This is a genomic window from Candidatus Thiodiazotropha sp. AKAK2, from assembly GCF_058244685.1.
Window position 1 is genome coordinate 115,343 of record NZ_JBSYOP010000033.1, and the last position, 57,671, is coordinate 173,013.

The following is a 57,671-nucleotide window of genomic DNA, read 5'->3' on the forward strand; positions in this document are numbered from 1 at the left end:
CCGATACCAGGGCGAGTTTGTCGCGAATCAGCCTTTGACACTGAGTACCTCAAATGGCAGTGAACAGACTCTGAATACCGATCAACACGGCCGGGTCACTTTTCTTATTCCAGATGATTTCCCTGGCTTGATCGAAGGCGAGAGAAACAAACAGTCAGCACAATTCACCATCAGCGGTGAATACCAGGAAGGTGATACCACCTACTCCACCCAACTCGTTGCCGATTACCGGGTTAACCCCAGCCACTGGCAATCCACAGAGTGGGGAGTGCTGGTACTGGGTATCGGCTTCCTCGCTGGAGGCTATCTGGGAAAAAACCTGAAGAAGCGGGATAAAAAAGCATGAGCATCTTGAATCTCTCGGTGATACGCAAACTGGTGCAGATCAGTGCCTTTGTCTTTTTTGTTTATGGTGGTTTGATTACCGGTTACTACCTGGAAGAAAAGATCAGTGGCGCCCTTCCTGCCCTCAGTTGTGCCTACGATTTCCAGGGTTCGGATCTCTGCACCCTGATTCCCATCCAACACCAAATGGATCACCGGCTTGGTGAGACCATTGCCAAAGGGGGAAATCTGTTGATGGGTGTGATGCCCACATTGATTACCCTGGGCACCTTTCTTGTACTGTTTGTGTTACTCAACAAGGCTTTCTGCGGTTGGCTCTGCCCTCTGGGCACATTCCAGGAGCTACTGCAGATGATCGGTCAGAAAATCGGCTTGCAGCGTCAGGACTCACTCTCCAAATCCCTGGTTGGTAAGATCCGCCCTGTAAAGTGGTTCATTCTGGTGGTGCTGGTCTTCGGCTTCCCTTTGCTGACCGGTATGGGGATGCTGAACCATGACCTGGGAGACCCATTCTGTAAAATATGCCCCAGCCGAATCCTCACAACTCTGGCTACCGGCAGTACCGAGCAGCTGCATGTCGATACGGCAAATGCCACCACCATCACCCTGACCTTATTCGCTGACTTTCTGTTCGGACTTATGATCGCGTTGGGATTGACACTCCGCCAACCCTTCTGCCGGATCTGTCCGATGCTGGCGCTACACGCCGTGTTTCGTAAAATGGGCTTGTTACGGTTGATCAAAAATGCATCCCCACGATGTGATCGCTGCGGACTTTGCGCCAAGGCGTGTCCAATGGATATTCATGAAATCCATACTGACATGACCAGTCGGAATGTCACTTTTGAAGACTGCACACTTTGCGGACGTTGCGTTGAGTTCTGTCCTGATAAGGATGTTCTGCAACTAAAATATGCATTCATACCGGTCTTCAGAGCTGACCCCCAGTATTTCAAAAAGCGAAAAAAGGCGCAGACCAATTGGGAAAAACAGAATCTGATCACCTGGTTTGGCAACAAAGGAAACAAAAGCCGGGCTGAATCCTCATGATCCCAATCGAACCTGTCAGCCTGAGCTTTGGCTCTGCTCTGTTGCTGGGCCTCAGTTTCGGATCGGGCCCCTGCACCATTGCCTGTCTTCCCTATCTGGGACCGGTATTTACCGGTAGTGACCAACGTGACTGGGGCGCATGGCGTACCTTGTTGCCCTTCTCTCTCGGGCGTATTTCCGGATACACCCTACTGGCAGCCGCCGCTGGATGGGCTGGACTCTGGGTGGAAGACATGATCGCGGAACCCTGGGTACGCTGGTTCCTCGGTGGTGCGACCATATTGGTCGCGCTTTCGATCATTTTTCGTCGCCAGCCTAATGCCTGCAAATCTTCCTGCCAATCCGTCCATTCGATAAAGCCTGATGCGTTGACCGCAAGTCTGAAGTCCACGCCTCTGGCACAAAAGAGTCTGCCTGGCGGTCTCTATATGATGGGCTTCGGCATGGCTCTCAATCCCTGCGCTCCCCTGACTACCCTGATACTCGCCGCGGCTACCAGCGCCAGCTTGCTCAACGGTGCAGTTTTAGGCGCCGGGTTTGCAATGGGTGCCGTATTTCTGCCAACCCTGATATTTGCAACGGGTCTTGCCCATTTCAGCCAGCAAATCAGGCTCCATTTGAATCGTCACCGACTGGCCCTCGAAAACACCAGCGTCGGGCTGCTCATCCTGATCGGATGTGCCACAGCCCTGGGATGGATTACACCATGAACATTGAAGAACTGATCGCAAAAGGAGGCCCTGTAATATGGATACTCCTCGCTTACTCCTCGATAGGCCTGGCCATTGTACTTGAGCGTTACTTCCTTTTTATGCGCCTTCATCGCCTACCCAAAATATGGCTGTCGAATCTCGGTCAACTGCTTGTGCGAAAGGATCGTCAAACACTAATCGCAGAGCTGAAGGGACCGGAAGCCCGTATCATTCAAGCCATGGTGCAGGCCGATAGCGAAGGCGTCAAAGATCTGCAAGGGGTTGGCAGTCGGGTGCGCGATGAAGAGGTACAACGGATGACATTTGGTCTGCGAACCCTCTCTATCCTTGGCAATACCGCCCCCCTACTCGGCCTGCTGGGTACAATCACCGGTATGATAAAAGCCTTTATGGTGATCGAGCAGGCTGGTGGCAAGGTGGATGCACAAGCCCTCGCCGGAGGCATCTGGGAAGCCATGATCACAACAGGTGTCGGTCTTGCCGTGGCAATACCACTGCTGTTATTGCTTCACTTTCTGGAGGGTAGTGTGGAGAGACGGGCACTATCGATGACTCGCTGTATCGCACTGCTATTGGAACGTCGCTCCTCAACTTTCAACCAACAGGAGGAGCCTCAAACGCCACATTGGGAGAATATTACCGATGGCGTATGAGTATCGCAGACACTCCAATCATGTGCTCAATCTGACGCCTCTGATCGACATCGTCTTTCTGCTACTGGTTTTTTTCATGCTGACGGCCCATTTTATCGAGGATGAGGCAATCGACATACAACTGCCCGAAGCATTCAGCAGTCAGTCAAGCCAGGAAGATCAGCCTTTAGTGATCAGTCTGCTACCCTCTGGAGAAATTTTACTGGATGGTGAGTCAATACCACTGGCGCAGCTTGAGAAGACCCTGAGTGCCATGGTTCATGCAAACAGCAAACGGGCGGTCCAACTCAAGGGGGATCGGACGGCCCAGTTTGGTCTGGCGATCAAGATCATCGATGCCGCCCGGAGCGCCGGTGCAGAATCGCTGGATATCCTGACCGACAAACCATGATTGACGGCAAGCTCTTAAGATACATAGCTGCCATTTGCCTTTCGCTCAGTCTACATATGGTGATTATGATCAACTGGTCTGATGAGCGGATTGACCATGCAAAGCTCGTCAAACCCAAAGCTGACCCTCTGTTGATTCAATTGAGCTTTACACAACCTACTCCGAAAACAGTTCAACACAAACCGGTTGAGAAGAAAGTTGTCAAGCAGATACCCAAACCTAAGACAAAACCCAAACCCAAAAAGAGTCCCAGGAAAAAAATTGTCAAGACCAAAAAACCACCGCAGAAGAAAAAGCCAGTAAAAGAAACTGAAACCACTCAAGCGGATACCGTGGAGAAAATCGCACAACCCACCTCACCGAAAACACAACCCATAGCAGAACTGTTGGAGATCTATCTTGCAGATATTCTTTCCAGCATCGAGCAGAAGAAGCGCTATCCAAGCCTCGCACGCCGTAAAAACATCGAGGGAAAGGTAAGCGTCAGATTCAAGTTATCATGTGATGGTGACATTACCGATCTGAAGATTCAGGGGGCACATGGCCTGTTACGCAAAGCCGCCAACAAAGCCATCAAGGCAGCTCAGCCTTTCCCTAAAATTCCACAAGCATTGAAATGTCCCCTACCGGTAACCTATGCCATGGCCTATTCCCTGAAACAGTAATCGATCGACCTGGCCATAACGATCCATAGACTCGATAAGGTCTCGGCTGATGAACTGTTCAGGGGTTGCTACAGAATCAACAGACAAAAAAAACCCGCGTGAGGGGAAACACGCGGGTAAGGGTAAACTACCTGATTCTCAATCGTGGTTTATTTCATTCTCATGGCATTCAACGCAGCCAACCATGTAGCCTTTCTCGAAAGTGGCGCTATTTCCGTCGGGGCAGAATGCAGTGCTGGAATCACACTCCAGATTGCGGGTAACTGCCATTCTTGAGAGTACGGTACCCAGTCCGTCCGGACCATGACATGCCTTACACTCGCCAGAGTTATTCTCTGCCATATCACCATGCCCACCATCAGCAAATCGGGTGTTGCCGACAGGGTGCATACCATGAGGACCACCGAGGGTATTACCTAAATCACCTTCATGACAAGTACTGCACTCGATTATGGTGCCTTTATGGCCCTGCAGTTGATTGGCGGCCACGTTATCATTGGCAGCATCATGCTTGTTCGGCCAAATACCGTGTGTTGCGCCATGACAGGCTTCACAGAAGATCCCTTCATGCCCCACGCTGACACGATAGAGCATGGGATTACCGATGCGTGGATCCTCGGGGCCGGTTACCGCCGGGTTATCCACCTCGATACTGTTTTCAGCAAAGCGCTTGTTACTCGGAACGATCGGAGTGGCTTTATCGTCATCTGAGCGATAGGCTTTGAAGAGCCGGATGTTGTCCGGATTGCTATCGGTATCGGCGGGGTTCACCACCGTACCAGGCATACCAGCCATATTATCCATCGCATCACCGGTATGGCAGGAACCACAGCCAGGCTCATTGGCCCAGGGCACCCGGGGTTGTTGCGGGACGGCGGTTATATCGTAGAAATCGCCACCCAGATCAAAGTCACCAGGATTATCCGGGGTAACATTATCGGTAAAATCACTACCGACCTGCATCATATCGCCATGACAGTCCTGACAGAGCATACCGCCATTGGACATGGCGCCACGCAGACAATCGGTACGTCGACCAGGGTGACACTGGTAGCAGGTCTCCTGCAGTATTTCGCGGCGCTCCTGATGATTTGAGACAACACCAAACTCATCCTTGATGGCATCCGGCATATCCGGAAAGATCGGCTCTCCACCCGCATCAGTGAGGCTGCCATGGTGGCTATGCATGACATTGGACATACTCTTCACGGAAATCTGATTCCGACCATTGGCAAAACCGCCATAGGGATCGAACTCCGGTCCCAACGGACCGAGTTGCGCCAGATCGAGTGCCGGTGTGTAGTGACACTGCTGACAGACCACCGGGGTTTGATTCTCCAGATCAGTGCCATGCTTCTGATCATGCAGACGGACCAGATTAAGATCCGTTGCATACTCCTTACTGACTTCGTCCGGCACCATTTCATACATTGGATCATCCAGGGATGATGCCACATTGGTTAAAGCTGCCGTTGCCAGGCCATTACCACCATCCACATCCGCCCCGTGACAGGCGCCGCAATTGGCTTCTCCGGAGATTGGCACGACCGTATCCACTGAGGCCAGAATGGTCTCACCCTGCTTGGCCTGGACGCGATAGAGAGGCCATGGATTTTCCAGGCCGAAATCATCAAATGCACTGATCGGTATACCAGGCGCTTCAAACCAGTTCACGTTCTCCACCACATAACCGAACTGGAAGTTCCTATCCAGTCCCAGGGCAGGAAACATATCGATAAAGAAGGGCTGATCCGTCACAAAAGCCTCGAACTTCTCAAGCGCATTTTCCACATAGGGACCATGACGACCAGGCATTGCCTGTTGCTCAGCTGAGAGAGCGAAATCCCCCAGATAGAGTTGCTCAACGTTAGGCATGGGCAGACCCAGATCGAGAATACCCTCTACCGGACCGGCCGGATAGAAAGCCGGAAGGATACCCGGTGGATAGAAAGGATCGTAGGCGTCCCGGGCCACATCCCAGAAGTTGGTCTTGAAGACCTCGCCGGTGTTTACATTTCTGCTCGAATAAACCGGACCGGATTGTGCTGAATTCTGACCAGTCGTAATGATCGGGTCCTGTGGGTTTGAAGCCGCTGAATAGTAAACATCCACATCATTTGGGCCCAGGATCTGCGGTTCGAGACCGCGCTTGATCACTGTCGCATGGAGCACATTGAATGGTGGCAGGATGCTTGAAATACGGGTATCGAAATCACCGCAGTGCATGCCCAGATCATTGACTGCAAATACACGATAACCGTCGGTATTGATTAGTGGCTGCTCTGGAACCGGGTCACCCGGTATGCCGTTCTGGCTGGTTGAATTGATCGATACGGCAGTTGGTTGACCACCCTCCAGAATCGATGCAACAGTCATTACTTCGGTAACGGCACCCTCGCTATCTTTCACAGTAAGCATCACCTGAAAGATACCTATTTCGCTAAAAACATGAGATGGGTTGGGTTCATTACTGGTATTGCCGTCACCAAAATCCCACAGATAAACCAAGTCACCCATTTCCGGATCACTGGAACCCTCACTTGAAAAGCCAACCGCCTCATTCGGGCTGCCTGCATAGGGCCCATTGGCATTGGCTATCGGTGGCATGTTGCCATCGCCACCTCCCATATCACCTTTACAATGATCCGGTGCATCCTTTACGCGCATCTCCTCCATGGCTCCATCAGCACTACGTTTTGCACTGACTTTACAGGGGACATCTGTGTCGTCTTCTATCTTGATCTTGAAGCGCCAGTCATCGTCTTTGGAAACGACACTCTCCAGAACATCCTCGGTTGCCGCATTCATGAGAACAACTTCGAGGTCTTCCCCACCCTTGCCTTTTACAATCAACCGGTTCTCTTCATACTTCCATATCGCTTTCTTTATGGTGAAATACTCATCCTCACTTTCACTTTTACTATCACTTGCAGAGAGATTATTGGAAGCTAGTGCCAGAAACCCTAAAGGCATTAAGGAATAGAAGATTGCTCTTGTCCATTTGTTTGCTCTGTTCATAGACTTGATAACCTTGATAGTCGTTTGTTTACTAAGGTTTTACGCCTATATGCAATACATCTATAAAGTGAGATGTAGGCTCCATGCACGACATGCGTGGCGAAACAACTAAAGCAAAAATTAGCAGTCTATACTTAAGATTGTCTTAAGTGCGGGAGGAACAGGTTCACAATTAATCCGTGTTCGTCTTTACGGTCCTGTAAGGTGATAATTCCCTGATGCAATTCGCAAATTTCCTTAACAATAGACAAGCCTAATCCACTCCCTGATTCTGTCTCTCCAGGGAGTCGGTTCAAGCGTTCGAATACCCATTTTTTCTTATCATCCGGAATACCCGGACCAGAGTCCTCTACAGCAAGCTCAACACCCTTATAGTGATTTTTTATGGAAACAGAAATCTTGTTACCACTGGGTGTAAACTTCAGGGCATTGGTCACCAGGTTACTTAGCATAATCGCAAGCATTTCCCGATTGCCATTCAGCTTAATCTGATCATTGGCTATCAGCTCCATTTCAACTTGTTTACTGAGAGCCATTGGTGATATATCGGACAGGACCTCTTCTGCTACAGAGATCAAATCGAATACTTCAAACTGCATTCTGATTTTTTCCGGTTCTATCGATGCAAGTATCAGTAGTTGTTTCACTACATGATTAAGATGGTTCAATCCTTTGTTTATTTGAGCCAATCCCTTTTCGCGCTCTTCATCGGTACGACCGGTAACGCTCGATTGCATCTGCACAAGCATACCGGCAATCGGGGTACGCAATTCATGCGCCACATCAGCGGTAAAACGATTATTCCGCTCAATCGAGACTTTAAGCCTTGCCAGCAGTGCATTCAATTCATCGACAAGATCTGCCACCTCTTCTGGAATATGCTCCGTTATTACCGGATTAAGATAGTCGTAATCCCGTTCACCAATCAGTCGCGATACTGAGCGTAATGGTCTGAATCCCTGCTGAATTATGAACCAGAGCATGCCTGAAAGAGGGAGTACGATCAGCAGCGGTTTCACCACATCCTGAACGAATGAACTGACCAGTGCTTCACTGGCAGCATGACCTCGGGCGACATGAACCCGATAGTTGTATTCTGTAATATTAAGGGTATAAACCCGCCAACCTTCGCCATCGAATTCACTATCTGAGTAGCCGTCATCAACCGATGAAGTAAGCACATAACCTGGTGTCCCGGGCCCCTGAATAACCAGTTTATTATCATCGGACCATACCTGAAGCAACAGTGGAAAGTCGTAACCCGACTCACTCAAATTGATCTGGTAATCCTCAAGATCCAGCTCTTCCAGCTCATGCTCCGTAGCAACAGCCAACAGCTCTGCCACCAGTTTCAATTCCGCATCGTAGACCAGATTGATATCTCGGCTGGTTCGCCACCAGGTAAAGCCAAAGGTAGTGCCCCATAACAGCAGAATGGAGAGGGAAATCATCACCAGCAATCGCAAGCGAATTGAGCGGATAATCATTTCACCTCCCCTGGTTGAACAGTTTTACCCGATACCTTAATCAGCCATCCGGAAGATGCCGAGCATACTTTGATTCAGGTATGATACATCCACAATTACTCCCTTGGCGAATTGCACATCGAAGTCATAAAAGCTAGCTCGCACTTCTGATTATAAGCTGGTATGAAACTGATGCTATATCCCGTTTCTGTATTGAGATCGGTGAAATACTCAGCCAATGTTGTCTCACGTACGTGTGCAAGGAGCAACATAATCGAGATCGTAGTGGTCTGCCCAAACCACTTCACTGATACTACAATCCCATTTGGAGTTTTTGTTATCAGTAACGAGTTCAATCAGCTTGCTGATAATTCTTAATAGATTGTTGATAGTTATTAATTGTTCTTTATCGCTTAGCGAGCAGGCCAGGTTTCTCAATCACATATCCGACTCCTCTCACGGTACGAATCGGATGGTCGCCGAGCTTTTTTCGTAAATGATGGATATGCACTTCTATGGCGTTGCTCTCCACATCATCTTCCAGACAATAGACTTTCTCACTCAGCTTGCGACGTGACATGACTCTGCCCATGTTCTCCATCAAGCTATGGAGGATATCGAACTCTTTTGCGGAAAGTGATATAGCGCTATTTTGAATGGTTACAGTATGCGCAGAAGGATCCAATACCAAATCACCATGCCGAAGCATTTCCGGTTCCTGACCACTATGACGCCGATGAAGTGCACGAATCCGGGCACATAGTTCATCGATATCGAAAGGCTTGACTACATAATCGTCAGCCCCCCCATCGAGCGCCTTTACCCGATCAACCACCTCAGATCGAGCGGTCAATACAAGCACCGGAATCAGATTACCTTCAGATCGCAGTCTGGCCAGTACTTCAAGTCCAGACAGCCAGGGAATGTTCAGATCGAGTAACAGAACGTCGTAATGGACACTTTTCACCGATTTCATCGCGGACAGCCCATCGCGTACCCAATCGATACTCATGCCCCGGCGCTCCATCACCGTTTTAATGCCATCCCCCAGCATCTCATCGTCTTCAACCAATAACAGGTTCATATCGACTGACATACGTCCCCCGCGCAACAATATGTCACGGACCAGGCGAGAGGCTCCTTCCAATACTCAATTCAAACAACATTTGAGTGCCCCACACCCGGTATTGAATTTATGCCGTCCATCCGATTACACGACAAATCTATGGCACCTATGGTGAAATGCCATGTAATAGCATAGCAAGCCAGCTGGACAGCAGGGTCATTATTGGGAATTATATACCAAAATTTTGTAAATTTATAATATTGGAAATGTGAAACAGGGCACGTTACGAACCCTATTCCTAACCCATCGCCACCAAAGCAATGCCCTGGCTAACAATAGACCATACCTATATTAAACAATATGAAGATTAGCAGGACCAATCAAACCAGCAGAAAGAAGGCCACCGCTGCCGCTGTAACCAGGCTGATTGTTGTGGGCAGGGTCACCAGCATGACACCACTACCCAGCATCAAATAGGCCGTCTCCACCACCAGAATTCCCATTGCGATCCCCAAGGCCCTCGGTGTCTGCATCCACTGCGTCACCCCAGCCAGGGAGATAAATGCCAATCCCAATAAGGCGGCCCCCATCATCCCAGCAAATGCCTGATTCACCGGCTCGTTGCTGAAAAAGCCGACAATCAGATACGGATCAACAATCAGAATCACTCCCCACAGAGTCAACATCACGATCGCGAGCACCAACGCCAGACGCTGCAAAACTCGGTTAGGCATAGTCCCTCCCAAATTATCTTTTAATTATCATGCAATTATAGAAAATTTCTCGACCGAATAACAGGGATAGTTAGCACCTGCTCTACCGCCCGACATTAATACGTGATATCAGAGGCTTGCACTGCCATCAGCCTCACACCATCATCCAGCTCGCCGGTCTTCTGAAACACCCGGCTGCCAACGGCCCGGCGTCACGCTGATCCACTCATTATTCAGCTATCGCCACGCCATTTCTTTTGTTCTCATAATGTTCTATACTTCAGGCACTGGAGATTAGAACTTTTAGAGAACAGTATATGCTCACAGCCACACAACATAAAACTCTGGCTTTTATCCGCCGCTACCTGAAACGGCGTGGATATGCCCCATCACTGATTGAAATCGCCGAGGGGATCGGCATTACCTCCAAAGGCACCGCTCACCGTCATGTACAGGCACTGGCCGAAGCCGGGCGCATCCGCCTGATTCCAGGCCGCAAACGGGGTATCGAACTGGTGGATGACGAAGAACAGTCCAAATACAGCCTGCCCCTGCTGGGCAGCATTGCCGCCGGTCAACCGATCGAAGCCATCGTTGGGCAGGAGCGCCTTGATCTGGCCGAATACCTGGCCGGTGCCAACCGCTACGCCCTCCAGGTCAAAGGCGACTCGATGATCGATATCGGCATCCTCGACGGTGACCTGGTGATTATCGAACGCCGTGACACCGCCGACGACAACGCCATTGTCGTGGCTTTGATCGACGACCAGGAGGCCACTTTGAAGCGACTCAGACGACTCAACAGCGGTCGTATCAAGCTGATTGCCGAGAATTCTGAGATCGCCCCCATGATCTACTCCGCAGACCGGGTAAGGATTCAAGGGGTACTGGTATGTCAACTCCGCCAGTATCACTAACCCTATCTTAGGGCCAGGGCCCGTTAACACGAATCCCATGCAACTTGACGACACACGCCCAGACGCCCACTGGTCCCGCGCTATCATCCTGGTGGACATGAATGCCTTCTTCTGTAGCGTGGAACAGATTGACCATCCCGAGCTGCAGGGTATTCCAATCGGCATCACCAATGGCGCCCAGGGAACCTGCATTATCACCAGTTCCTACGAGGCCAGAGCGTTTGGGGTACGTACCGGTATGCGTCTGAAAGAGGCGAAACGCCTCTGCCCCGGATTCAGGCAGGTTCCTGCCAATCCACAACGCTATGCACAGGTCTCATCCCGCATCATGACAGCGCTGGCAGAGATCACCCCCGATCTGGAGATCTTTTCCGTGGATGAGGCTTTTCTCGACGTCACCCACTGCCAACGCCTGCTCGGTACTCCCCGGCAAATCGCTCACCAGGTCAAACGGGCCGTATCCGAAGCATCCGGGGGCATGGTCTGCTCAGTCGGCGTGAGTGGTGATAGAACCACCGCCAAATACGCGGCAAAACGACAGAAACCCAACGGGCTGACCCTGATCCCCCCCAGCCTGGCCCGTGCCACACTGGCTGAACTTCCGGTCACCGAACTGTGCGGTATCGCCCGGGGAATCGGCCGCTATCTGGCTGAGCGGGGCGTCTATACCTGCGCTGACATGCAGCGCCTGCCGATCGGCGAAATCGGCCGCCGCTTCGGTAACCCGGGGCGACGCATCTGGCTGATGGCCCAGGGGCTCGACCCCGAACCGGTCCATACCGATATCGACGCACCCAAATCCATCGGCCACGGCAAAGTCATGCCCCCCGATACCAGAGACCGGAAGATTATCGACACCTTTCTGTTACACATGACTGAAAAGGTAGCAGCGCGGCTGCGACTGCATCAGTTTCGCGCCAGCCACTTCTACATCGGCCTGCGGCTTGAGGGCGGTGTCCTGAGCCGCAAATACCATTGCGACCCACCTACGGATCACGGCCCGGATATTCTCGCCATGTGTGAGGATTTACTGAACAACCACTGGGCAGGAGAAGGCTGCTTTCAGGTGCAGGTCACAGCCCTGGACCCCAAACCTACCGGCTACCAGAGGGACTTCCTGAATCCTGGACAGCAGCAGCGGGAGCGTCTCGACCAGGCGATAGATGAGGTCAACCAACGCTACGGGGAGTTTACGCTGGCCCCCACCCGCCTGCTCGGCCGCTCCAAAATGCCGAATGTGATCGCACCTGCCTGGAAGCCGTTTGGCCACAGAGAGACGATTCTGATGAATCACTCTGAATCCTGAACCAGGATCCTGATCTGACAAGATGTGTACCGCTGTCTACTACACTTTTAACCATCAAGAGTTTCGTACGGCATTTGCCGATTCCCGTGCTTGCCTGCCGGTTCGAAAAAAACAGGGTGATATAGCACTCCTGCCCTGGGGCAGAAGAAAACAACAAGCTGGCAAGCTGCCGCTGGGCGGATGGGCCAGGCTCGATGCCATCTATGGTGGACATTGGGATCGCTGGCGTCCACTACCGGTAAAACTCGATATCCGCCAGTTCATGGAAATCGATTTCGAAGGAGCGCGACGCTGGTTCGACGTCACCTCCGGTAAATGGATCCAAGGGCTGATCGCTCATTGGCAGCATGAACGACGCGTCTATGTCGTCACCATCACGCCGGAACTGGAAGACTCAGAGTATGAGCGCTGGCCGAGAATACTCAGTGCCGGCACCCGCTCGAAGTCGTTCATCACAGGCCATTTTAATCAATAATCCTTTTGAAATCAGAAAGCTGGCCCGGTGGATCAATCGATTGATTCTATGGGTAGGGTTCTGACAACAGCTGATGAACCTGAGTGATTGACTCTTCACTATCCCACACGACAGGACCAATCGCCTTAAATCTCAAAAAGCCTTGTTTGTCGATCAGAAAGCTGCTGGGATAAACCTTGATCCGCCAATCCTTAGCCACCGATTTAGTAGCATCAAGCAGCACTGGAAAGTTGAATCCCAACTTACTGGCAATACGTGCAACCCGGTTTCTATTCTCATTGACATTAACTGCAAACACCTGCAGATCATCCGTTTTCAACTGTTCTACAAGCCTGATCAATGAAGGCATCTCCTCGACACAGGGTGGACACCAGCTCGCCCAAAAATTAATCAGCACCACCTTCCCTTTCGCTTCAGATAGTTTGTGCGGCACCTCATTAAGGTCATTCAATTCAATTTTTGCTGGTAAAGTGGGTAGCTTAACCGCTTCCAACCATCCCGCATTTCCCATTTGACAGAACAGAAACAGTAAAAACCCAAATATCATCCCAGAACCCTGTCTGATGATTGTTATACAGGTAAAAACTCGGGTTCCGACCATCTCATACTCATTTAATTCATAATACCAAGGCGTTCTATATTAGACCGTTTATTTTGTGGCAGCTCAGCGTTTCCAATGAGTTAGTCTTTACAGTAGCAGGTTTTACTCGGTTCAGTAGCATGAGTGAATTCTGTGAAATGTACTTCTTAACTTCTCAGTCATAAAATTCTTAAAGTTTTTACAGTCAACGTCGACTATTGATTATGAAAATGGAATCAAATAAAGAAACAGGGAGTCTCTGATACATTCAAACCGGTGCGACCAAAAGCAGCTCTCGTGAAACACCTCTGTTGATGAACATATCAGCGGTTCTTCAAGGAAATCTTCTGGATTCCAGACAAGTTGTAGCAATTTAATCATGCCTACAGGCGGCTTGTAGGGACTCAACAATTTTACCTGGCTAAATAATAAATATAACAGGTAAAAAATTGTTTTATAGGGTAATTCCAGGAGAACGACATGCAAGTTGTCTCTATATTTTCATCAATCAAGACAAAACTATGGCTTGGTTTCGGGCTGGTTCTTGCGCTCTTTTCAATCAGTACAGCAGTAACTCTTATCAGCCTAAAAGGGGTTAATAGTGATGTTGAGAAGGTAGTCACAGACAGTCAGCCCACCCTTTTATTAGCAAAAGATCTCACCTTCCATATTGAACAGGCTACCGCGTCACTTGGTTTCTTTATGGTAACCAAAGAACAGTACCATCTGCAGAATTACACAATAGCGATCAAAAACTTTAAAGCAATATTGCAGGAACTCAGACAGGCAACTGTACGAAATCCTGAGATTGACTTCAATCAGCCTTTAAATTCCCTTAGAGATAATATTGGTGCATTTGAAGCAACGACCAAGCTATTGAAACAAAAAACTTCTTCGTTCGAAAAAAATTTCCCAGGGATCGACTATGCGAATCAGCACATAAACCCGATCAATCGCACGGTGATGCAATTAGCATCTCAAATGATCCTGACTGAAGTGGATGAATATGCATCTGAAGAACGTAAACAGTTACTCGTTGATCTGAGCGAATTAAGATATAGCTGGAGTCAGGTTATTAACGGAATTAGGGGTTATCTCGCTTTTAGAAGTGACAACAATATTAATAACATTGACCTCTATCTTACACAGGCTGAATCACTGTTACAAAAGCTGCTAAAGATGGATGACCTTTTGACGCTGGATCAGCTCGATTCAATTACAGGGATTACAGACAGTGTAGTCACTTTTAAAAACCACTATGCCAAACTGCTTGAGATCCATGGGGGAGACGAGTGGCGTAGTGATGCTGCACTGGTGCGTAACAACCTTAACGTCAACCTTCAGTCAATCCAAGGTAACCTGTCTAGCCTTGTCAGTCAGCTTCAATCTTCTATCAATCAAACAAGTTCCTCATTAAGAGAAAGTACACAATTTGTAATTGAACTAGTGATTGCTTTGTTCATCCTTGGATTAACCTTAGGTATTGCGATCAGTTGGTTTATTGCCAATTCCATATCCAAACCCATCATGAAAACGGCGAGTACCATGCAGAACATTGCAGATGGAGATGGTAATCTGATGATTACATTAGACCAGTCAGGTCGTGATGAGTTAGCCCAACTGGCTTCTTGTTTCAATGTTTTTGTCAGCAAAATTCGTGATTTAATCAAACAAACTGCTCACTCCACTGAATCTGTCATAGAGTCTGTAGCACAAACCTCCGACAATACCAATCAGATAATTAAAGGCATATTGAATCAAGAGGCACAAACTGAACAGGTTGCAACTGCAATGAGTCAAATGACTGCCTGTATCAGCGATGTAGCTAAAAATGCATCGATTGCAGAGCAATCCGCTTTGACTGCAAACAAGGAGGCGCACAGTGGGTGTACTATTGTTCGAAAAACATCTGTTGCTGTAAAGGAGCTTGCCGACGAGGTTAAACTGGCAGAAGACTCAATTCTTAATGTGGAACAGGAGAGTCTGCGAATCGGTGGCGTTCTTGATGTAATCAAAAGTATTGCTGAGCAGACCAATCTATTAGCACTGAATGCTGCAATCGAAGCTGCCCGTGCTGGCGAACAGGGCCGAGGATTCGCTGTGGTAGCCGATGAAGTAAGGAGCCTGGCTACCAGAACTCACGAGTCAACGGGCGAGATTGAGAATATGATTCAGTCGCTTCAGAACGGCACTCAGGAAGCGGTATCAGTCATGTCGGCTGGTCGGGAAAAAGTTAATATTAATGTTCAATTGACCGATGATGCACTGAAATCTCTGGCTACTATTAATCAGGCCGTTGAAACAATCAGTGAAATGAATACTCAAATTGCCACAGCTGCCGAGCAACAATGTACTGTAGCGGATGAGATCAACAAGAACATCTGTAGCATCAAGGACAGCAGTAAACTGAATGCTGATGAGGCCAATTCAACAGCCGCGACAGTCAATTCACTGGGCAATCTGGCCTCTACCTTACAGAGCGTAATACAACAATTTAAGTTTTCAGGAGATAGCGGGCTTGATTTTAGTGCGGCTAAATCGGCTCATCTGGCTTGGAAAGCAAGGCTTCGTTCTTTTTTAGATGGTCTGTCATCCCTCTCTCACGAAGAGGCGGTTTCACATCATGACTGTGTATTGGGTAAGTGGTATTACAGCGATGGATTGGACCAATATGGCGACATTCCTGAAATGCGTTCAATAGAAAAACCGCATCAAGAGTTGCATCAATTAATCAAGAAGATTATCGAAAAAAAGAAGAGTGGTCAGAGTAATGAGGCTGAAGCACTTTATACTAAAATAGCCCCACTATCCTCTACGATTATAAACCTTCTTGAGCAGGTTGAAAGATCGATTGATAGAGATGATAAAGCAGCATGAGCTGTCTATGAGGGTGCTGTTTTACAATCTGTGTGGTTTTGCAGCCTCTCCGCTCGCTACAAAATTTGAGCAATGTTTCAGGATTTAACCATGACTCAACGGGCTCACCAAAGGACAGCGTAGCAATTCAGATAATGCTCATGTTAAAAGATAATCGATACAACTTTTAAGTTAACTGAAAAAGAGACTCGATCTCATCACCAGGATACCCAGTATCTCACTGTTATACTGGGTATTTAACAATTCTGTTCTGGTTTAATCTTATTGTTAATATGTACAATATGTATCCCATTTCACATGTCAACATATTCTGAGTTTAATTCTTGTTATTAACGCTTTCTTGACTTTTCTGGTAGGTCTTTCAAAGGATTTGTTACAGAATTAAACTTGAGTTAGACTGTAAGACTTCAAGTTTATTGAATTCGTATCGCCTTGTCCCAGCGATACTGACTGGATTGGCCCTTTCCCCCGCCTCCTGACGTTAAAGTTCTTCAACTGATTGTTATCTTGTTTGGCCGTTCAACTCGCCTTACATAAAGTGAAAATTGTCATATTGGATATGTCGATGGAATGTAATCAATTGTTTCGGATCTATACACTGCAGAATTTTGTGATGCGTACATTCAAATACTCTACGCTTATCTAACATTTTTATTTACAGTCAGCTAGATAGATAACACACTTAAAAAGTACCAGGTTTTTTTAAATCTCCATGGATGATTTCACCACCAAACAGATCATTGGTGCCCTCAAGGAAGGTATTTTTATAACGGACTTGAGACTGCGTATTGTGGAAGTTAATGCTGTTTTTACTGAAGTTACGGGTTACCGTCTGGATCAAGTGATTGGAAAAACACCAAAACTTTTTTCATCTGGTCGCCATAGTGCTGATTTCTATCAACGTATGTGGAAAACCTTAAAGTCAACCGGAAAATGGCAAGGTACGATCTGGAATCGTAGAAAAAATGGTGAAATTTACCCTCAATGGCAATATATAACGACGCTTAATGATCCTGATGGTAATGCAACTCATTATATTTCTGTTTTTTCAGATATAAGCCAACAAGAGAGTATCGAGAATCAAATACATCTGCTTGCCTACTACGATAATTTAACCGGCCTACCTAATAGAACTCTATTCATAGATCGACTTAACCTCTCCTTGACTCAAGCTATAAGAGACAAAGGAAAAGTAGCTCTTTTCTATCTTGACCTGGATCGTTTTAAACAGATTAATGATGCTTTAGGTCACTTTACTGGCGACAAACTACTGAGCGCTATTGGATACAGACTACGAAACAGTCTAAGAGAGTCAGATACGGTTGCTCGATTGAGTGGTGATGAATTTGCAGTCATTGTCTCATGTATAACCAGCATTGATCATGCTGAGACAGTGGCGCAAAAGATCCAATCTTGTTTTAAGTCACCCTATACTATTGACCATAGAGAGTTACAGATCTCTGTCAGTATTGGTATTTGCCTGTTTCCTGATCACGCAAGGGATAGTGAAGCCATGGTAAGACTAGCAGACTGTGCCATGTACCGTGCCAAGGAGATTGGAAGAAACTGCTATTCTTTCTACTCGGATGAGATCGCCCAACAACTTCAACAAAGACTCCTCATTGAAAATAATCTTAGACATGACATTTCAAAAGGTAATTTGGAATTGATTTATCAGCCCCAGTTTTGTATGAGTTCTGGGAAAATTGTTACATTGGAAACAAAATTAAGGTGGAAACACCCGAAATACGGTGAGATTTCACCATCCGTTTTCTTACCAATTGCTGAGGAGACAGGCTTATTGATACAACTCAGTTATTGGGCAATTAAAGCTGCGTGTCATGAAATTTCTGATTGGCGGAAAACGTATGGCATCAATGTAAATATTGCAATTAACTTATTCAGCATACAGATAGAATCAGGAATACTAATTAAAACAATCGAAGAAATTATAAGCGAAACAGACTTATCTGCTAATTCAATAGAACTTGAAATTACAGAAAAGGCAATTATGGAAATGACCCAAAATGATATTGAGACATTTGATGAACTGAATAGGATTGGTGTTCGTATTGTGATCGACAATTTTGGAATAGGATATTCATCACTTAACAGCATCAAACGAATTGGTGTCAAAAAGCTCAAAATTGACAGCTCTTTTACGTCGAAAATTGAAACTGATAGTGGCAATAACCAGATGATTGAAACAATTATTAATATGGCCCATAACTTAACCATGTCAATAACAGCTGAAGGTGTTGAAAGCGAGTCTCAACTTAAGTATTTATCAAGCCTTAAATGTGATTATGCACAAGGCTACCTGACTGGCTCTCCTTGTAAAGTAGAGAATTTAATATCCATGTTTCCTGGTAACATCAACTATATTAGTGACAAATCAGATAATATCAGTCGCAGTAGCAACACTACCAATAGACAGAAACTTTAATTTCTGTATGACAGCCAGTTTAATACTTTACCAGGTAAGCTATTCTGATTTTTTATGTCGTACATATTGCTCAACAGAAAGCACCATTACTAATTCAATATGAATACAATAGCTAATTCATGAAAACACCTAGTTATGGATCATTCCGTACTTAGTGTATTTATGCTTTTACCAAATATATACGCTTGTGAATTTTTATACCTAAAGAACACTATGATGATTGAACCAACACAAACAAGATATAATAAAAAAGATAAGACCACCTTGCTTGATAATTATGGTTTAATTTTAGAGCATGCAAAATGATCCAGAAAAAACTTCTTTTAGTCTCAAGCAATGAAAATAATATAGACAGACTTTATAATATTCTGGTCAGTGCTAATTGTGATGTACAAACTGCAAATTCTAAAGAGAAAGCACTACTAGTTATCAACAGTTTTAATCCCGATTTAGTCATACTTGACAACACCTATTATAATCATGAAGGATCTGAATTGACGCGAAGCCTATTTGAATCAGGAGTGCTTTTTCTATTCATTTGTCAGCATGAAATAGAAAAGGTATCAGTAACTTCAAGTAATCCTGAAAAGATACTTAATCTTTTACCAGACATAGATATCGCTTTGAAATGGGTAAGCGATATAAGACGCATGAAGGAGACAGAAAAGAGATATAGCAAAGCAATTCAAACAGGGAGAGTGGTTGATGTCGTTATTGGTATTCTAATGGAACGCCATAATCTGCAACGAGAATCTGCTTTTGAATTGCTACGCCAAAAAGCCAGGTCTGAAAGGATTCAATTGCGTGTTCTTGCACAGGAAATTCTGGATGCTGAGGAAAAAATCAATACGATATCATCAAAATAGGCTTTTGATTTTGAGAAACGATCTATTTTTTTTTCCACAGAGACAAGCCAAGTGTAACCAACCCTAGCGCGATTCCTGTTGAAAGAACCATTCTTGCAAGCCATTCTGGCCAGGCAGGATCTGGAGCAATTAAGGCAAAAATACCAATCACAGTAAGCCAAAATGCGATTTTTGTTAATAGAGCTGTTTTTAACACACCTACACCGGGTCCGATAGTTCGTATACTCATCGTTAAACTCACGATTACTCTATCATATTTTTTAATTTACTGTTCGATTTCATCTCTAATTTCTATTATTTTCATTATGTTAAATGCTTGGTCTAATATCTCACTGTAGTTTTGCATCAATAAATTCAGACTATCGTTTAACTCTGTTCTTACGTACCAAAACTGGTGTCTACTTTCTATGAAAAATGCCTGGTAGTGTACGAGAATCGATTTCCCAATTTGATTCGTAGATCGCCTCATTGTTGTTATTACCGACAATCCTTGTATCGCTGTCAGTTGTACATGGTATTGATCTTCGATACTGAATAGTCTTTTCTTGTCTTTATCCGTGAAAGCATAAAACAGCTTTACTGCATCTTTCTCATCGTTTACAGCGGTTAAAAATAGATTGACAGTGATAAATTCGCCTTTTGGTAATCCATATAATTTAAGAATGTGTACGCCATCGCTTTCCAATGTTAGCCAATTATTGTCTGCAGAATGCAAAGTTAAAGACAAAAATGACATTAAACTAAAAACGATGACTTTCTTCCTTGATATCATATCTGTTGTAACCACTCCCTGTTCTTTTGATATTCTGTTTAGTTATTATCTTAATATTTTATTTTATTAATATTATTAGGTTTTTACTAGTTAACGATCAGTGGAATATGGTCTATAACCAAAGTTCATCGATACACCGATAGCAGGTGTACTATAGTCATTTATGATACTACGTACTTTTTTAAGTTTCACTTATTACTATTTATTTAGACTACTTCCTAGCATAAGACCCCTATACTAATGAGTTTAAATCAACATTTATACTATATACATGATCCCATGTGCAGTTGGTGCTGGGCATTTCGCCCTACACTCCATAGACTACTTAGTAAATTACCTTCTAAAATTACAACGAGTTACCTTTTAGGTGGCTTGGCGCCTGAATCTGACAAGCCAATGGAAGTTGATTTGCAAAACAAAATAATGGAAACCTGGAAATTGATTCAATCGCAGCTACCCGATACTGAGTTTAACTACGAATTCTGGACAAAAAACATACCACGTCGCTCAACATATCCTGCATGTAGGTCTGTCATAGCAGCACGACAGATTGATCACACCAAAGAAGAAGATATGATCTACGCCATACAACAGGCCTATTATATCAAAGCAATGAACCCTTCTGATTATCATATACTGGAAGGTTTAGCCATTAACATTGGAATCAATGGTACCCTTTTTTCAAATGTTATTCACAGCAATGCTACCACCAAACAACTCATGTCTGAAATCGAACAATCCAGATCTATGGGCATTTACAGCTTTCCTTCACTTGTATTCAAAGTAGACAACCGATATAAGAAAATTCCAATAGAATATCAGGATGAAAATACTATATTGGAAACTCTTCTTAAGATCAGTAGTTAAAGTTAAATATACATAGCATCCTTAACTCCTCTGTTATAAACTCAACTGCCGAGAGTTCAAACTTTTTTTCAACAGAGTCGTATGCAAGATAGCACCAAACTGGATAAACTTAGAAAAGATATCGTTTTTTCTGCCGACTTGGGGGGTGAGCAACTTATATTTCACTCTACTTGGGGTATATTTTCCCCTAAGGAAATTGATGCCGGAACACAACTCCTGGTTAATCATCTCGAGATTCAGACTGAGGACAATTGCCTCGATCTTGGTTGTGGATATGGACCTATTGGTTTGTATATGGCCAGTCGCGCCTATGATGGTAAAACTCTTTTAGTAGACAAGGATTTTATGGCCGTAGATTACGCCAATGCAAACGCAAAACGTAATAACCTAACAAATGCAAAAGCGATCTTGAGTAATGGCTTCGATCATATAGATCCTAACTCTAAGTTTGATGTAATCGCTTCGAACATTCCAGCTAAGGTAGGCAAAGAGATGTTAACGCTCATTCTCAATGACGCATATTCGAAACTCAACCCTGGAGGAAAACTATATGTAGTTACTATCAACGGTTTACGCCAATATATGAAACGTAACCTAACCGATGTTTTTGGCGACTATAAAAAACTAAAACAGGGAAAAACCTATACTGTCGCGCTTGCTCGCAAGATACCCCAATAGTTTATTTTGATTTAGATTTTTCAGCCAAAACACTCAGTACATGCGAGACTGCTACCAGCCCAAAGGTCGCGGTAACCGTCATTACAGAACCATAACCAGCACAATTTAGATCACTCTTAAATTCTTTATCACTGTCCAAACAGCTCAAGTCAGCAGGTGCTTTCTGTTGCTCAGTGGAATATACGCAAGGTACCCCAAATCGTCTTTTCAAATTAGCAGGAAACTTATAGTTTTGTCTAAGAAGCTTTCTGGTTTTTGATAATAGTGGATCTTGTTCACTACGACTCAAATCTATTTTACATATTTTTGTAGGATCAGTTTGTCCGCCAGCACCACCAACCGTAATTATCGGTAACTTATTAATTTTACAATAAGCGATTAATGCGGCTTTGGTTCGGTAGTTATCGATGCAGTCTATTACATAATCGAATTTTTTACCGATTAATTGTTGCAGGTTTTTTGCTTCAATGAACTCTTCAATTGCTTCAACTCTGCATTCTGAATTAATCTGCCCTACTCTTTGGGCCATAACTTTAACTTTAGCTTTACCCAATTCATGCTCTAGCGCTGGAAGCTGACGATTTATATTAGACTCAGCCACATGATCCAAATCATATAGGCTTATATTACCAATACCACTTCTGGCTAATCCTTCCACAGCCCAGGAACCTACCCCACCAACACCAATTACAGCCACATTAGAATCCCGTATAGATTCAAGGCCTTGCTTTCCATACAAGCGCGAAATCCCAGAAAATCGCCTAGCGTAATCCATTCACTTCCACCAACTCATAAGAAGATATGGTATATAAAACAGGCAGCATCAGTATCAAGCAAGTTAAAATGATCAACATAATAAAGGTTAAGCTATTTTTGACAGAAGTTTTTGTAATTGTTCGATAAATTGATCATGCAATGTAATAAGCTCTTTTACTCTTTGTATCGCACGCTCTTGATGACCACCGGTTGATAAATTATGTAACTCTTCCACTAAGGTGTGAATCTTTACATGGCGCTCTTGAAGATCGCTATATTGTTCTAAATTTCCATATTTGAAATAGCCTGCGCCATGAAACCAACGTCCGAAGGAGCAGCTATTACTGTCTGATAATTTTTGGTTGGAACTAGGTCCAGCATTGGTTATGGCTTCAATTGACTGAGCTATCCACTTTTGATGTGCGACAATCGCCGTCTTAACATCAGTAATACTGTCAATCTCCAACCTTTTATTTAAAGTTTGCCAAGCCGTGTTGTTACGCCACAACTCTATCCAATTCACAACATCTTCTGCAGGCATAGGTCTTGCAATACCATAGCCCTGACCTAACTGGCATCCAAGTCGTAACAAGGCAGCACCATGTTCAATACTTTCAACGCCTTCAGCGATGACTGGATGACGAAATGCAAGCGCCAACTTAACGACGCTCTCTACAATGGCCAAGTCTTGAGGGTCTTCTAACATATCACACACAAAACTTTTATCGATTTTTAAAGTATTAACAGGCAAACGGTGAAAATAAGTTAAGGAAGAATATCCTGTGCCGAAATCATCCAGTGTGATCTGTACACCCATCTCCTGACAATGCAACAAGGGTTGTATTATACGACTTAAATCCTCGATGGAAGTAGTCTCCAAAATCTCTAGTTCTAATTTATTAGCAGTTACAGTGTCATACTTTACGAGCGCCTTCTTCACATGATGTACAAAATCTGAATGTTGGAGATGATGTGGACCAATATTAACACTAACGGTTAAATCCATTCCAAGGGATTGCCAGAGTTGCAACTGTTTTAGTGCCCTATCTATTACCCATTTTCCCAAATCTATCTCTAGGTCTGTGTCAGTCAATATGTGCAAGAATGAACCAGGTGCAAGTATACCTTGTTCTGGATGCTCCCATCTCAGCAACGCCTCCATACCAATTACCTGACCATTGTACATGTTAACTTTTGGCTGGTAATAAAGAATAAGCTCATCTTCAGAAATTGCTTGTTGCAAACGATCATAGTTTTCACGATAGGCTTTTACTTGCCTATCCTGCTCTGGATCGAATAGATGGATGCAACTCTTACCTCGCCCCTTTGCCACATACATTGCTTGATCTGCATGTCTCAGCAGTAAATCTGCATCGGAATCATCTGATGGATAGAGTGTGTAGCCGATACTGGCAGATACTTCCAACTCGATATCTTGAAGAATTATTGGCTCTTCTATTACCTGCATGACACGTTGAAGAATGAGCTCGCATCCGTCCTGGCTTTCAATCTCTGTCACTATAATTACAAATTCATCTCCACCTATTCTGGAGACAGTATCACCACCTCTTACCGTTAGCTCTAATCGCTTGGCGACTTCAACAAGAACCAAATCACCTGTGTCATGCCCATATTTATCATTTATTGGTTTGAAGCCATCCAGGTCCAGATAACAAACGGCTACCAGGTTTCCCCGTCTTTTAGCTCTTACTATGGCCTGATTTAATCGATCTGATTTCAAAAGACGGTTTGGAAGCCCAGTTAAGGAGTCATAATGTGCTATTCTGTCTAACTCGGCTTCCGCCTTTTTTCTATCGGTGATATCGTGGATGATTGAGTAAAGTACTTGTTTACCTCCCCAGTCAATCGGCCCTGAATGTACCTCAACGTCTCTGATCTCTCCACTTGCCAATGCGTGTTGAAAATAGAAGTGATTACGTTCCTCACGCTTCGCTAAATCCATCTCATGAGAAATTTCTGCATCAGTCAATACGTTTATATCGCTGATATTCATGTCTAACAATTGCTCAACACGGTAGCCATAGTAGATTTCTGCAGCATGATTTGCAGCGAGAATTTTCCCAGTACCCGGATCAATAGTTATCATTATCGCTTTACTTTTTTCGAACAACATCCTGAAGCGCTCTTCACTATTTCTAAGCGCATCGGAAAGCCCTTTTTCTCTCTCTAGAGCTTCACTGAGTTCTTCATTACTCTCTTTCAGATCCTGATTGATATCAGCCAACTCCTGCGTTCGTATATCAATACGTTGCTCTAATTCACGGCCTGATTTCTTTAATTCTATAATTTGATTTTGTAGAATTGCACCCATTTCATGTAATGAATATGATAGCTTTCCAATCTCATCTTTACTGCGTATTGTTGATTTTGAATCAAATTTGCCATTTGCAATGGATTCGGCATATCCAGATAACTGTTTAACCGGATCAATGACAGAACGTCGTAAAAATAGATTAAGCAAAATTGCTATTACAAGGAATGTAACAAGAACATTGATTATAATTTGGGTAATTGCCTGTTCCACTTTTCGGTCAACAATAGATGATAGAAATCCAAGCCTTACAACACCGACATAGTTTTCATCATGATCGAATAAGGGTATTGATACATCATAGTATCTTTCACCATCAAACCGATCATAAATGTGCCAGACTGGTGACTTCTCGCTAAGAATTTTTTGTGCTACTAGGTCCGTAAAATGATGACCAATCAAACTGCTGTTACTATGGAAAAGCACAACTCCCAGCTCATCTGTTATACCGGCATATGCGATATGACTATTTTTTTCCACCACTTCCACCAGTTTATTATCCATACCTGATAGTGAATCAAGCGGTAGCCCTAGCGCAAGCAGTTCTGTTAACAGGCTTTCAATACTATATCCAATGCCAAAACTGCCTGTTAGCAATGCATCCGTATACTTACTTCGAAAGCTGACTACATTAAGCATGGAACTGACTAATAGTGATATAGCCAGTATTCCAATTGTAATTAAAAGAATTTTTCTACTTAGACCCATGGCGAGTGTCTTGACTATGCCTTATTAGATGCTTGTCATACAGATAGTCATCTGATGATATTTTTTCCTGCAAGTTGCAAAATACCTACCGGTACATTTATCCCAAATTGCTGCGTTTTATTTAAATCAACAGCATAACCAAAACGTGCAGGCCATCTGGGTTCAATAAATTCTATTGGCACACCCTCAAACAGCTCACTCACCATTTCTCCCAGTTGACGCCCTATACTCTTCAAGCATGGAAATACAACGGCTGTAGCACCCCACTCAGAAACCACATCATTCTTAACCAAGCCAATTAAAGGTTTTTTACCGTAAGTTTTCACAGCCTCCGCAAAATGCCGTCTCGCCCCGAGCTGATCATTGGGTTTTAAAAAAGCATCCACTTGATCATTCATCTGCTTGATGACAGGAATGGCCAAATTTGCCATCTGTTCATCTCCATCATCTCCTGTTATTAGCGGTAAAGGGTGAAATATGACTTCGATATTATTAAAGGCAGGATCATTTTCCAGAAGCTTTTTTATCCATTTATTGTAGCTTTGTGATTGAGGCATATCGGCATATATCAAGCCCACTTTCCGTACATTTGGTATTAATTGACGGAGGAACAAAAACCTTGACTTAACTGGGACAGGATAACTGACACCTGTAAAATTCACTTTAGGCGGTTGATCAAAGCTGTCAATAACACCAATACCGATAGGATCAGTAGGTGCACCAAAAATCACTGGCACATCACTTTCGAAGAGAGTGTTTTTGGCAGAAATAGTGGCGACTGTACCTCCAACATAGATCACATCATAATTCTCTTTTATTTCACGCTTTAGAATTTCCATCCCCAAAGAGGCACTATTGTCGATATAGTGATGGGTGATTACCAGGTTATCGCCTTGTCGATAACCTCTTTCCATCAGTGTATCTATGAGAGAATTACGAACATCCTCATAGGGACTTCCAACTTGGGAATCCAGAATAAGCAATCGATAAACTTTTTCTATTTCTGATGAGGAGAGAGAAGAAATCGGGATAAGGCATCCGAAAAGTGCTAATAAGGTGACAAGAGTGAACTTTATTGTGCTCATCTACCTTCTACCAAGGTAGATATCAATGCGGTACAAGCACAGGTTGAACCTGGCAATCTTATGATGGATCATCACTATCTGCTCCAAGTATCTCTACCAATCACAGGTTCTTGCTGATAAGGATTCCCAATAATTTATCCTGTATATTCAGCAGGCTGGGTCAACCAGCAAGTCCCAGATACGAAAGCATTCCTGATCCAATGGATTGCCACTAAAAAGTTGTGTAATAATAACATGTTATACGCTTACTCATGAATTGAATTATACCTCAGCCTAACGACTTTTCACCTTGAATAGTCAGCTAAACGATTCAATTCTAAGCATTTAATACCTTAATTCTCTGATCAGTCCGTTCCTTGACACCTTAGGAAACAAACCCGCTTTTATAAATATATTTTATACTATATAAATGCTATTCATAGTTTAGAAATGAATTTATTTCCTAGCTAAGGCTAGATCTTCCGTTACAACTTGTTACATCGGGTTACATCTCAGATAGGATCTTTAACATGCCTTAAACCAGAATATTGACTGTAGCTCATAACACCTATCTGGAGATTATCATGAGTAAAACAGCAATTATCATCGTCAGCCTGCTTGTACTTTTGCTGATCAGTGGAGTCGCTATTGCACGCTACAAGGGCTTTTGTAGCAATTCAGAGGCACGAATTGGCTGGATGGCAGAGAGACTGGATAAACATTTGGAACTCTCTGACAACCAGAGAGTTCACCTGGACAAATTTCGTACAGAAGTCATATCGATGACTGAAACTATACGCAGCGATCGGGAGATGTATGCTAAAGAGGCAGCCGACCTACTTAATCAAACAAGCCTCGACCGGGAACGAGCTCATACCCTTCTGATGCAAAAGCAGGCTCAACTGGCTAGCATCAGCAGTGATTTCATCGATGCATTCGCTGACTTTAGCGACAATCTTGAACAGCATCAACGGGATAAATTACAGACCATGATTCTGCACCATAAAGCTCACCGACATTGCGGACCGGGTTGTGATACCCCTGCAAACTCAAAGCAGGAATAGTTTGTGTGGATATACCCATGATCCAGTCGCCCTACTCTATTCCTTGGTAGGGCGGTTTGATCTGCTACAAAACTTATAATTTTCCCCGAAAACCAGTCTTGAACTTGGATAGTGTAGTTGGGTGGTCAATAGCAATTAAGTTATGCTAAACCTTTGAGTTACCAGGATCGCTTGATGCCTCAGATACTGCTTATTGATGATGACCAGGAGCTGGCAGCACCTCTCAGCGAGTATTTCTCCCGCTATGGGTTGAGCCTGAAATCAGCTATCACCCCATCCCAAGGCTTTGACTGCCTCCGAACTTCCAAACCTGATCTGATCGTACTTGACATCATGCTTCCTGAAATGGATGGCTTTGAGGTCTGTCGTCAGATTAGAAAAAGCAGTGATATTCCAATTCTCATGCTTACCGCCAGGGGGGAGGTAATGGATCGTGTTATTGGCCTGGAAATCGGTGCTGATGACTATCTGGCTAAACCCTTTGAGCCCAGGGAGCTGGTTGCCAGAATTCAGAATATTCTCAAACGCAGTCTGTCTCACTCTACTACTTCAGACATTCATGAACTCGGCGACATTCAGCTGAACCAAGTGCAGCAAAGCGCCTCGATTGACAACCGAAATATAAATCTGACACACCTGGAGTATCTACTGCTTGAGCTTTTTGTATTACATCCAGGCCAAGTATTCAGTAGAGATGAGATCTTAACTGCGATTAAGGGTGTCGAAGCTGATCTTTACACCAGGTCAATTGACATACTGGTCAGTCGTCTACGACAAAAAATCCAGCCACTGGACTATATCAAGACAGTTTGGGGTTCCGGTTACCGTATGGTAGAACCTACACAATGAAATTTCGGCATAGACTCAGTATCCGCTTGATAATACTGTTTATTATAATCAGTATTCTGATTATTTTCGTGCTCAACACTGGCTTCCGCTATGGTATGCGTGATGAGTTCAAGCGACTGGCGGAACCCCATCTGGTCGAGTATGTCGATCACCTGCAACAACAGATTGGAGCACCACCCGATATTCTTGCTGCTTCAGCACTGGCAGAAAGACTCAGCATCGATATACAGATTAATTCACCTGCTGACCGCTGGTCCAGTAGTGGTGTTTTCCTCAATGAACAAAGCCTGGATTTTCATCAACATCAGCTGTCAAGCGGGCGTGTTGTTGAAGTTAGTCATCAAGCCAGCCGTTTCATAATGCGGCTACAAGAAGGCGATGTCACTGCCTTGTATATCACCAAACAGAAGTTCAGTAGCTCTCAACTACCATTGATTGCCTCTATTACCATCGCTGTTGTACTACTATTGATTGCACTGACTTATCACTTTGTTCGACGTCTTTTCCTGCCAATCGAGACCATTCGTCAGGGTGTGGCCAATTTTGGTTCTGGAGACCTGAAATACCGCATCAAACTTCAACGTAAGGATGAGTTGGGAGAGCTAGCCCGTAGCGTCAACATCATGGCTGATGAAATACAGGGAATGCTGGAAGCAAAACGCCAACTTTTACTCGCTATCAGCCATGAGTTGAGGTCACCTCTAACCAGAGTAAGACTCAATGCTGAGCTTATTGAACATGGTGAGCCTAGGGAACGTATCATTCAGGACCTGAAACTGCTGGAGCAACAGTTAAACGAACTGTTGGAAACCGAACGGCTGGAATCCAATCATGCCAAACTCGATCTTCAGCTGGCTGATCCAGAGTATTTGATTAATTCGGTTACAAAGGAGCATTTTGCACAAAGCCAGTGGCAAAGTCACTTTGACAAGAATGGCGAGTTGATCCTATTGGACATTGCCCGTATCAAGCTTTTAATTAAAAACCTACTGGACAATGCCCTGCGCCATACGAACCTGCAGCATGGCGATGTGGAAATCCATAGCCAGCTGACCAAAGAGGGCTGGCATTTTCAAGTCACAGACTTTGGATCAGGCATTGCTGAAGAGCATCTGAAACACTTGACTGAACCATTTTATCGAGCTGATAAAGCCCGCCAAAGATCCACCGGGGGATATGGACTGGGGCTCTATTTATGCCGAGTCATCACTGAAGCCCATGGAGGAGAGTTGACGATTGAGAGTCAACTGGGCAAAGGTACTCAAGTCTCTGTAACCATACCCCATACTACGCCAACGGTTTAACAAAAAAAGCTTAACCAGGCAGAGAGATCCCAGTTACTTTTTTGTAGAGTGACACTGCATAAGAATCGGTCATCCCTGAGACAAAGTCTGTCAATCGTAACAACCTTGTATAGTCATCCTGCACCGGTATGGCGTCATCACCAATAAACTGCTCAGGTATCAACCGAATCATCATCTGACTTCTGGGAGTGGCGTCGGTACCATGTTCAGCGACATCATCGATAATTGGAATGAACCGTTCAAGCAGTTCACTGATGACTTGAAAACCGGCGGTCTCTATCTCGATGACCTCCGGTGCAATATAGATCTTCTCCCCAGCAACCTGAATCAGACGATCCATCTCCTTGCGATGGGGAATAGAGCTCATCAAAGGATCATCGAATTCACCTTTGAGAATTGCCGGCTCATGATCCAGAAAACAGCTTAGAATCTCACTGATCGCCTTGCTGATCACCTTTGCCCGTAAAAACTCAACCTTTTCCTTGTCGCCTCCTATGCGTTTCAGTCGCAATGTTTGAATCGAAGAGTCAGCTAAAATGTCACTGTAAAGATCAAGCGCCTGCTGATAACTGAGATGCCCGAGACGGAACCCATCCTCGATATCGATGACCCGATAACATATGTCATCCGCAGCTTCCACCAAATAGGAGAGCGGGTGACGATGCCAGATAGACAACACAGGATCTCTTCTGATCAAGCCAACCGCCTTGGCTACGGTTTCGAAATTCTCCTGATCCTGCGCTGTGAACCCTGGTTTCTTGGCACTGACCCCATCGAAACGTCCTTTACCGATGCAGGACTCTCTAGGATATTTGGTGAATGCCGCCAGGGTCGCGCAGGTCAATTGCAACCCTCCCGGGTTATCACGGTTCTGCAATCTGGTAATCACTCGAAAACCCTGAGCGTTACCTTCAAAATTGAGAAAATCCTCCCGTTGACTGCCATTCAGCACCGCAACGCGCTGCCTGCCGTAGTCAGCGGTTTCCGCCCAATGACGAATTGCATCTTCGCCTGAATGTCCGAATGGCGGATTCCCGATGTCATGCGCCAGGCAGGCTGCAGCACAAATATCACCAAAATCCGATGCCTCGTATCCTTTCAGCTTGTGCCTGGCGATGATCTGTTCACCGACCAAGGTACCCAGGGAACGACCAACGCTTGATGACTCAAGACTATGGGTTAGACGGGTCCGGACATAATCGATTTTGGAGAGGGGGAAGATCTGGGTCTTGTCCTGCATACGCCTGAAGGCGGATGAGAAGACAATACGATCGAAATCCCTTTGAAAATCCGTGCGTGAAGTTGTACTGGTCGGTTGATCTTTCGACCCAAGACGCTGACGGGATAAGAGTTGTGACCAATTCATCGACATGGGTCGATTCAATCCTTAACTATAATGCTGATTTGATTGTTGTTTGGCTGTGAATGATAGCGACAGCTTGCGACATAATCACCCCAGTATATGGGATTTCCACTGAAATAACCTGTTTCTGCGATCAAGCTGAACAAACAGTCAGGCAATCTCAAGGTCTCAGACGAAACACAGATTTTGACTCCGGGCATTCCTATCCGAAATCCGAAAACAAATCACCATTTCCCATTTATTCAATTACTTACCGCATCATTAGCCAATCTTCCATTGGTTTCCCTGCCACCCTTGAGTGCAATAATGCCAGCCAGTCCGATCAGGAATGCACCAAATATAAACTGCAGACTCAGGGTTTCTCCCCAGAACAAATAACCATAGGCGGCACCAAACAGAACAGAGGTATAGGTAAATGGGCTTACTCTGGCTGCGGTTGCTATGGCATAACCACGCGTCAATAGCAGTTGGCCTAATGTGCCGAATAATCCCAGCAGGGCAAATAACCACCACTCCGTGGCGGTGGGTTGCTGCCAATTCCAGCCCATCGGTATCGAAGAGATCAATGTACTCAACAGTGCAAAGTAGAATACCACCCTGACAGAAGGCTCGGATTTGCCTAATCTACGCAGGCTGACTTTAGCCAATGAGGCAAAAATACCCCCCAGAAGTCCGATCAGAGCGATTTGATTGAACTCTCCACCTGGATTCAGAACCAGAATGACACCGACAAAGCCGATTGCAATCGCCAGCAGGACTGTGCGATACATGGGCTCACTCAGCCAATACCAGGCAATCAACGGCATGAATAGGGGTGACGTCATCTTCAGCAGCATGCCATCAGCCAGAGGCAGATTGGCCAGTGCATAGAAAAAACAGTACATGGCGGAAACGCCAGCGACAGATCGCAGCAGATGAAGGTGAAATACCTGGGTTTTCAAGCGAACAAAGCCACCACCCCAGACCAGAGGCAGTAGCAGAGCGACTCCAAAGAGGTTCCTCATGAACACAGCCATTTCGCTTGGCAAGCTCTGTGTCAGTTGCTTTACGACAGCTCCCATAGAGGCAAACATAAATTCAGAGAGCAGGATAAACAGCGCCCCTAACAGTATATTTTGCTTATAAATCATGAACTTAACTAAGACACAGTTTATTAACGGCTAGCCTGGCGGAGAATATTAAATTTGTTTAAATTCCTGTAAATGAGTACAAGTGGCATCGCTTCAATCGTATAGTGTGTGGCAGAATTGCCAATCTAACAGATTCCGAGAGGATAAGTTCACATGTTTGACCAAACTCGCAGCCCGTTTATCGTATTGCTACTGATTCTGCTCACCGGCTGTTCCAGTGTCTATTACGATACGATGGAGAGCGTCGGCTATCACAAACGGGATATACTGGTTGATCGGGTTGAAGCCGCTAAAGATGCCCAAAGTGATGCCCAGGAGCAATTCAAGTCAGCACTTGACCAGTTTGCCTCGGTTATCCGCCTTGAAGAGAGCGATTTAAAACGGGCCTATGACGATCTAAACCACGAATTTGAATCGAGTGAGAGTGCAGCTCAAGAGGTCACGGATCGAATTGACAAGGTCGAATCTGTTGCAGAGGATCTTTTTGAAGAGTGGCAGGAAGAGTTAGAACTCTACGAAAATCAAAAATTAAAAGCCGCCAGTAAACAACAACTGAGCAAAACCAAGAGCCGCTATCGGGGCATGCTCAAATCCATGCGTCAGGCTGAGCGGACCATGCAGCCCGTACTCAATAACTTCCGTGACAACGTACTCTATTTGAAACATAACCTGAATGCCCAGGCCATCGGTTCCCTACGAGGAGAGTTCGGTAATCTGAAAGCGGATATCACCAATCTGATCAATCGTATGAACCAATCGATAAAACGTTCTGACGAATTCATACGCGATATGCAGAGTGCAAACTAGGGCCTGTAAACACGAATCCAATCTGCTGCAACTGTTACAGCCCAGGCATTCTCTTGCAGCTCACACAACCTATCGATATTCCGCAATGAAAACACGCTTTTACTATTCCGACTAAGATGATGCAGTACTTTCGTGGCAACTCTATCCCACCCTATCATCCACTATACTATCTGCATCATCTGATTGCGGTTGTTTTTTTAGTTTCGATAGCCTTCTCTTCCCATCTTTTTTTCAACGGCTTGGGCGGACATGACCTAATTCTCATAACCGCCATAATTTGTGGCTATATGGCACTCAATATTGGGGCGAATGATGCCGGCAACAATATCGGTCCCTTGGTTGGCTCTGCAGTAATCACCCTTTCCGGCGCAATCGTGTTAGCGGCGATATTCGAATTTTTCGGAGCGTTTCTCGCAGGTAGTGAAGTTATCAGTACAATCAAGCATGGCATTGTAGAGCAGCAGCAACTCGGTGGCGCCAGAGAGATCGTACTGGTGATGATCAGTGCTCTGCTTGCCAGTGGCCTCTGGTTGAATATTGCAACCGCAACAGGAACCCCGGTATCCACTACCCATACCATTGTTGGCGGTGTTCTCGGTGCCGGCATTACAATTGGGGGTGCAGCAGTTGTTAACTGGCAAGCACTGGGTACAATCACTATCAGTTGGTTCCTCTCTCCCCTGTTGGGTAGCGTGATCGCTGCACTACTTCTCTATCTGATCAAGCGCAATATCACCTATCAGACGGAGATGTCTCGTGCTACTGAACGGCTGCTTCCTGTATTTGTAGGTTTAATGGCCTTCACGTTTACCACATATCTCCTTACCAAGGGGTTGAAAATTAGTTGGCGGACAGATTTAGCCACCGCACTGCTTTGTGGGTTGAGTGTTGGCACAGGTATTTTTTTAATTATCAAACCAATCATTAAACAACATGTAGCACTCTTACCCAATACAAAATCCGCTGTAAACCGTCTCTTCAACATTCCACTTCTTATCGCTGCAGGATTATTAAGCTTCGCCCATGGTTCCAATGATGTTGCCAACGCGATAGGCCCTGTCATTGCCATAAAAGAAGCATTGGTTTCCGACCAGAGTATTACTCATACGGCACTACCTACCTGGGTGCTATTGGTTGGAGCCATTGGAATTCCCCTGGGAATCGTGTTGTATGGAAAACGCATGATCAGAACCATTGGTAATGAAATTACTGAATTTGATCAAATCAGGGCATTCTGTGTTGTCACCTCAGTAACCATCACGGTTTTACTTGCCAGCCTCATGGGGATCCCCGTAAGTAGCACCCATACTACCGTTGGTGCTATTTTCGGAATCGGTTTTCTGCGAGAAAACCTGAAAAAAAGATACGCTGTATCCATGGAAATCCTAAGGCGCCAAACAACCAAACAAAATCGACAGAAGATTGACGAATTCATCCGTCAGTTTGATGAATCGTCATTTCACGAAAAGGGCAAGCTCCTGAAAAGGCTTAATGAAAGTGACATCACCTTAAAAATCACAGAGAAGGATAGAAAATCACTTAACAAACTCCATCGTAAAGAGCTGGTCAAGCGATCGGCATTTATACGCATCCTCATAGCATGGGTAATCACCCTTCCTGTTGCCGGCCTGCTTGCTTCTTTAATCTACACCCTATTGGCCTCAACCAATCTACTCAGCATCGGATAATCATCCCTATAACCAACTATTTTTATACGTAATTGACAGCTGGACTGATCGTCATGACTATTGCCAATATTTTTCCTCATGGCTGGCAAGGATTTCTACCAACCTTCTGTAGGAATTAAAGAAATTCCTAACGCAGTGGATTTCAATATCCCACCTTTCGTGCCATAATCTGATTGGAAGTCTGGTATTTACAGCACACCAATTTATAAACTGCGTTTATGCCTTTTCTGCTGCTATCAGCAGGACGTGGTTTGTTGGTCTCTGAAGGTTAGTTACCTGTTTAATGACTATTTCCTGCCCAAGCAATAAGACACAGTTTCAGTCAGTCTCTGCTCAATCGAATTCCACACATTCCCCACCCTCTCTACTCCTGTTATTCAGCACACTGCTTATAGTTTTCTGCAGTCAGGCGAGCAGCTCTGACTCCAGTGAAGAACAGGAGTTGCGTGATTTACTCTCCTTGCTGGATAGCCAAACAGAATTAGCCACCAAAAGCAGAATGAACACTGACTATATACCTGGATTGGCGAGCATTCTCTATGGCGACGAGCTTTTGGCTCGTGGTGCCAGAACCGTTTGGGAAGCTCTTGGACTGGTACCCGGTATAAGTTTAGGAATGGAATTCACTGGTGAGAAACAGATACTCAGCAGAGGGGTTGGACATGGGTATGCTTCGGGAAATGTAAAAATACTCGTCAATGGAGTATCGTTGAACTCCACCCTACTGGGAACAGCCAATCCAGCCCTCAATATACCGATTGAACAGATAGAGCGAATAGAGGTGATTCGTGGTGCTGGCGCATCCGTATACGGTGAGTACGCCTATGCCGGTGTTGTCAATATTATTACTAAACAAGTATCAACTGGGTTACATACTCACTATGAAGTTGATTCTCACTCTGGTTTAGGTGGTTATTGGTACTGGCATGACAGTAATAACAATTTGACTGCCTCAATCAATATCTCGGGGCTTGAAGGGGATGGTCATGAAGTGGCGGTTGAAGAAGATGCCTGGTACCACGCTGGTCAGGCAGAACTCTCAAACGCACCTGGACCAACAAACGAAGCCAAAAAATATCTGGGACTGTTTTTTGATTTAAAATGGCAGGGTTGGTTTGCCTCGGTAAAACTACTTAATGATGCCTATGGTGATCACTTTGGTATTAACCACTTCCTTCCTCCTGCAGATGACCGTCTGGCATCCAGACAGACATACAGCTCTTATCGTATCGGCAATCAACACAAACTGACAGATAAACTCCACACAGAAATCACCTTTGAGATTCTCGAACATGAACGGGACAGGGATCAACTCTATATCTATCCTGCAGGATTCATAACTCCCTACCCTATTTATCTTGATTCCCATTACAAAGAGAGAAAATATGAAATTACTACCGATATGTATTGGCGGCCTAACACTCAGCATGAAACACTTCTGACGGTTAAATCTACCGACACCTCGATAGAGGAAGCTGATTGGGAGTGGCCTGATCTCCCATTTGAGCTACCGCCGAACTGGATTGATACTGAGCGGGAAAGGCACATTTTCACTTTGATAGCACAGGATCAGTATCGTTACAGTGAAGCATTTACAGTAACGGCAACCTTACGCTATGACGACTACAGCGATCTAGACAACCCAACAAGCCCACGATTAGCCGGTGTCTGGCGAGTTTCTCCAGATAACATTATAAAACTTCAGTTTGCCAGAAGTTTCCGCCCCCCCACATTCTACGAGTTACAAAACCCGGGTAAAGGTAGACTTTCGCTAAGCGCCATCAACAGCACCGAAATAGCCTATATCATAAAACAAAATGACTGGCGCAGTAATTTTATCCTATTTCAATCCGACCTCATTGATCCAATACTGTTTGATGAACTCAACTTCGGTGGCTACATCAATGCTGAGAATGCTCGACTTAAAGGATTTGAGTTTGAGTATCAACAACGCTTCGGAAACAATTTAAAACTGGACGGCAATCTCTCCTATGTAGATGCCCACTTTAGAGAAAGCGGTGAAGACCTGCCAGGTGGAGCCGAGTGGCTGGCAAATATGGGAATAATCTGGAAACCTATAGAGAGCTGGTCTACCTCACTGCAAATATCCTATGTAGGTGAGCGCACTCGTGCGAATCTCGATACCCGCTCCAGCTTACCAGCCACCACACAATATGATCTAACCATAGGTCACTATGGATCCACACCTGGATTAAAGTTCCTTTTTGGCATTAAAAACCTGACTGATGAGACGATCCGATATCCCCAACAGCTGACAACCAACTTTGAAGGAGATGCATTTTTACCCTATCCGGATGACTACCATCGCCCTGGACGACGCTGGTGGCTATCCTTGAACTACGACATACAATAACAACGGGACTTTTAATACTGTTGTCTTACGCCCAGTTGCTTATGACAAATTGCCTATCAAGGCACAAGGAGAGAGATTTGATTATTCCACAGGTTCGAAGAGCAGCACCAGATGGCCTGTTTTCGTTTGCAACCTACCAGGATGAGAACGATATTGCAGTCAACCTGATAATTTGGACTGGGGTTAACGAACCCTGAACTACCCCATTGATTGCCTATCATGGAGATTAAAGCAATCCGCAGAAAAAAGAGTCACTCCCTCTGGAGAGGTTTTCTTTTACTTATACTGTTGCTTTCCCGGACTTGTTTTGCAGATATTCTCTGGTCTGAAGACAAGCAACGACTTAACGTCGCTATAAATCTTTTACCTGCATGCCTGGGGGCAGATCTAGCTCTGGCCAATAAACTGTCACCAAGCGGCAAACTGCGCATTCTGATTCTTCACGATAATCAGAAAAAAGTCGCTCTAGCGGTATCTGCAGGATTGCTGGCACTAAAAACAATTGCCGGCTTTCCTCTGGATGTCGAGATCATCTCTACCTCTGACATACAGAAACCGGTTCTTACTCCAATCACTGCACTCTTTGTGGCTACTCCCGGTATTAAATCTGAGATTTTCAATAATTGGGTTGAATATAAACAAACCACGGTATTCTCCCCCTTTTCCGGCGATGTTGAACGTGGCGCAGTAGCAGGCATTTATGTTACCGATCGAATCCTGCCTTATATCAATCTGACCCAGGCAAAAAAAGCCGGAGTGGTATACAAACCATTTTTTCTACGAATTGCAAAGCAATATGATGAATAGGAACAGGCAACACAAAGGACCTTCGATACTGGCTAAAAGTCATAGCCTAATACTGGTTTTTACAACCCTGGGTATTACTCTTGGTATATTAATCGGAACTTATTGGTATTTGACACTTGAACCCAGATTAGTAGCACATGCACAATCCCAAGCAAACACCTTGGCACAAGCTCAGGCAACACTTCTAAGCAAACCATTGAGTATCACAAATCAAGCTCTGCTTGAGTTGAAGTTGACGCGTGCTATGGACAGTATGTTACTGATCCGTGATCCATCAATCGAATCACCACTGATTCAAAGAATCGAAATTGAAATAGACTACACAATGGTCAATATACAACCAGACAGTTTCCCACTAAGCAGAGGAAAAGATGAGTGTTTAGACTGTTTTATTTCAGAAGTACCACTGTTTCATGAGTACTCCCGTTCACTGATCGGTATAGCACGGATATATACCGGACGTGATTTTATCGATAATTTAATTAGTAATGTCCAACAGAAGCTCTTATTCTCTAGCATAATCCTGATGCTGTTACTTACTCTTGCATGGGCCACAGCTGAATGGCTATTATCGAAGCTACGTCAAAGCCAGTCTAACTTACAGTTGATAATTGATGCTGTTGCCGATCCACTCTTTGTATACAGCACAGAAAGTGATCTACTTTTGAAAAACAAAGCAGCAGAATCACTAGCTATTTCAGAATTAAAGGTCAATGGAGACTATGATAAACCTGACTACTTACCACCCCGGGAAATGATATCCAGTGTGATTCAAAAAGGCCGATCGATAAAGTACATTCACACCGTTAAACGGTCACACGGCAAACCACAACGCATGGAACTGCAAGCCAGCCCACTTTCGATAGATGATACCATTGCTGTTGTCATCACTTACCGGGATATTACAGAACATCTCGAGATCGTGGACGAATTACAGATAAAGAAACAACAGCTTCAACAATTAGCTGAAAAGGACTCCCTGACACAATTACCCAATCGCTTTCTGTTCACCAAATTACTGAATCAGGCAATCTCACGAGCAGAACGTACCAATAGTTTATTGGCAATCCTGTTTCTCGACCTTGATCAATTCAAAGAGGTAAACGATAGCCTTGGACACGATGCGGGAGATGAACTGCTGATCACCACTGCCAATCGATTGCTCCATGCCATACGTTCTGGTGATGTGGTAGCCCGTCTGAGTGGTGATGAGTTTGTTATTTTACTGGAAAACACCAAGCGTACTGAAGATGCCACTTCTGTAGCCCGTCATATCATAAAAACCATCCGCCAACCGGTCACCCTGCAAGGCAAACGGTTACAGCCGGCTGTAAGTATCGGAATCAGTATATATCCTGAGGACGGCAAAAGCGGAGAGCGATTATTGCAGAATGCCGACACCGCAATGTACCGAGCGAAGCGTCAAGGTAGAAATACTTTCAGACTGTACAACTCCAGCATGACAGCATCTATTCAGGAACGTATCAATATCATCGGAGAACTTGAAACCGCTACCGAAGAGAATAATTTTGTTATGTTATACCAGCCACAGATTGACCTCTATTCGAAGAAGTTAATCGGTGTCGAGGCCCTGCTGCGCTGGAAAAGAACAGATGATGAACTGGTTTCACCTTATGATTTTCTTGAACTCGCGGAAGAGATGGGGCTAACACACCTGATCGGTCAATGGGTCTTATACAATGTCTGCATCCAGACAAAACAATGGCATACTGACAACCTGGCTCCTCCGAGAGTAGCCATCAACATCTCTGCGAGCGAACTCCTACATGATGATTTTCTGGCCAATGTGGAGAATGTCCTGCTCACAACCGGTTGTGCTGGTGAGTGGCTGGCCATGGAAGTGACTGAAAATCTCTTTATACAACGATTAGATGATGCAGCACATCGTCTACAGAAACTGAAAGAGATGGGAATTTCGATCGTTATCGATGATTTTGGTATTGGTTATTCCTCTTTGGCACGATTAAAAAAGCTACCGATCGATCTACTCAAGCTCGATAAAGTGTTTTTGGAGAATCTCAATAAAGATAGTGGTAATCTTGCAATCGTTCAGACTGTTATTGATATGGGGCAGCGGCTAGGAATCGAAGTTCTTGCGGAGGGGGTAGAGACAGCAGAGCAAGAAACTCTTTTAATCCTGTCAGACTATCGAATTGCCCAGGGATACCGCTACGGCAAACCCATATCCGCCGAGCATTTCCGCGATAAGCTGCTGCACTCATGATCTGCTTTCATTGCAGTGATGAATAGGTCAGATGAATTAATAGGCGGCAGCCCAAATTAGGACAGCTTCAGAATAACCACAATTTAAAGCTCGACTGACAGCGGCTATCAGTTCGCTATTAACTCTCAGCAACCGATGGTTTGGCATCCTGGATAGTCGGCAGGTCATCAGGAGGTGGCATACGTTTCACAAGATCATCAGGGACTTCACCTCGACCCGCTTGATATATGGATCCTGACTCAAGCACAAAACAGATCATCACAGTCAGCAGGGTCGGTACCACCGCAACCCGAGAGATCGCCACCATCATGATATCCCCTTTGGAGCTTCCGGATGTAGCCATCATGGCCATGCCGAGTATAACTGCACTGATCGTATAACCAACCATCAGTATCCGGGTGCGGTTGGCTGACAATCGCCAGTGTGCGGCCACAAACCAGGGATCCTGCTGCCGAGTCTGCCCGGCTTTGAACCAAATGAAGCTGATCACCAGCAGTGATAGCGCCAGAGGTATCAAAAACCCCATTAACCCCACATCGAGTACGATTGAAGCCGGTGCGGCAATCAGATGACAGCCCACTAAGTTCAACATCGATAGCTCATGAGGGGTTTTGGCAGGTTTGCGAATCGCTTCATCTACATCAAATTGCATGGTCTTAATCTCTACGGGTCCAACATAATCGAATGCTGAACGGATCATTATTGGTTTTAACTATTTGAATAATATAGTAATCCTGTGTTTTTTGGCTTAAATTCAATGCCTGATCACCATCACAGGATACCTAATAAATATGACACAGATCCCACCGCACTATCCTTGATATTACGCAACGGAGAGAAAGCCTCTCGACCTGGTTCAATTTAAAGATATTAGGTTAATTGCTGAAAATTATCTTTTGATGTATCGATAGATACTATTCCTACCGTCCTGGCTACATTAATTAAGCATCTCAGGAGCCACGAAGAGAGGACATTAGATTTCTCCAGATGAGGAATAAGCAACCCAGAGTGGTGCCATTTCAGTACAGAAATTAAAGCACCGCCATTTGGGTTTGAGACTATTTTAAAATCAACAACAGAATCAGCCCCAGGTGCCAAGAGAGAGCCCCCATTCATTCTGTATTGCTGAATGGAGAACTGACCCTGCCGGGTCGATTGGAATCGTGTTAACAGACCATTGTTAATGGTTTTCAACCCAAACTGACATCTTTTTTTAATTTTCGGTTGATCTGGGAGAAATTTCCCTTACACTATCGCGCTCTTGTCTTCGGAGCGGTAGTTCAGTTGGTTAGAATACCGGCCTGTCACGCCGGGGGTCGCGGGTTCGAGTCCCGTCCGCTCCGCCACTATCCCGCAGCCTCTTCCAGTCGTCAGCAATACCTATCCCAATAATCGCCTTTATCGCCCGACACTCATTTTGTAGAAATGGATCCTCTCTACTAACAAGTGAGCGAAGTGGTGGCTTACACCTGTACGAAAACCAGGCAATGATCGGCCGAGATTATGGCAGATTGCCGCATACATCGAGTCAAATTCCCTATTGGCATCTACCCTCAAGCAACACCTTCACAAAGCCTGCGTATATATAGAATCCCTAGTAGGCATTTACTTCCTTATTCTTTAGGATAGTTCGTTTGTTACCCATTTCGATCAGATTCTAAATCTGTCGCAGGCTCGAATATTTGTTGTAAGACCCTGCTCCTGTGAACTTCTTCATCATATTTTTTGATACAAACCACAGTATTGCGGGTGAGAACTACCTAACCTTCATTCCAATCACATAATCATCCTCGATCTGTCATCATGACATTAGGGACCAACACAGCAATATGGATGCGTTAAAAAAGATTTCACCCAATAATATCCTCTGCCTTCTTCTCTCTCTGTTGTTGAGTGGTTGTATAGAAGAGAATACCGCCCCTGAAGCAGAAAATGATAGTGCTACCCTGACACAGGGGGATAGCATTCTCATCAAAGTGTTGGACAACGATAGCGATGCCAACAGTGATCCCCTGGAGGTTACCAATCTCTCCTCACCGGAGAGAGGCAGGGTTACGCTTCAGGCTGATGGCTCGGTACTCTACCAGCATGATGGAAGCGAAACAGCCGAGGACCAATTTACCTATACCGCCTTTGACGGCGCTGTAGACTCTGCACCAGCAACAGTTGCTCTGACCATACAAAGCAGTGAAGCCAGTCCAGAGGAGAACGCAGAGGACACACCATCCCCAACCGCTGTCAATCAACGCCCCCTCGCCGTGAATGACCAGTTTCAAGTTGATTCGGGAGCGCAGATCCCGCTGAACCTGCTTCAGAATGATCAGGATCCTGATGGGGATCCACTGCAAATCACCCACCTGACCAATCCACAATATGGCTCCCTGCAACTCTCAGTCGATGGCACCATTGTGACCTATCGTCACAATGGCTCGGATGCTGAGCAAGATCAATTCAGTTACATTGTTTCAGATGGCAGTATCCAGTCCCAACCTGCTCAAGTTACCATCCGAATTAGCCCCTCAAACCAAGCCCCACAATTCACCCAGTCAGGCCAGAGTCGTTCGATCGCCATCGATGAACTCTATACATTGGTTTTTCAGGCTATGGATCCGGATGGTGACGACTTGACCTATCATGTGACGGGTCTCCCCTACTGGCTGATCTATACAACAGAGACAAGAACCATCTCAGGGTCCCCTTCCTGGGAGGAGCTGGGTAATCGATATCAGATCGTCATAACGGCTTCTGACGGCCTCAACGTCACTGAAAACCAGTTCATTCTGAACATAGAGCAGACACAATCCGTGACTGATGAAATGGCGCATCGCTTATTACTGCAGACTACCTTCGGCCCGATACAGAGTGAGATAGGGCGGGTAAAAAGCCTTGGCATCAGTGGTTGGATCGACCATCAACTGAATATGAACTCCGCCTATAGCAGCCCAACGGACGGTTGGAAAACCCACCTGGAACGGACCCAAGAGATTGCGTTGCAAGCTGAACCCGGCGTTGATTGGTATGAGAGCAATCAGATTTTCAATCAACAGCCTCACAGCAGCTCGGTCAAGGATTATCAGATGGCCGCCTGGTGGGAGAGCGCCTTGGGTGCTACAGCGCCAAACCGTCAACAAATCGGCACGGACCAACTAAGACAACGCATCGCTTATGCTTTAAGCCAGCTACTTGTTGTTTCCACCAGCAGCCCAACGATGATGAGTCGAGGTGAATCCCTGGCTGTCTATTATGATCTTCTGGCAAAACACGCTTTTGGTAATTATCGACAGCTGCTGAAAGAGATTTCCACCAACCCCGCGATGGGAGTCTATCTGTCCCACCAGGGCAATCGCAAAGCCGATCCGGATACGGGTTCACGCCCCGATGAAAACTTTGCAAGGGAGATCATTCAACTCTTTACCATTGGACTGTATGAGCTGAATCTGGACGGTTCACCAAACAGGGATGGCAATCATACAACCTATCCTGATCAGGGCAGCCATACCGTTGCCACTTACACACAGACCGATATTGAAGAACTGGCAAAGGTAATGACGGGATGGGATCTCGCTGATAACAATAATTTCGGTCAGCTCCGCTCCAGCAGTGGCAACTATACCGTACCGATGGTTTTCAATCCCTCGATGCACGAGGATGAGGCAGCGGAAGGTGGCGATGGCAGGATCACCCTGATGGGACAAACCCTGTCGCTCAATTCCGGTTCGGATCAAAGCGGTCTGGACAGTGCCCTGGACAGATTATTTGCCCATCCCAACATTGCCCCGTACGTGAGTAAACACCTGATCCAGAGATTGGTAACCTCCAATCCCTCGGCAAACTATGTGGCTCGTGTTGCCCGCATCTTCAACGATAACGGGCAGGGTTTAAAAGGAGACCTGAAGGCGGTCATACGTGGAATCCTGCTCGATCCGGAGGCACGCGATGAGAGTTATCAGTCAAATCCAGCCTATGGCAAAGCCAAAGAACCTCTATTGGCGATAACCCAGTTACTCCGCGCCGCTCATGTCACACCACTGAATGGCTGGTCGAGCAAGCAAAATGTTGCCATGAATCATGTCTATTGGTACCGGGAGCCTGAAAACCAGATCAACCAGGCTGCGATGCGTGCACCATCCGTCTTCAACTTTTACAGCCCCGGCCATGTACCGAGTGATCCCTACTTCACCAGCCATCAACTGGTTGGCCCGGAGTTTCAAATCCAGACTTCACAAATGCTTGTGGATTACAACAATCTCGTGGTTTTCCTGATATCAAATCTTGAAAAAAACAGGATCATTAAAAATAGTGGAAAATCTCTCAGTGAGTTTGCCAACTTGCGTAAATACTACAGCCTCTCACTGTTAACCAGCTTCGACACTGAACTCCGGCTGTTCGAACAAGCACTTGAGAATGACTCAAATGGTGATTTTTCAAACCTCAAAGATGACATTACGGACAATAATGGTGATACGCCAAAATCCAGAGGGATCAATGCGCTGATAGACCATTTGGATCTGCAACTGCTTGGCAGTCAGATGAGCGACGAATACCGTGATGCCCTAAAACACTACCTGATGACCAGCAACTATACCAATTCAGGTAATAATTTCGAAAGAGCCAGGCGAATCGTTCAGGAAGCTTTCATTTTCATCACCACCTCCAGCGCCTACATGATTCAAAAATAGGCACCCAGTAAGGAAGCATATTAATATGGCAATGCATCGTCGTGAATTTTTGAAATCACTGGCCAGTCTTGGTTGTATCAGCAGTATGGGTAGCCTGGCACTCCCCAGGCAGGCCATCGCCGCAGCACCGAATTTCAATGACTACAAAGCCTTGGTCTGTATCTTTCTGTATGGTGGCAATGATGCTTTCAATATGCTGATTCCCACCTCAACAGATGCTAACAAAGGATATGATCCGTATGCTGAGGTTCGGGGAAGCCTGGCAGTCAACAATTCTGATCTCGGTATTGCCCAGGTAACCACCAATAGTGGCAATCTGAATCACGGGGTGCTTGGGGCAGGACAACAGAATCCTTATAATCAGAATCTCAATCAGAGCACGGCCTATACTCGGGGCATCTACCCCTTGAGTGGCAAAGGTATTGACCTGGGTGTCAATGGCGTCATGCCGGAACTGGCTCAGTTGATCATCGACAACAGAACCTCAATTTTGGCAAACAGCGGCACCCTTGTCAGACCTGTCACCCGCGATGAAATTATTGATGATAGTGCAGAGCTCCCTGTCTATCTTTTCGCCCACAATCATCAGCAGCGCATTCTGCAAACCGGTCAGGCGAATAATCTGAATGATATCGGCTGGGCGGGAAAGATTGCCGATGAATGGCACAACATCAATCAGAACAGCCCTCTGGGCCTGAACATCTCCTACGCCGGAAATGATCGCATGTTAATTGGTAACAGCTCATCCCCTCTGGTTCTTAATCCAGGTAATGTTCCAAAAATCAACCACTTGAGTGAAGACAGCAACACCAACACCGATCGCCGGGCACTTTTTAATGCCCTGGCAGGTATCGAAGGCTCCACAACAAGACTTCAATTCGGAGCTGACAGGACGGATAGCGTAACAGACCCTTTCAGAACGCTCTATAACAACAAGGAGCTCGACGCTGTCGCAACCTTTGATCAATTGAAGCAGAGCTGGGACAGCTTGGATATCAACTATGCAACGACTGGCTCCTATGGTGAAGCTCTATTCGATATTCCTACCGCGGTACAACTTGGCTTTAGCCAGTCAATTCGTGGCAATCTGATCCGCCAACTGGAAGCGGTGGCCAAAATGATTCATCTTGGCGCATCAGGAAATTTGGGTGCTGAGTTCAATCGACAGATCTTTTTTGTTGAACTCGGTGGATTTGATACGCATGCCACCCAGGTATCACAACACCCTCTGCTTCTCAGGGAGTTGAGCCTTGGCTTATGGAAATTCCAGAAAGCGATGGAGGAACTCGGCTATGCTGATAGTGTCACCAGTTTCACCATGTCCGACTTTGGGCGCACGTTGAGTTTCAACGGCGATGGAACTGACCATGCCTGGGGGTCACATCAGCTGATTATGGGTGGATATGGCCGCGGTGATTCCGGAACACTCCATGGTGGACAGATGATCGGCGAATTACCAGAGATGTTATTGTCAGGCAATGATGACTACAGTAACAAAGGACGGATGATCCCTACCCTCTCCCAGGATCAGGTCAACGCACCACTCACACAATGGTTTGGTGTCGATCAGAGCCAGATTCCTGATCTGTTTCCTAACATCAGGAACTTCCAAACCGGGGCTGGTATCGAAACTGCCTTTGCACCAATCTTTGTGTAGAAAATGCAGGCTCATCAGCCATGCTTACTGCCCCTGACAGAAGACTTTGCATCAGGCCGAATCTGTTAGGGCTTGTTAACACTAACCAATACGTCCTGCTGGGACTTTTACAGTCCGAGGGGATTATCTGGATCGACACCATCCATAAATGGCTGATTTCGTAACCGATGAGTGACCTGGTAAACCAGACCTATCCAGTTGCCGATTACCGCTTCTGCCGTGTCATGCCAGGTATTATCCAGCCTCTCGATAACCAGTGACTCGGGAAACTCAGGTATCGCATTTCCCAGTTTTTTTGCCAGATCGATCCTCTCGTGATACTCATCGAAGATGGCCTGACTTCTCAGACTAAAGTAGTTTTCAGGGAACGGAGGATAGTCACTACGAACACCTGAAATATAGAGATTGACCTCACGCTTATACTCTTTGAGTAAACTGATTGTGTCATATTCGGGATGTCCCTGAAAATAGACCACACGAAACCCATCCCCACTGACCGCCAGGTGTACCCCAGCTTCTTCACTCTCAACCAGCACCTTTAATCCCGCCTGATCAAATTGCTCTCTTGATATTTGGTTATAGCGTGAATGTGGTACATCGAATCGGGTATTGACGTCATTCACCAGAGGGTGCGATGCATCCTTGACCCGATGACTGAAAACACCCCAAAGCTTGTCGCCCATATGGGTGCGTTGCTTACCATGATGGGACTGCACCACAGCATGGGTCGCAAGACAGGAACATAGCACCGAGGTTACGTTCTCGTGGGCCCAGTCGACAACCTCGGTCAACGGTTTCCAGAAATCCTCTTGAGCCAGGTCCGGATGGGTAACATTGGCACCGGTAATGATCAAGGCATCCAGCCCACCCTTTTTGATCTGTTCAAAGGATTCATAGAATGCATCGATATGCGCTTTTGCTTTTTCACCACGGGGTAGCACATCCAGGGTAAAGGGATGAATAAAGAATTGGGCAATCGGATTCGCCTCACCAACCAGACGAAAAAACTGCCTCTCTGTGGCTTCAATCGCCGCATCGGGCATCATGTTCAACAGACCGATATGCAACTCCCTGATATGCTGATGAGTCGCCCTGTCAGGCGAGAGAACGTTCTGACCCTCCTCTCGCAGACGATCAAAAGTCGGTAATTTTGTATGTGCTACCAATGGCATTTCAGGACTCCCGCTCGATTACTTGTTCCAGAAGCGTGAGAAAATCGGCTTCGCTTTTAACTTGTGCAAGCTCATGGGTGGTTACTGTGTACCCATATTGTGCTGCAATCGATTCATAGCGTGGTATTCTGGCTCTGAACAGTTTTGGGAATACCCACCGGGTAAAGTCATTCGGTTCGATAAGGGAAACATAGTCCACATCTTTGCTTTCCATGTACTCAGTCAACTGCTGATCAAGAAAAGCCTCTCTGTAGTAGAGTGGCTTCGGATGGGATACTGATCGAGCGATCAATGACTGCTCATCCTCCTCACTGGCTCTTATATAGAGTATGAGTGAATGATCATCAATAAACTCTAACAGTCCCGGTTCATCCAGCTCGCAAAGACTGCCACCCACATCGTTTATGAAGTGGTTATAGCCATAAATCAGTTTTGCCTTACGCATAAATGCAGGCACATCATACATGGCAGCAATCTCTGCTTGTCTGTGCAGGTTCTGTCGCCGTTTGAATTCGGTCAAAGACAACCCACCAAGTTCAGGATCACCCAACATACCAAGAAAGGTAGAGACCGGATTCAGATTATGAAACGTGACATTGCTGCGGATAAAGATCGAATCTGAGTGGAGTAGGTCTCTAAGCAAAGGCACACTCATCGCCTGCTCTTTGATGGTATCCAGAATGGCCTCACCAAGATAGCGGGTACCGATTCGATAGTCTCCGGAGTAGTGAAACCAATCATTGCGCCGCAGTAGATTTGAAAGCCGTGTCTTCCCCACACCAGACATGCCCATCAGGGTGACACATTTTCTATCCCAATTACGGAATTGTTCCGGGCTCAATCTCACTGCCAATTTCTCCTATCGCAAGAGGCACACATTCTACGGAGAAGCCAGGTTGGATGAAAGTCATACAGTCAAAATTAAAGTAATGATAATCATTATCAACCGTTTCTCAATTATTTTGTCTGTTGGGTCTTATCTGAACATGCTCCGCTTAGAGATTTGCTGAAGAAAGTCATCCAGAATCATCCGCACCGCCAAACACCAAAACAAGCTATTTTCATAGACTTTTCATAATGTTAATAGGTATTTATAGATTGCCGCAATAACCCAGGGGTGGCTCGCACCCGGTTTTGACAATTGCCCCTGTTACGATAGGCTCTTCTGACTGGCAAAAAGGATTCAGAACTTAGATGGATGCGTCGTTACGCGGCCGATTCAGTCTGTGAAATCAAAATAAGCTGGCATTGATCTGAATGGCTTCAGGCCGAGTTCGTTACGATCACCCTTCAGTACCCCTGGCCGGCTCATCCTGAGTTGAGCTATACCCATAGTCCATCACACTTCGACCGCCTCAGAGCTTTCTCTGAATTAAGCCGGTATCCGGTGTAATATTTACATGAGACATCTCTGTCAACCAACTGTTTTTTCAGAATATCAGCATATATCAAGACAGCTCCAAGATGGCAGTCCGGAACTGGCCATTGTAAGCATCATCGGTTGTTATCTCTTCAGTGATGCAGATTGCTTCTGGTAGTGGAGTTACATCACCCTCTCTCCTTTAACAAGCGCAGGATCCTTGTTATTGAGCCAGGCCGAGTTCAAAGTGAGCGCTGAAACTTGAAGACATGATTAGATGGCCACGCTAGGGGAACTATTCCATTTCCACTCGACCGGCTAAACAGAGTTGATGCATAAGCCGGATCTCTATCACTGATCAAAGTCGCGTTAAATTGTAAAATAAGTTAACATTTCGGGAAGTTAATTCACTATCATTGTGAGGCACTTTAGTTCTATCTATCAGACCCAAAGATCATACCAGTCGGCAACAATGGAGAAAGGAGCACCAATTTCAACGGCTGTTGAGTTTCTGAATGAAATTCAGTAAATAATCAAGCATTGAGACTGTTAGCCGTTATTGAAACAGACAGGGACAAGCAAGCACAGAATCCACCTATAGACTGCAAACACCGATCACTATGCCCCATGTACTTATCATTGATGACCAATCAATAACCCGTATGATTCTTCAAGAATTGGTCGGTTCAATTGATGCTGATGTCTCGTCTACCTGTTTCGCTGATCCCACTGAAGCGCTGGATTGGGCCAAAACCCATGAAATAGACCTCGTGATCACCGATTACAAAATGCCTCAGATGGATGGTATAAAGTTTATTAAGTGGTTAAGGCGCATACCGGGTTGCAGCGACGTACCCGTTATGATTGTAACCTGCGTGGAGGACCAGTCGGTTCGCTACTCTGCCCTAGAATCCGGCGCCAACGACTTCATCACCAAACCCATCGATCATACTGAGTGCAAAGCCCGCTGCAACAACATGTTGACCATGAGTCATCAGCGGAAAATGATCAAAGATCGAGCGCTTCTACTGGAACAGGAGATACGCAAAACCACCCAGGAGCTTCACGACCGGGAACAAGAAACCCTGATGCGTCTGGCAAAGGCTGGCGAATACCGGGATGAAGATACCGGTAATCATATTTTAAGAATCTCCAGGTACTCTCTGCTTATCGCCAAAAAACTCGGATTATCTCAAGAACGCTGCGATTTGATTGCGCAGTCGGCTCCTATGCATGATATAGGCAAAATTGGTATACCCGACGCTATCCTGCTCAAACCCGGTAAATTGACCGCGGAAGAGTTCAAAATCATGCAACGACACACGCTACTTGGATACGAAATACTCAAAGACAGCTTATCGAAGTATATTCAAACTGGAGCGATCATTGCTCTGAACCATCATGAAAAGTACGACGGAAAGGGCTACCCAAATAATTTGAACGGTGATGAAATACCTCTGGAAGCCAGAATTGTGGCAGTTGCTGATGTTTTTGATGCCTTGGTCTCAGATAGACCCTATAAAAAAAGCTGGTCAATAGAAAAGGCCATTGACTATATTAGCCAAGAGAGAGGATCCCATTTTGATCCAGACTGCGCAGATGCATTTCTCAGTGAAATGCAGGAAGTGGAGGCCATCCACTATGCCCTGCGTGGAAACCTCGAAGGAATGCATTCTTGAACGAGCAAACAGTCACGACACGGAGACCTGAGACCGCCTCACATGAAAGTGATCAGGTCTATTACAGCCTGAGCTCATTTGTCAGCTTTGTCGCATTTGTTGGCTTGACTTTGACCTATCTGTGGTCCACATCGACGCTGGTTAGCCTCACTACGCTGGTATTGGCCTGTCAATTCCTGCTGCTCCGTTTTATAGAGCACTATAAATGTCTCTATTCCTCCAGCCCAATCAAACGCAATTTATCAATTACGCTCGATCAGCTTTTTCTTGGGCTGATCACCTTTGCTGGCGGTTCAGCGCTGCTCCTGTTACCTCTCAGCAGTGTTTTGATTTTTGCATCACGCTTTTTTGGCAGACCCTACCTTTGGGTAGGAATTGGAACAGCGTTTACTATGCTGTCCACTACACTGCATCTCGCACTGCAATTGGAGTTGCTACAAGCATTACTACTAAGTGTCCTTGCGCTAATACCCCCTGCCCTTGTCTCCATACGCAGATATGGCGCTTCGAAAGAGGACAAACAGGACCAAAAAGAGCTGCCCACATTACCTCAACTGCAAGAGGAGCCCGCGGAACAGACTGAATCAACTGCAGAACTACAGCAATTTACCGGACAGCCTGTGAAACGCAATATTCAACGTATATTGATATTGTCCCGTAACAAAAGCAGCATAACCCTGCTCTCCCGCCAACTATTCGATTGGGGACATGAAACGACAACCTGCAGTAACAGCCTGCAGGCATTCAAACACATGCTCTCTCGCAGTCAGGGAGAGGTTTTCACCCCCTACTCTTTTCTCATAGTTGATGGAGAAAATCTGGATATTGAGCCACTCTCATTGGCTCGCTTGATCAAGAATGAACCACTACTTGATGATGTTCGACTGATCTGTATTCAAACATCTTTTTACAATGAGAAGTATGCGCACAGATTGTTGCGTGCAGGCTACCATACCCTACTCGAATCCCCATGGACCAAAGAGCAACTTTTCAGCATCATCAGTTACGACAACAAGACGTACACCTCCTGTGATAATGTTGTAAGTTTGGTTAAACACCGTACCACCAAACAGGCTTACACCCGCCAAAAAGAGATTTTACTGGCAGATTCACCTTCACATGAGCGGGATTCGTTAAGCCACGCCTTGACTCAGGCGGGGTATAACATTCATTTGGTTGATAATGGTGACCAGGCTCTGGATGCACTTGAAGAACACTTTTTTGATTTAGCCATCATCAATCTTCAACTACCCATCATGAGCGGCACTCAGGTAGTCAAGCTTCATCGATTTACCACCCCTTACAAACAATGGGTTCCGTTTATCTTTATGGAAGATGAAGAGAATCCAGAAACGCTCAATCTCTGTCATAGTATCGGGGTTGATATCTGTCTGTTTAAACCGATCACACCACAAGAGGTACTCCTCTCAATTCTTGCCGCACTCGATAAGGGTGATCTGCAGAATTTGACCTATGTCTCACGTAAAACAGATCCGATACAGTTTAAGAACAATAAAATTCAGGATGCCATGCTGCTTGATCACATGACTCTGTTGAGATTGGAGAAACTGGACAGCGGCATCTCATTCATCAATGAACTGTTCAAGATATTTGAATCCGAAGGCCGCTCTATTTTGCGTGAGATGGAGCGTGCTGTAGCCCAGCGTCAGCTCGGTAAATTTCTTGATCAGGCGCAAATACTCCTGGATAGTGCTGGTCAACTGGGGGCCATACTACTCTACGAGCTCAGTCAACAGGCCTCAAAACTCTCTGCCCGAGAATTTGAATACAAAGGATCAGATCTGCTGAGTGAATTGCAACAGACGTTCAATTTAACCTTGCATGCTTATACTCACTATCTATCTCAAAGAGCATCAGCCATTCAATCGGAACCAAACAGCAACCCCTCCAAATAGCAGTTCATCATCAGACTGCTGCAAGCCTAGACGAGCCATCTACTGATGCGTGGATAGTAGTTGACAGGTTCCGGGGAATACGAATCAAGGGGGACTAGGGCCTGCTAGGGCCTGTTAACACGAATCCAATGCGCCCTAGTCAGAATTCTTGATATTCAGATAATGACGCAACGCCTGACAGGTTAAGCCATAGGTTGTAGAGATCTGGGTCATCTGCTTAACACCCTGATCATTCAACTCCGGCTGTTCAATACGGGAAGCTGAAGCACAAATCGTCATCAAAGAGTAGGCCCCGATACCTGAGGCGTTATCTGCTAATGCATGGGCACAATCCTTATATCTTCTTACGTCATGCAACTCGATTGCTTGATGCATTGAGGTCAGTAACGCTTCAGAATCATGTAGAAAACTATCCGCCAAGTGCGACATGAATTCTGGATCCTTACTCAACTTCTCGAGACCTTTCAGCGTAGTCACATCCAGAATTCTTCCACTCTTTTCCTGATTGGCTGCACGAACCGGAAAATCGATTATGGTATCGGTTATCACTTCAGTGGAGTCACCACCCAATATCTCTTTGACCACATCCAACAGATGCGCAGACCTGACAGGCTTGGTGAGATAGGCTTCGACACCAATAGCCTCGCACTCTTCTGCAGCCTCCCGAGTGGCATTTGCGGTAAGAATGATGAAGGGTATGGCAGGCCCTTGCTTTTCCATCAAGCGATAGGCCTTAATGATGTCAACCCCCCCAATATCCGGCATTTGCAGGTCAAGTATTGACAGGTCAAATGTTTCATTTTTCAATAATTCAATGGCATCCTGACCATGACTGACCACCTCAATCTGGTGCCCTTGTAACTCAAGGATCTTTTTCACTACCTTTTGATTGATCGGATTATCCTCTGCAAGAAGGATACGGGCATGTTTGGCAATGTTATGTTCGGCAGAGGTGAAAATCCTGGGTGGTAAATTGGTGCTGGTTTTGCGTTTTAAGGCATATTGCAGAACATGGCGTACCTTCTCCGGAGTAATCGGAGTGGTTACCACCGCACTGAAGCCTTCATGGCACAATCTGTTCTCATTCTGAAGATTTGGGGAGTAGTTGGTAACACAAACCAATCCAAGATCGTCCAGGCTTTGCTCTGCACGGATGGTATGAACCAACTCCTCATCAGCAAGATCGCTATGAGTCTCATCCAGTATTGCAATATCATAGGGTTCCTTAACCTTAACGGCATTGAGCAACTCGAGAAATCCCTCTGAAAGGTTAGTGTAGACGTTCACGTCCAACTCCCACTCCTGCAATCCATCCAGCAATTCCTGCTTTCCAGATAGGAGATCGGTGAACAATAACACCCTGGCATCTTGAAAGCGTTCTATGTCAATAGGATTGTCACTGGAAATAGCTGGTATCTGAAACCAGAAACGACTACCTTCCCCCAAACGGCTCTCCAAACCTATGGTTCCATCCAATAACTCGACCAATTGTTTGGTAATCGTTGTACCGAGGCCACTACCGGTATAGCGGCGGGTAGCGGAATCATCACCTTGTTCAAACCATTCGAAAATCCGTTTTTGTTGGGCCTCAGAAATACCGATACCCGTGTCTATGATTTCAAACATTAATCTAGGAACACTATCTTCACTCTCCGCTGATGTGTATGGCATTACCTTCAACACGATGCCGCCCTGGTCGGTGAATTTGATTGCGTTGTTCAACAGATTGATCAGAATCTGCCGAAGCAGCTTTGAGTCGGTTTTGATTACTGGAGAGATATCCAGGTCTATCCAGCAATTCAGCTCAATACCTTTGGTATCGGCTGTCGGTTTCATCATCGATATCACACTGTCTGTAAGCTCGGATAGATCCTGGTCAGCAAGCCTTACCTCAACCTTGCCAGCCTCAATCTTGGAAAAATCGAGAACCTCCTCGATAAGATTGAGTAGTGTCTCCGCGGATGCCTGGATGGTCGACATGATCTCTCGCTGTTCCAATCCCATTGGCGTTCTTGCAAGCAGATCGGTCATCCCGACCACACCATTCAGGGGAGTACGTATTTCGTGACTCATGTTGGCCAGGAAACGACTCTTTGCCTGACTCGATGCTTCAGCACGCTTTTTTTCACGCTCAATCCGCAACAGCAGTAGAGCAACATAGAGTGTTGTAACCAACAGCCCGAGTAACAGTCCAATACCCAGAACCTGTTGCTCTTTCCAAAAGTCGCTGATCAATATCACGGAAGCAAATCCAAGTGTGGATAGTGTGCTTGTGAAATAGAGAGATGGTGTGCCAAAACGAAATCCGTTTCCCAGACTGATCCAAAGATAGAATACATAGAGCATCGAGGTGGTTTCACCACCGATCCACATCGCCAGGGTAATCATACTGACATCGAATGACATGGTGATTGTACGACGGATAGTGAAGACCAGGGGCTTCCACGCAATCACCATGATGATAATCAAGCTGCAGAGGGTATAGAGCAGCGCCATCTGCACGAGTGTGGAACTACTTTCCGAGGGTATGAATAGGTAGACGTAGACAGTATACAGGCACAATACCAAAGCGATTATCAATCTGACAATCGACTGCTCAGATTCCCGATCTGGCGCCTGATTGAACTGGCCTCTATATCTATTCCAAAATTTTGACCACATCTTGTGCTATTCCGAACTCGTATCCCATAAACCAAGCTTAGCTCGACATTCAACCACTACCGCCCGACTTGCGGGGCTTCGCCCTGTGAGTTGCTTCTGCAAGCAGAGGATTGTCTGGCCAATAATGCTTTGGATATCGACCTTTCAGCTCTTTTTTCACCTCAGCATAGGTTCTTTGCCAAAACCCGGCAAGATCATCAGTGATCTGTATCGGCCGATGTGCCGGAGAGAGTAGGTGCAACATTACCGGCACCCTGCCCTGACAGATCCTTGGCGTGTCATTCAGCCCAAACAGCTCTTGCAGCCTTACTGCTAACACCGGTGTTTCATCGGCGCTATATCGTAATGGGATTTTTGAACCACTGGGAACGGTAAGATGCGTTGGCACCAATGACCTCAGGGTTTGTTGCTGATCCCAGGAGAGCCGGGCCAGAAGAACGGCTTGCAGATCCAGGCGCTGTAACTGCTGTTTGCTCTGAATCGTTTCAAGCCAGGGTGTTAACCAGCTCTCTAGATTTTCATAGAGCCAATGATCCGATAGGTCCGGCCATTCCGGGTCATCCAGCCGGCCAACCAACCAATTGACTCTGAGTTGCCATTGTCGCACAGCCTTGGACCAGGGCAAGGCCTCGATCCCCATCGTCCGTACTCCTTCTATCATGGCGGCCTTAACGGCTTCAAGATCGGGATTGGTGAGTTTTTCCCGACTCAATACCAGTGCCCCAAGACAGATCTCGGATGAGGTTCTTACCCGCTCTTGCTTAGGATCCCAGCAAACAACCGATCTCTCTTCGAGTGTAATTTCGGGCAGTCCATGCAACGCCTTCAAACCGATGGATGCAGCCAGTCGGATACGCCCTTCATTTTGCCCGGCATCTAATTGAACTGCGACCAAATACTCTTCCCCGGCAAGTGGATCATCTTCTGCAAGCCGCACCGCCCGACCGGTGACCAATTTATAACGACCATGTGCGGATCGTTGTGCGATACGGTCGGGAAATGCCAGAGCCAGCAGCTCCCCTACCGATAACAGATCATCTGATCTGGTTCCCCCACTGGGCCGTAATCGCCTCATCCAATCCCTACTGATCCGGTCAAGATGACGACAGGCACTTCTATGCCGGGATTTTGTGAGGTTCCTTTCCCGCCACTGTTGCAGCAGAGTGAGTCTCAAGGCTAAATCACTACCATCCTCTCGGATCGATAAAGGATCCCGTTCAGTAATCAGAGCCACAAGATCACTGACCAATTGCAACTGATCTTCCGGAGCATGCATCAGCATATGCGCCAGACGCGGATGGGTCGGTAATTCAGCCATACGCCTGCCCAGTTTTGTGATCATTCCTTGCTGATCGACCGCACCGAGTCTCTGTAACAGAGTCACAGCCTGTGAGAAGGCCCCCTTTGGAGGCGGGTCAAGCCACTGCAACTGAGTTGGATCTGAAATACCCCAGCTGGCCAGTTGCAGTGCCACTGGCGCCAAGTCGGTCTGCAGAATTTCCGCTGGGTGATGAGGTAACGACCGGTTATGGACAGGTTCACTACAGATGCGATAACAGACCCCGGGACCCAAGCGACCAGCCCTACCGGCACGTTGATCTGCCGCGGCTTTTGAGACCGGAACTGTCTCCAACCGGGTTAAGCCGAGCGCCGGTAGAAAGCGAGGCATACGGGACCAGCCACCATCAACCACCACAGTGATACCCTCGATCGTCAGACTGGTTTCCGCAATTGAGGTGGTCAGTACAATACGGCGTCTGTTGTGTGCGTCGGGGAGTATGGCGCGATCCTGATCTTCCTTTGCGAGATCTCCATACAGAGGAGAGATGAGAACAGGCTGGGGCTGGTTTTTCATCTGTGCTTCGAGCAGCTTTTGAGTACTACGGATTTCACCGACACCAGGAAGAAATGCCAATATATCACCCTGCTCATCCTGCCAGGCCTTGATGATTGCCCTGACAACCTGCTCGGCAATTTTGCTTTTGTCTACTGCCTGATCAAGGTAATGATGTACTACCGGATACTGCCTTCCCTGTGCCTGAATAACGACAGCATCATGCAGTAACCTACTGACAGCTTGCTGATCGAGGGTGGCCGACATGACCAACAGACGCAGGTCTTCACGCAAGCCCTGCTGTGTATCCAAGGTCAGTGCGAGTGAGAGGTCGCTGTGTAGATTGCGTTCGTGAAAT

The 57,671-nt window shown here is 45.8% G+C and carries 42 protein-coding genes, 1 tRNA gene and 3 pseudogenes (2 of these 46 running past the window's edge); 29 read left to right on the forward strand and 17 right to left on the reverse strand.

What is annotated here, in order from left to right; translation table 11 throughout:
- From AC4IE8_RS15810 to AC4IE8_RS15835, 6 genes are all read left to right on the forward strand, one after another.
- Nucleotides 1-346, forward strand: the 3' end of a protein-coding gene (locus AC4IE8_RS15810) for a hypothetical protein (RefSeq protein WP_068995631.1). Its footprint begins 452 nt before the window's first position; the window shows 346 of its 798 coding nt (coding positions 453-798); the start codon falls outside the window, past its left edge; it ends in the stop codon at nucleotides 344-346.
- Nucleotides 343-1,395: a 4Fe-4S binding protein gene (locus AC4IE8_RS15815; RefSeq protein WP_068995630.1), complete on the forward strand. Its 1,053-nt coding sequence runs from the start codon at nucleotides 343-345 to the stop codon at nucleotides 1,393-1,395. Before AC4IE8_RS15810 ends, AC4IE8_RS15815 begins: the two co-directional genes overlap by 4 nt.
- A complete protein-coding gene (locus AC4IE8_RS15820; protein ID WP_490791440.1) occupies nucleotides 1,392-2,105 on the forward strand; it encodes a sulfite exporter TauE/SafE family protein in 714 nt (237 codons plus the stop codon). Before AC4IE8_RS15815 ends, AC4IE8_RS15820 begins: the two co-directional genes overlap by 4 nt.
- A complete protein-coding gene (locus AC4IE8_RS15825) occupies nucleotides 2,102-2,761 on the forward strand; it encodes a MotA/TolQ/ExbB proton channel family protein (protein WP_490791441.1) in 660 nt (219 codons plus the stop codon). Before AC4IE8_RS15820 ends, AC4IE8_RS15825 begins: the two co-directional genes overlap by 4 nt.
- The gene (locus tag AC4IE8_RS15830) at nucleotides 2,751-3,152 is read left to right on the forward strand and encodes an ExbD/TolR family protein (RefSeq protein WP_068995627.1); all 402 of its coding nucleotides are present in this window, start codon (nucleotides 2,751-2,753) and stop codon (nucleotides 3,150-3,152) included. The genes AC4IE8_RS15825 and AC4IE8_RS15830 overlap by 11 nt, the downstream gene beginning before the upstream one ends.
- 65 nt (nucleotides 3,153-3,217) lie before the next feature.
- Entirely contained in the window at nucleotides 3,218-3,817 is a 600-nt protein-coding gene (locus tag AC4IE8_RS15835) for a TonB family protein (protein ID WP_490791442.1), read from the forward strand.
- A 138-nt stretch (nucleotides 3,818-3,955) separates the two neighbouring features.
- On the opposite strand, the gene AC4IE8_RS15840 is transcribed toward AC4IE8_RS15835, so the two are convergent.
- From AC4IE8_RS15840 to AC4IE8_RS15855, 4 genes are all read right to left on the reverse strand, one after another.
- Nucleotides 3,956-6,790: a PKD domain-containing protein gene (locus tag AC4IE8_RS15840; RefSeq protein ID WP_490791443.1), complete on the reverse strand. Its 2,835-nt coding sequence runs from the start codon at nucleotides 6,788-6,790 to the stop codon at nucleotides 3,956-3,958.
- A 179-nt stretch (nucleotides 6,791-6,969) separates the two neighbouring features.
- On the reverse strand, nucleotides 6,970-8,322 hold the full coding sequence (locus AC4IE8_RS15845) for an ATP-binding protein (protein WP_490791444.1): 1,353 nt from the start codon (nucleotides 8,320-8,322) through the stop codon (nucleotides 6,970-6,972).
- Between the two features lie 385 nt (nucleotides 8,323-8,707).
- Complete coding sequence (locus tag AC4IE8_RS15850; protein WP_490791445.1) at nucleotides 8,708-9,397, reverse strand: response regulator; 690 nt, start codon at nucleotides 9,395-9,397, stop codon at nucleotides 8,708-8,710.
- Between the two features lie 350 nt (nucleotides 9,398-9,747).
- Nucleotides 9,748-10,101 carry a hypothetical protein gene (locus tag AC4IE8_RS15855; RefSeq protein ID WP_068995622.1) on the reverse strand — a complete coding sequence of 118 codons (354 nt, stop codon included), beginning with the start codon at nucleotides 10,099-10,101 and terminating at the stop codon, nucleotides 9,748-9,750.
- Between the two features lie 296 nt (nucleotides 10,102-10,397).
- Between AC4IE8_RS15855 and lexA the strand changes: the two genes are divergently transcribed.
- From lexA to AC4IE8_RS15870, 3 genes are read left to right on the forward strand one after another with little or no spacing between them, the layout of a single operon-like run.
- Entirely contained in the window at nucleotides 10,398-10,997 is a 600-nt protein-coding gene (gene lexA, locus AC4IE8_RS15860; RefSeq protein WP_068995621.1) for a transcriptional repressor LexA, read from the forward strand.
- A gap of 37 nt (nucleotides 10,998-11,034) precedes the next feature.
- Nucleotides 11,035-12,303 carry a DNA polymerase Y family protein gene (locus AC4IE8_RS15865; RefSeq protein ID WP_490791446.1) on the forward strand — a complete coding sequence of 423 codons (1,269 nt, stop codon included), beginning with the start codon at nucleotides 11,035-11,037 and terminating at the stop codon, nucleotides 12,301-12,303.
- 22 nt (nucleotides 12,304-12,325) lie between these two features.
- Nucleotides 12,326-12,778 carry a hypothetical protein gene (locus AC4IE8_RS15870; protein WP_068995619.1) on the forward strand — a complete coding sequence of 151 codons (453 nt, stop codon included), beginning with the start codon at nucleotides 12,326-12,328 and terminating at the stop codon, nucleotides 12,776-12,778.
- Nucleotides 12,779-12,824: 46 nt separating this feature from the next.
- Here the strand turns inward: AC4IE8_RS15870 and AC4IE8_RS15875 are convergent, their stop codons facing one another.
- Nucleotides 12,825-13,229, reverse strand: coding sequence for a TlpA family protein disulfide reductase (locus AC4IE8_RS15875; protein ID WP_490791447.1), 405 nt, complete (start codon nucleotides 13,227-13,229; stop codon nucleotides 12,825-12,827).
- Nucleotides 13,230-14,537: 1,308 nt separating this feature from the next.
- Between AC4IE8_RS15875 and AC4IE8_RS15880 the strand changes: the two are divergent.
- The 5 genes and pseudogenes from AC4IE8_RS15880 to AC4IE8_RS15900 all read left to right on the forward strand — a co-directional run.
- Nucleotides 14,538-15,008 (forward strand): annotated as a pseudogene (locus AC4IE8_RS15880) (HAMP domain-containing protein); the annotation flags it as partial.
- Nucleotides 15,009-15,110: 102 nt separating this feature from the next.
- Nucleotides 15,111-15,692 (forward strand): annotated as a pseudogene (locus AC4IE8_RS15885) (methyl-accepting chemotaxis protein); the annotation flags it as partial.
- Between the two features lie 222 nt (nucleotides 15,693-15,914).
- Nucleotides 15,915-16,235, forward strand: a pseudogene (locus AC4IE8_RS15890) (CZB domain-containing protein); the annotation flags it as partial.
- Nucleotides 16,236-16,947: 712 nt separating this feature from the next.
- Nucleotides 16,948-18,681 (forward strand): putative bifunctional diguanylate cyclase/phosphodiesterase, encoded by a 1,734-nt coding sequence (locus AC4IE8_RS15895; protein WP_490791448.1) that lies wholly within the window; start codon nucleotides 16,948-16,950, stop codon nucleotides 18,679-18,681.
- 302 nt (nucleotides 18,682-18,983) lie between these two features.
- Nucleotides 18,984-19,547 (forward strand): ANTAR domain-containing response regulator, encoded by a 564-nt coding sequence (locus AC4IE8_RS15900; RefSeq protein ID WP_490791449.1) that lies wholly within the window; start codon nucleotides 18,984-18,986, stop codon nucleotides 19,545-19,547.
- Between the two features lie 22 nt (nucleotides 19,548-19,569).
- Here the strand turns inward: AC4IE8_RS15900 and AC4IE8_RS15905 are convergent, their stop codons facing one another.
- Both AC4IE8_RS15905 and AC4IE8_RS15910 read right to left on the reverse strand, forming a co-directional pair.
- The gene (locus tag AC4IE8_RS15905) at nucleotides 19,570-19,776 is read right to left on the reverse strand and encodes a hypothetical protein (protein WP_490791450.1); all 207 of its coding nucleotides are present in this window, start codon (nucleotides 19,774-19,776) and stop codon (nucleotides 19,570-19,572) included.
- 36 nt (nucleotides 19,777-19,812) lie between these two features.
- Entirely contained in the window at nucleotides 19,813-20,334 is a 522-nt protein-coding gene (locus tag AC4IE8_RS15910) for a hypothetical protein (RefSeq protein WP_490791451.1), read from the reverse strand.
- 225 nt (nucleotides 20,335-20,559) lie between these two features.
- Here AC4IE8_RS15910 and AC4IE8_RS15915 point away from each other — a divergent pair, with 225 nt between their 5' ends.
- Both AC4IE8_RS15915 and AC4IE8_RS15920 read left to right on the forward strand, forming a co-directional pair.
- A complete protein-coding gene (locus tag AC4IE8_RS15915; protein ID WP_068995613.1) occupies nucleotides 20,560-21,186 on the forward strand; it encodes a DsbA family protein in 627 nt (208 codons plus the stop codon).
- Nucleotides 21,187-21,267: 81 nt separating this feature from the next.
- Entirely contained in the window at nucleotides 21,268-21,864 is a 597-nt protein-coding gene (locus tag AC4IE8_RS15920) for a class I SAM-dependent methyltransferase (protein WP_068995612.1), read from the forward strand.
- Nucleotide 21,865: 1 nt separating this feature from the next.
- On the opposite strand, the gene AC4IE8_RS15925 is transcribed toward AC4IE8_RS15920, so the two are convergent.
- The 3 genes from AC4IE8_RS15925 to AC4IE8_RS15935 all read right to left on the reverse strand — a co-directional run bounded on the left by AC4IE8_RS15925 (nucleotide 21,866) and on the right by AC4IE8_RS15935 (nucleotide 26,745).
- The gene (locus AC4IE8_RS15925; protein ID WP_068995611.1) at nucleotides 21,866-22,639 is read right to left on the reverse strand and encodes a tRNA threonylcarbamoyladenosine dehydratase; all 774 of its coding nucleotides are present in this window, start codon (nucleotides 22,637-22,639) and stop codon (nucleotides 21,866-21,868) included.
- Between the two features lie 87 nt (nucleotides 22,640-22,726).
- Complete coding sequence (locus tag AC4IE8_RS15930) at nucleotides 22,727-25,660, reverse strand: EAL domain-containing protein (protein WP_083226302.1); 2,934 nt, start codon at nucleotides 25,658-25,660, stop codon at nucleotides 22,727-22,729.
- Between the two features lie 47 nt (nucleotides 25,661-25,707).
- Nucleotides 25,708-26,745: an ABC transporter substrate binding protein gene (locus tag AC4IE8_RS15935; RefSeq protein WP_083226301.1), complete on the reverse strand. Its 1,038-nt coding sequence runs from the start codon at nucleotides 26,743-26,745 to the stop codon at nucleotides 25,708-25,710.
- A gap of 563 nt (nucleotides 26,746-27,308) precedes the next feature.
- Here AC4IE8_RS15935 and AC4IE8_RS15940 point away from each other — a divergent pair.
- From AC4IE8_RS15940 to AC4IE8_RS15950, 3 genes are all read left to right on the forward strand, one after another.
- Nucleotides 27,309-27,788, forward strand: a complete 480-nt coding sequence (locus AC4IE8_RS15940) for a hypothetical protein (protein WP_068995608.1) — start codon at nucleotides 27,309-27,311, stop codon at nucleotides 27,786-27,788.
- 174 nt (nucleotides 27,789-27,962) lie between these two features.
- The gene (locus AC4IE8_RS15945) at nucleotides 27,963-28,637 is read left to right on the forward strand and encodes a response regulator transcription factor (RefSeq protein WP_068995607.1); all 675 of its coding nucleotides are present in this window, start codon (nucleotides 27,963-27,965) and stop codon (nucleotides 28,635-28,637) included.
- Between the two features lie 68 nt (nucleotides 28,638-28,705).
- On the forward strand, nucleotides 28,706-29,941 hold the full coding sequence (locus AC4IE8_RS15950) for a sensor histidine kinase (protein WP_490791452.1): 1,236 nt from the start codon (nucleotides 28,706-28,708) through the stop codon (nucleotides 29,939-29,941).
- A 10-nt stretch (nucleotides 29,942-29,951) separates the two neighbouring features.
- On the opposite strand, the gene AC4IE8_RS15955 is transcribed toward AC4IE8_RS15950, so the two are convergent.
- The gene (locus AC4IE8_RS15955) at nucleotides 29,952-31,313 is read right to left on the reverse strand and encodes a deoxyguanosinetriphosphate triphosphohydrolase (RefSeq protein WP_490791453.1); all 1,362 of its coding nucleotides are present in this window, start codon (nucleotides 31,311-31,313) and stop codon (nucleotides 29,952-29,954) included.
- A 233-nt stretch (nucleotides 31,314-31,546) separates the two neighbouring features.
- Nucleotides 31,547-32,434, reverse strand: a complete 888-nt coding sequence (locus AC4IE8_RS15960; protein ID WP_068995604.1) for a DMT family transporter — start codon at nucleotides 32,432-32,434, stop codon at nucleotides 31,547-31,549.
- A 153-nt stretch (nucleotides 32,435-32,587) separates the two neighbouring features.
- Here AC4IE8_RS15960 and AC4IE8_RS15965 point away from each other — a divergent pair, with 153 nt between their 5' ends.
- The 5 genes from AC4IE8_RS15965 to AC4IE8_RS15985 all read left to right on the forward strand — a co-directional run bounded on the left by AC4IE8_RS15965 (nucleotide 32,588) and on the right by AC4IE8_RS15985 (nucleotide 40,355).
- Nucleotides 32,588-33,241, forward strand: coding sequence for a DUF2959 domain-containing protein (locus tag AC4IE8_RS15965; RefSeq protein WP_490791454.1), 654 nt, complete (start codon nucleotides 32,588-32,590; stop codon nucleotides 33,239-33,241).
- Between the two features lie 116 nt (nucleotides 33,242-33,357).
- Nucleotides 33,358-34,929, forward strand: a complete 1,572-nt coding sequence (locus AC4IE8_RS15970; protein ID WP_083226300.1) for an inorganic phosphate transporter — start codon at nucleotides 33,358-33,360, stop codon at nucleotides 34,927-34,929.
- Nucleotides 34,930-35,371: 442 nt separating this feature from the next.
- Nucleotides 35,372-37,303, forward strand: coding sequence for a TonB-dependent receptor (locus tag AC4IE8_RS15975; RefSeq protein ID WP_490791455.1), 1,932 nt, complete (start codon nucleotides 35,372-35,374; stop codon nucleotides 37,301-37,303).
- Nucleotides 37,304-37,522: 219 nt separating this feature from the next.
- On the forward strand, nucleotides 37,523-38,110 hold the full coding sequence (locus AC4IE8_RS15980; RefSeq protein WP_068995602.1) for a hypothetical protein: 588 nt from the start codon (nucleotides 37,523-37,525) through the stop codon (nucleotides 38,108-38,110).
- On the forward strand, nucleotides 38,100-40,355 hold the full coding sequence (locus AC4IE8_RS15985; RefSeq protein WP_083226298.1) for an EAL domain-containing protein: 2,256 nt from the start codon (nucleotides 38,100-38,102) through the stop codon (nucleotides 40,353-40,355). The genes AC4IE8_RS15980 and AC4IE8_RS15985 overlap by 11 nt, the downstream gene beginning before the upstream one ends.
- A 118-nt stretch (nucleotides 40,356-40,473) precedes the next feature.
- On the opposite strand, the gene AC4IE8_RS15990 is transcribed toward AC4IE8_RS15985, so the two are convergent.
- Nucleotides 40,474-41,007: a hypothetical protein gene (locus AC4IE8_RS15990; protein WP_068995600.1), complete on the reverse strand. Its 534-nt coding sequence runs from the start codon at nucleotides 41,005-41,007 to the stop codon at nucleotides 40,474-40,476.
- A 617-nt stretch (nucleotides 41,008-41,624) separates the two neighbouring features.
- Here AC4IE8_RS15990 and AC4IE8_RS15995 point away from each other — a divergent pair.
- The 3 genes from AC4IE8_RS15995 to AC4IE8_RS16005 all read left to right on the forward strand — a co-directional run bounded on the left by AC4IE8_RS15995 (nucleotide 41,625) and on the right by AC4IE8_RS16005 (nucleotide 46,691).
- Nucleotides 41,625-41,701, forward strand: a tRNA-Asp gene (locus tag AC4IE8_RS15995).
- Nucleotides 41,702-42,184: 483 nt separating this feature from the next.
- Nucleotides 42,185-45,034: a DUF1800 family protein gene (locus AC4IE8_RS16000; RefSeq protein ID WP_068995599.1), complete on the forward strand. Its 2,850-nt coding sequence runs from the start codon at nucleotides 42,185-42,187 to the stop codon at nucleotides 45,032-45,034.
- Between the two features lie 25 nt (nucleotides 45,035-45,059).
- Nucleotides 45,060-46,691, forward strand: a complete 1,632-nt coding sequence (locus AC4IE8_RS16005) for a DUF1501 domain-containing protein (protein ID WP_490791456.1) — start codon at nucleotides 45,060-45,062, stop codon at nucleotides 46,689-46,691.
- Nucleotides 46,692-46,798: 107 nt separating this feature from the next.
- On the opposite strand, the gene metA is transcribed toward AC4IE8_RS16005, so the two are convergent.
- Nucleotides 46,799-47,863, reverse strand: coding sequence for a homoserine O-succinyltransferase MetA (metA, locus tag AC4IE8_RS16010; protein WP_490791457.1), 1,065 nt, complete (start codon nucleotides 47,861-47,863; stop codon nucleotides 46,799-46,801).
- A gap of 1 nt (nucleotide 47,864) precedes the next feature.
- Nucleotides 47,865-48,710 (reverse strand): ATPase, encoded by an 846-nt coding sequence (locus tag AC4IE8_RS16015; RefSeq protein WP_068995597.1) that lies wholly within the window; start codon nucleotides 48,708-48,710, stop codon nucleotides 47,865-47,867.
- A gap of 1,133 nt (nucleotides 48,711-49,843) precedes the next feature.
- Between AC4IE8_RS16015 and AC4IE8_RS16020 the strand changes: the two genes are divergently transcribed.
- Together AC4IE8_RS16020 and AC4IE8_RS16025 are read left to right on the forward strand one after the other, a co-directional pair.
- On the forward strand, nucleotides 49,844-50,902 hold the full coding sequence (locus tag AC4IE8_RS16020; RefSeq protein ID WP_068995596.1) for an HD domain-containing phosphohydrolase: 1,059 nt from the start codon (nucleotides 49,844-49,846) through the stop codon (nucleotides 50,900-50,902).
- Nucleotides 50,899-52,818: a response regulator gene (locus AC4IE8_RS16025; RefSeq protein ID WP_068995595.1), complete on the forward strand. Its 1,920-nt coding sequence runs from the start codon at nucleotides 50,899-50,901 to the stop codon at nucleotides 52,816-52,818. Before AC4IE8_RS16020 ends, AC4IE8_RS16025 begins: the two co-directional genes overlap by 4 nt.
- Nucleotides 52,819-52,953: 135 nt before the next feature.
- Here AC4IE8_RS16025 and AC4IE8_RS16030 read toward each other — a convergent pair whose 3' ends face one another.
- Nucleotides 52,954-55,314, reverse strand: coding sequence for a hybrid sensor histidine kinase/response regulator (locus AC4IE8_RS16030; RefSeq protein WP_490791512.1), 2,361 nt, complete (start codon nucleotides 55,312-55,314; stop codon nucleotides 52,954-52,956).
- Nucleotides 55,315-55,528: 214 nt separating this feature from the next.
- Nucleotides 55,529-57,671, reverse strand: partial view of an ATP-dependent helicase HrpB gene (hrpB, locus tag AC4IE8_RS16035; protein WP_490791458.1) — the 3' portion only. It continues 374 nt past the right edge of the window; 2,143 of the gene's 2,517 nt are visible here — the last part of the coding sequence; its start codon lies beyond the right edge, outside the window; its stop codon occupies nucleotides 55,529-55,531.

What these genes read in the sequence shown, in the direction of transcription:
- AC4IE8_RS16030 (WP_490791512.1), bottom strand. Translation starts at nt 55,314, where the DNA reads ATGGCGCTGCTCTATACCCTCTGCAGCTTGATTATCATCATGGTGATT.
- AC4IE8_RS15895 (WP_490791448.1), top strand. Translation starts at nt 16,948, where the DNA reads ATGGATGATTTCACCACCAAACAGATCATTGGTGCCCTCAAGGAAGGT.
- AC4IE8_RS15980 (WP_068995602.1), top strand. Translation starts at nt 37,523, where the DNA reads ATGGAGATTAAAGCAATCCGCAGAAAAAAGAGTCACTCCCTCTGGAGA.
- AC4IE8_RS15960 (WP_068995604.1), bottom strand. Translation starts at nt 32,434, where the DNA reads ATGATTTATAAGCAAAATATACTGTTAGGGGCGCTGTTTATCCTGCTC.
- AC4IE8_RS15865 (WP_490791446.1), top strand. Translation starts at nt 11,035, where the DNA reads ATGCAACTTGACGACACACGCCCAGACGCCCACTGGTCCCGCGCTATC.
- AC4IE8_RS15830 (WP_068995627.1), top strand. Translation starts at nt 2,751, where the DNA reads ATGGCGTATGAGTATCGCAGACACTCCAATCATGTGCTCAATCTGACG.
- AC4IE8_RS15985 (WP_083226298.1), top strand. Translation starts at nt 38,100, where the DNA reads ATGATGAATAGGAACAGGCAACACAAAGGACCTTCGATACTGGCTAAA.
- AC4IE8_RS15845 (WP_490791444.1), bottom strand. Translation starts at nt 8,322, where the DNA reads ATGATTATCCGCTCAATTCGCTTGCGATTGCTGGTGATGATTTCCCTC.
- AC4IE8_RS16005 (WP_490791456.1), top strand. Translation starts at nt 45,060, where the DNA reads ATGGCAATGCATCGTCGTGAATTTTTGAAATCACTGGCCAGTCTTGGT.
- AC4IE8_RS15915 (WP_068995613.1), top strand. Translation starts at nt 20,560, where the DNA reads ATGAGTTTAAATCAACATTTATACTATATACATGATCCCATGTGCAGT.
- AC4IE8_RS15935 (WP_083226301.1), bottom strand. Translation starts at nt 26,745, where the DNA reads ATGAGCACAATAAAGTTCACTCTTGTCACCTTATTAGCACTTTTCGGA.
- AC4IE8_RS15870 (WP_068995619.1), top strand. Translation starts at nt 12,326, where the DNA reads ATGTGTACCGCTGTCTACTACACTTTTAACCATCAAGAGTTTCGTACG.
- AC4IE8_RS15945 (WP_068995607.1), top strand. Translation starts at nt 27,963, where the DNA reads ATGCCTCAGATACTGCTTATTGATGATGACCAGGAGCTGGCAGCACCT.
- AC4IE8_RS15990 (WP_068995600.1), bottom strand. Translation starts at nt 41,007, where the DNA reads ATGCAATTTGATGTAGATGAAGCGATTCGCAAACCTGCCAAAACCCCT.
- AC4IE8_RS15925 (WP_068995611.1), bottom strand. Translation starts at nt 22,639, where the DNA reads ATGGATTACGCTAGGCGATTTTCTGGGATTTCGCGCTTGTATGGAAAG.
- AC4IE8_RS15940 (WP_068995608.1), top strand. Translation starts at nt 27,309, where the DNA reads ATGAGTAAAACAGCAATTATCATCGTCAGCCTGCTTGTACTTTTGCTG.
- AC4IE8_RS15855 (WP_068995622.1), bottom strand. Translation starts at nt 10,101, where the DNA reads ATGCCTAACCGAGTTTTGCAGCGTCTGGCGTTGGTGCTCGCGATCGTG.
- AC4IE8_RS15850 (WP_490791445.1), bottom strand. Translation starts at nt 9,397, where the DNA reads ATGTCAGTCGATATGAACCTGTTATTGGTTGAAGACGATGAGATGCTG.
- AC4IE8_RS15900 (WP_490791449.1), top strand. Translation starts at nt 18,984, where the DNA reads ATGATCCAGAAAAAACTTCTTTTAGTCTCAAGCAATGAAAATAATATA.
- AC4IE8_RS15965 (WP_490791454.1), top strand. Translation starts at nt 32,588, where the DNA reads ATGTTTGACCAAACTCGCAGCCCGTTTATCGTATTGCTACTGATTCTG.
- metA (WP_490791457.1), bottom strand. Translation starts at nt 47,863, where the DNA reads ATGCCATTGGTAGCACATACAAAATTACCGACTTTTGATCGTCTGCGA.
- lexA (WP_068995621.1), top strand. Translation starts at nt 10,398, where the DNA reads ATGCTCACAGCCACACAACATAAAACTCTGGCTTTTATCCGCCGCTAC.
- AC4IE8_RS15825 (WP_490791441.1), top strand. Translation starts at nt 2,102, where the DNA reads ATGAACATTGAAGAACTGATCGCAAAAGGAGGCCCTGTAATATGGATA.
- AC4IE8_RS15905 (WP_490791450.1), bottom strand. Translation starts at nt 19,776, where the DNA reads ATGAGTATACGAACTATCGGACCCGGTGTAGGTGTGTTAAAAACAGCT.
- AC4IE8_RS15955 (WP_490791453.1), bottom strand. Translation starts at nt 31,313, where the DNA reads ATGTCGATGAATTGGTCACAACTCTTATCCCGTCAGCGTCTTGGGTCG.
- AC4IE8_RS16000 (WP_068995599.1), top strand. Translation starts at nt 42,185, where the DNA reads ATGGATGCGTTAAAAAAGATTTCACCCAATAATATCCTCTGCCTTCTT.
- AC4IE8_RS15820 (WP_490791440.1), top strand. Translation starts at nt 1,392, where the DNA reads ATGATCCCAATCGAACCTGTCAGCCTGAGCTTTGGCTCTGCTCTGTTG.
- AC4IE8_RS15815 (WP_068995630.1), top strand. Translation starts at nt 343, where the DNA reads ATGAGCATCTTGAATCTCTCGGTGATACGCAAACTGGTGCAGATCAGT.
- AC4IE8_RS15835 (WP_490791442.1), top strand. Translation starts at nt 3,218, where the DNA reads ATGATCAACTGGTCTGATGAGCGGATTGACCATGCAAAGCTCGTCAAA.
- AC4IE8_RS15920 (WP_068995612.1), top strand. Translation starts at nt 21,268, where the DNA reads ATGCAAGATAGCACCAAACTGGATAAACTTAGAAAAGATATCGTTTTT.
- AC4IE8_RS15970 (WP_083226300.1), top strand. Translation starts at nt 33,358, where the DNA reads ATGATGCAGTACTTTCGTGGCAACTCTATCCCACCCTATCATCCACTA.
- AC4IE8_RS15930 (WP_083226302.1), bottom strand. Translation starts at nt 25,660, where the DNA reads ATGGGTCTAAGTAGAAAAATTCTTTTAATTACAATTGGAATACTGGCT.
- AC4IE8_RS15840 (WP_490791443.1), bottom strand. Translation starts at nt 6,790, where the DNA reads ATGCCTTTAGGGTTTCTGGCACTAGCTTCCAATAATCTCTCTGCAAGT.
- AC4IE8_RS16020 (WP_068995596.1), top strand. Translation starts at nt 49,844, where the DNA reads ATGCCCCATGTACTTATCATTGATGACCAATCAATAACCCGTATGATT.